At 32.5% G+C, this 57671-nt stretch carries 48 protein-coding genes, 2 tRNA genes and 5 pseudogenes (2 of these 55 cut by a window edge); 29 read left to right on the top strand and 26 right to left on the bottom strand.

Annotation, left to right across the window (positions count from 1 at the left end; all coding sequences use genetic code 11):
- A protein-coding gene (locus HYI43_09090; protein ID UDI78694.1) for an MFS transporter crosses the window boundary here: on the bottom strand, positions 1 to 320 show its start. Its footprint begins 886 nt before the window's first position; the window shows 320 of its 1206 coding nt (coding positions 1-320); it begins with the start codon at positions 318 to 320; its stop codon lies off the left edge, out of view.
- The gene (locus HYI43_09085; protein UDI78693.1) at positions 298 to 1473 is read right to left on the bottom strand and encodes a diglucosyl diacylglycerol synthase; all 1176 of its coding nucleotides are present in this window, start codon (positions 1471 to 1473) and stop codon (positions 298 to 300) included. Before HYI43_09085 ends, HYI43_09090 begins: the two co-directional genes overlap by 23 nt.
- Before the next feature lie 416 nt (positions 1474 to 1889).
- On the opposite strand from HYI43_09085, the gene HYI43_09080 reads away from it, so the two are divergent.
- The 7 genes from HYI43_09080 (at position 1890) to HYI43_09050 (ending at position 11556) form a co-directional block, all read left to right on the top strand.
- Positions 1890 to 3374, top strand: coding sequence for a UDP-N-acetylmuramoyl-L-alanyl-D-glutamate--L-lysine ligase (locus tag HYI43_09080; GenBank protein ID UDI78692.1), 1485 nt, complete (start codon positions 1890 to 1892; stop codon positions 3372 to 3374).
- A complete protein-coding gene (locus HYI43_09075) occupies positions 3364 to 3618 on the top strand; it encodes a hypothetical protein (protein UDI78691.1) in 255 nt (84 codons plus the stop codon). The genes HYI43_09080 and HYI43_09075 overlap by 11 nt, the downstream gene beginning before the upstream one ends.
- Positions 3619 to 5181, top strand: a complete 1563-nt coding sequence (locus HYI43_09070; GenBank protein ID UDI78690.1) for a peptide chain release factor 3 — start codon at positions 3619 to 3621, stop codon at positions 5179 to 5181.
- A 396-nt stretch (positions 5182 to 5577) separates the two neighbouring features.
- Positions 5578 to 6372 (top strand): TerC family protein, encoded by a 795-nt coding sequence (locus tag HYI43_09065; protein ID UDI78689.1) that lies wholly within the window; start codon positions 5578 to 5580, stop codon positions 6370 to 6372.
- 243 nt (positions 6373 to 6615) lie between these two features.
- Positions 6616 to 8538: a trypsin-like peptidase domain-containing protein gene (locus tag HYI43_09060; protein ID UDI78688.1), complete on the top strand. Its 1923-nt coding sequence runs from the start codon at positions 6616 to 6618 to the stop codon at positions 8536 to 8538.
- Between the two features lie 18 nt (positions 8539 to 8556).
- Positions 8557 to 9915, top strand: coding sequence for a TrkH family potassium uptake protein (locus tag HYI43_09055; protein UDI78687.1), 1359 nt, complete (start codon positions 8557 to 8559; stop codon positions 9913 to 9915).
- A 123-nt stretch (positions 9916 to 10038) separates the two neighbouring features.
- Complete coding sequence (locus HYI43_09050) at positions 10039 to 11556, top strand: bifunctional metallophosphatase/5'-nucleotidase (GenBank protein UDI78686.1); 1518 nt, start codon at positions 10039 to 10041, stop codon at positions 11554 to 11556.
- Positions 11557 to 11640: 84 nt separating this feature from the next.
- Here the strand turns inward: HYI43_09050 and HYI43_09045 are convergent, their stop codons facing one another.
- On the bottom strand, positions 11641 to 12243 hold the full coding sequence (locus tag HYI43_09045) for a CPBP family intramembrane metalloprotease (GenBank protein ID UDI78685.1): 603 nt from the start codon (positions 12241 to 12243) through the stop codon (positions 11641 to 11643).
- 15 nt (positions 12244 to 12258) lie between these two features.
- The gene (locus tag HYI43_09040; GenBank protein UDI78684.1) at positions 12259 to 12435 is read right to left on the bottom strand and encodes a DUF2187 family protein; all 177 of its coding nucleotides are present in this window, start codon (positions 12433 to 12435) and stop codon (positions 12259 to 12261) included.
- Positions 12436 to 12635: 200 nt separating this feature from the next.
- On the opposite strand from HYI43_09040, the gene HYI43_09035 reads away from it, so the two are divergent.
- Positions 12636 to 13625, top strand: coding sequence for a lipoate--protein ligase (locus HYI43_09035; GenBank protein ID UDI78683.1), 990 nt, complete (start codon positions 12636 to 12638; stop codon positions 13623 to 13625).
- A 50-nt stretch (positions 13626 to 13675) separates the two neighbouring features.
- Here the strand turns inward: HYI43_09035 and HYI43_09030 are convergent, their stop codons facing one another.
- The 4 genes from HYI43_09030 to HYI43_09015 form a co-directional block, all read right to left on the bottom strand.
- Complete coding sequence (locus tag HYI43_09030) at positions 13676 to 14341, bottom strand: Ltp family lipoprotein (protein UDI78682.1); 666 nt, start codon at positions 14339 to 14341, stop codon at positions 13676 to 13678.
- Positions 14342 to 14616: 275 nt separating this feature from the next.
- Positions 14617 to 14705, bottom strand: a tRNA-Ser gene (locus HYI43_09025).
- A gap of 3 nt (positions 14706 to 14708) precedes the next feature.
- A tRNA-Asn gene (locus tag HYI43_09020) sits at positions 14709 to 14783 on the bottom strand.
- A 151-nt stretch (positions 14784 to 14934) separates the two neighbouring features.
- The gene (locus HYI43_09015) at positions 14935 to 15519 is read right to left on the bottom strand and encodes a competence protein ComK (protein ID UDI78681.1); all 585 of its coding nucleotides are present in this window, start codon (positions 15517 to 15519) and stop codon (positions 14935 to 14937) included.
- 217 nt (positions 15520 to 15736) lie between these two features.
- On the opposite strand from HYI43_09015, the gene HYI43_09010 reads away from it, so the two are divergent.
- Positions 15737 to 15955 carry an IDEAL domain-containing protein gene (locus tag HYI43_09010; GenBank protein ID UDI78680.1) on the top strand — a complete coding sequence of 73 codons (219 nt, stop codon included), beginning with the start codon at positions 15737 to 15739 and terminating at the stop codon, positions 15953 to 15955.
- 298 nt (positions 15956 to 16253) lie between these two features.
- Here HYI43_09010 and HYI43_09005 read toward each other — a convergent pair whose 3' ends face one another.
- Positions 16254 to 16472: a TM2 domain-containing protein gene (locus tag HYI43_09005; GenBank protein UDI78679.1), complete on the bottom strand. Its 219-nt coding sequence runs from the start codon at positions 16470 to 16472 to the stop codon at positions 16254 to 16256.
- A gap of 185 nt (positions 16473 to 16657) precedes the next feature.
- Here HYI43_09005 and HYI43_09000 point away from each other — a divergent pair, with 185 nt between their 5' ends.
- Entirely contained in the window at positions 16658 to 17215 is a 558-nt protein-coding gene (locus HYI43_09000) for a GNAT family N-acetyltransferase (protein ID UDI78678.1), read from the top strand.
- A 37-nt stretch (positions 17216 to 17252) separates the two neighbouring features.
- Here HYI43_09000 and HYI43_08995 read toward each other — a convergent pair whose 3' ends face one another.
- A complete protein-coding gene (locus HYI43_08995; protein UDI78677.1) occupies positions 17253 to 18191 on the bottom strand; it encodes a 1,4-dihydroxy-2-naphthoate polyprenyltransferase in 939 nt (312 codons plus the stop codon).
- Between the two features lie 179 nt (positions 18192 to 18370).
- On the opposite strand from HYI43_08995, the gene HYI43_08990 reads away from it, so the two are divergent.
- Genes HYI43_08990 through menB form a run of 4 tightly spaced genes read left to right on the top strand, consistent with a single transcriptional unit; the run spans position 18371 to position 22999 of the window.
- Positions 18371 to 19738: an isochorismate synthase gene (locus HYI43_08990; protein ID UDI78676.1), complete on the top strand. Its 1368-nt coding sequence runs from the start codon at positions 18371 to 18373 to the stop codon at positions 19736 to 19738.
- On the top strand, positions 19725 to 21398 hold the full coding sequence (menD, locus tag HYI43_08985; GenBank protein UDI79295.1) for a 2-succinyl-5-enolpyruvyl-6-hydroxy-3-cyclohexene-1-carboxylic-acid synthase: 1674 nt from the start codon (positions 19725 to 19727) through the stop codon (positions 21396 to 21398). Before HYI43_08990 ends, menD begins: the two co-directional genes overlap by 14 nt.
- Positions 21385 to 22188 (top strand): 2-succinyl-6-hydroxy-2,4-cyclohexadiene-1-carboxylate synthase, encoded by an 804-nt coding sequence (gene menH / locus HYI43_08980; protein UDI78675.1) that lies wholly within the window; start codon positions 21385 to 21387, stop codon positions 22186 to 22188. The genes menD and menH overlap by 14 nt, the downstream gene beginning before the upstream one ends.
- Complete coding sequence (gene menB, locus HYI43_08975) at positions 22181 to 22999, top strand: 1,4-dihydroxy-2-naphthoyl-CoA synthase (protein UDI78674.1); 819 nt, start codon at positions 22181 to 22183, stop codon at positions 22997 to 22999. The genes menH and menB overlap by 8 nt, the downstream gene beginning before the upstream one ends.
- 109 nt (positions 23000 to 23108) lie before the next feature.
- On the opposite strand, the gene HYI43_08970 is transcribed toward menB, so the two are convergent.
- Both HYI43_08970 and HYI43_08965 read right to left on the bottom strand, forming a co-directional pair.
- Complete coding sequence (locus HYI43_08970) at positions 23109 to 24272, bottom strand: aminotransferase class I/II-fold pyridoxal phosphate-dependent enzyme (protein ID UDI78673.1); 1164 nt, start codon at positions 24270 to 24272, stop codon at positions 23109 to 23111.
- Between the two features lie 210 nt (positions 24273 to 24482).
- Positions 24483 to 25492, bottom strand: a pseudogene (locus HYI43_08965) (acyltransferase family protein).
- Between the two features lie 201 nt (positions 25493 to 25693).
- Between HYI43_08965 and HYI43_08960 the strand changes: the two are divergent.
- Both HYI43_08960 and HYI43_08955 read left to right on the top strand, forming a co-directional pair.
- Positions 25694 to 26182: pseudogene (locus tag HYI43_08960) on the top strand (tryptophan-rich sensory protein).
- 164 nt (positions 26183 to 26346) lie between these two features.
- Positions 26347 to 26766, top strand: a pseudogene (locus HYI43_08955) (MarR family transcriptional regulator).
- Positions 26767 to 26907: 141 nt separating this feature from the next.
- Here HYI43_08955 and HYI43_08950 read toward each other — a convergent pair.
- From HYI43_08950 to HYI43_08935, 4 genes and pseudogenes are all read right to left on the bottom strand, one after another.
- Positions 26908 to 30976 (bottom strand): annotated as a pseudogene (locus tag HYI43_08950) (SH3-like domain-containing protein).
- Positions 30977 to 31346: 370 nt separating this feature from the next.
- Complete coding sequence (locus tag HYI43_08945) at positions 31347 to 31769, bottom strand: GNAT family N-acetyltransferase (GenBank protein UDI78672.1); 423 nt, start codon at positions 31767 to 31769, stop codon at positions 31347 to 31349.
- Between the two features lie 123 nt (positions 31770 to 31892).
- Complete coding sequence (locus tag HYI43_08940; protein UDI78671.1) at positions 31893 to 32363, bottom strand: DUF2538 family protein; 471 nt, start codon at positions 32361 to 32363, stop codon at positions 31893 to 31895.
- Between the two features lie 18 nt (positions 32364 to 32381).
- Positions 32382 to 33631, bottom strand: a pseudogene (locus HYI43_08935) (LCP family protein).
- Positions 33632 to 34086: 455 nt separating this feature from the next.
- Here HYI43_08935 and HYI43_08930 point away from each other — a divergent pair.
- Positions 34087 to 35259 (top strand): beta-lactamase family protein, encoded by a 1173-nt coding sequence (locus tag HYI43_08930; protein UDI78670.1) that lies wholly within the window; start codon positions 34087 to 34089, stop codon positions 35257 to 35259.
- A gap of 85 nt (positions 35260 to 35344) precedes the next feature.
- Here the strand turns inward: HYI43_08930 and rihC are convergent, their stop codons facing one another.
- From rihC to HYI43_08900, 6 genes are all read right to left on the bottom strand, one after another.
- The gene (gene rihC / locus HYI43_08925) at positions 35345 to 36253 is read right to left on the bottom strand and encodes a ribonucleoside hydrolase RihC (GenBank protein ID UDI78669.1); all 909 of its coding nucleotides are present in this window, start codon (positions 36251 to 36253) and stop codon (positions 35345 to 35347) included.
- A 135-nt stretch (positions 36254 to 36388) separates the two neighbouring features.
- Complete coding sequence (qoxD, locus tag HYI43_08920; GenBank protein ID UDI78668.1) at positions 36389 to 36679, bottom strand: cytochrome aa3 quinol oxidase subunit IV; 291 nt, start codon at positions 36677 to 36679, stop codon at positions 36389 to 36391.
- A complete protein-coding gene (gene qoxC / locus HYI43_08915) occupies positions 36676 to 37281 on the bottom strand; it encodes a cytochrome aa3 quinol oxidase subunit III (protein UDI78667.1) in 606 nt (201 codons plus the stop codon). Before qoxC ends, qoxD begins: the two co-directional genes overlap by 4 nt.
- Positions 37271 to 39259 (bottom strand): cytochrome aa3 quinol oxidase subunit I, encoded by a 1989-nt coding sequence (qoxB, locus tag HYI43_08910; GenBank protein ID UDI78666.1) that lies wholly within the window; start codon positions 39257 to 39259, stop codon positions 37271 to 37273. Before qoxB ends, qoxC begins: the two co-directional genes overlap by 11 nt.
- The gene (gene qoxA, locus HYI43_08905; protein ID UDI78665.1) at positions 39259 to 40383 is read right to left on the bottom strand and encodes a cytochrome aa3 quinol oxidase subunit II; all 1125 of its coding nucleotides are present in this window, start codon (positions 40381 to 40383) and stop codon (positions 39259 to 39261) included. Before qoxA ends, qoxB begins: the two co-directional genes overlap by 1 nt.
- Before the next feature lie 351 nt (positions 40384 to 40734).
- Complete coding sequence (locus HYI43_08900; GenBank protein UDI78664.1) at positions 40735 to 41052, bottom strand: DUF5011 domain-containing protein; 318 nt, start codon at positions 41050 to 41052, stop codon at positions 40735 to 40737.
- 259 nt (positions 41053 to 41311) lie between these two features.
- On the opposite strand from HYI43_08900, the gene HYI43_08895 reads away from it, so the two are divergent.
- Positions 41312 to 42457 carry a nitric oxide dioxygenase gene (locus tag HYI43_08895; protein ID UDI78663.1) on the top strand — a complete coding sequence of 382 codons (1146 nt, stop codon included), beginning with the start codon at positions 41312 to 41314 and terminating at the stop codon, positions 42455 to 42457.
- 112 nt (positions 42458 to 42569) lie between these two features.
- Here the strand turns inward: HYI43_08895 and folD are convergent, their stop codons facing one another.
- Positions 42570 to 43427: a bifunctional methylenetetrahydrofolate dehydrogenase/methenyltetrahydrofolate cyclohydrolase FolD gene (gene folD / locus HYI43_08890; protein UDI78662.1), complete on the bottom strand. Its 858-nt coding sequence runs from the start codon at positions 43425 to 43427 to the stop codon at positions 42570 to 42572.
- Between the two features lie 211 nt (positions 43428 to 43638).
- On the opposite strand from folD, the gene purE reads away from it, so the two are divergent.
- From purE to HYI43_08835, 11 genes are read left to right on the top strand one after another with little or no spacing between them, the layout of a single operon-like run.
- On the top strand, positions 43639 to 44121 hold the full coding sequence (gene purE, locus HYI43_08885) for a 5-(carboxyamino)imidazole ribonucleotide mutase (GenBank protein ID UDI78661.1): 483 nt from the start codon (positions 43639 to 43641) through the stop codon (positions 44119 to 44121).
- Entirely contained in the window at positions 44108 to 45232 is a 1125-nt protein-coding gene (purK, locus tag HYI43_08880; protein ID UDI78660.1) for a 5-(carboxyamino)imidazole ribonucleotide synthase, read from the top strand. Before purE ends, purK begins: the two co-directional genes overlap by 14 nt.
- A 3-nt stretch (positions 45233 to 45235) precedes the next feature.
- Positions 45236 to 45940 (top strand): phosphoribosylaminoimidazolesuccinocarboxamide synthase, encoded by a 705-nt coding sequence (locus HYI43_08875; protein UDI78659.1) that lies wholly within the window; start codon positions 45236 to 45238, stop codon positions 45938 to 45940.
- Entirely contained in the window at positions 45940 to 46200 is a 261-nt protein-coding gene (purS, locus tag HYI43_08870) for a phosphoribosylformylglycinamidine synthase subunit PurS (protein UDI78658.1), read from the top strand. Before HYI43_08875 ends, purS begins: the two co-directional genes overlap by 1 nt.
- 1 nt (position 46201) lies before the next feature.
- Complete coding sequence (gene purQ / locus HYI43_08865) at positions 46202 to 46873, top strand: phosphoribosylformylglycinamidine synthase I (protein ID UDI78657.1); 672 nt, start codon at positions 46202 to 46204, stop codon at positions 46871 to 46873.
- On the top strand, positions 46866 to 49055 hold the full coding sequence (purL, locus tag HYI43_08860) for a phosphoribosylformylglycinamidine synthase subunit PurL (protein ID UDI78656.1): 2190 nt from the start codon (positions 46866 to 46868) through the stop codon (positions 49053 to 49055). Before purQ ends, purL begins: the two co-directional genes overlap by 8 nt.
- Entirely contained in the window at positions 49034 to 50518 is a 1485-nt protein-coding gene (locus HYI43_08855) for an amidophosphoribosyltransferase (GenBank protein UDI78655.1), read from the top strand. The genes purL and HYI43_08855 overlap by 22 nt, the downstream gene beginning before the upstream one ends.
- Complete coding sequence (locus HYI43_08850; GenBank protein ID UDI78654.1) at positions 50511 to 51542, top strand: phosphoribosylformylglycinamidine cyclo-ligase; 1032 nt, start codon at positions 50511 to 50513, stop codon at positions 51540 to 51542. The genes HYI43_08855 and HYI43_08850 overlap by 8 nt, the downstream gene beginning before the upstream one ends.
- Positions 51542 to 52108, top strand: a complete 567-nt coding sequence (purN, locus tag HYI43_08845; protein ID UDI78653.1) for a phosphoribosylglycinamide formyltransferase — start codon at positions 51542 to 51544, stop codon at positions 52106 to 52108. Before HYI43_08850 ends, purN begins: the two co-directional genes overlap by 1 nt.
- Before the next feature lie 15 nt (positions 52109 to 52123).
- Positions 52124 to 53602: a bifunctional phosphoribosylaminoimidazolecarboxamide formyltransferase/IMP cyclohydrolase gene (gene purH / locus HYI43_08840; GenBank protein ID UDI78652.1), complete on the top strand. Its 1479-nt coding sequence runs from the start codon at positions 52124 to 52126 to the stop codon at positions 53600 to 53602.
- Between the two features lie 34 nt (positions 53603 to 53636).
- The gene (locus HYI43_08835; protein UDI78651.1) at positions 53637 to 54875 is read left to right on the top strand and encodes a phosphoribosylamine--glycine ligase; all 1239 of its coding nucleotides are present in this window, start codon (positions 53637 to 53639) and stop codon (positions 54873 to 54875) included.
- Between the two features lie 48 nt (positions 54876 to 54923).
- Here HYI43_08835 and HYI43_08830 read toward each other — a convergent pair whose 3' ends face one another.
- The 3 genes in view from HYI43_08830 to HYI43_08820 are tightly spaced (at most 12 nt apart) and all read right to left on the bottom strand, a layout consistent with a single transcriptional unit that may run on beyond the window.
- Complete coding sequence (locus HYI43_08830) at positions 54924 to 55733, bottom strand: energy-coupling factor transporter transmembrane protein EcfT (GenBank protein ID UDI78650.1); 810 nt, start codon at positions 55731 to 55733, stop codon at positions 54924 to 54926.
- A complete protein-coding gene (locus HYI43_08825) occupies positions 55726 to 57129 on the bottom strand; it encodes an ABC transporter ATP-binding protein (GenBank protein ID UDI78649.1) in 1404 nt (467 codons plus the stop codon). Before HYI43_08825 ends, HYI43_08830 begins: the two co-directional genes overlap by 8 nt.
- Positions 57130 to 57141: 12 nt before the next feature.
- A protein-coding gene (locus HYI43_08820; GenBank protein ID UDI78648.1) for an ECF transporter S component crosses the window boundary here: on the bottom strand, positions 57142 to 57671 show its 3' portion. The gene runs 46 nt beyond the window's last position; the window shows 530 of its 576 coding nt (coding positions 47-576); its start codon lies beyond the right edge, outside the window; its stop codon occupies positions 57142 to 57144.

Genomic DNA, 57671 nt, shown 5'->3' with positions numbered 1-57671 from the left:
ATTATGACTATAGGATTGGCAGGGAACCAAATGACCAAGAATAAACTGACTAAGGCTAATAAAAATCCAAGTGTTAAGACTATTTTAGTACCAAATTTTTTCAATAAGAAGCCGATGACAAAGTTAGTGGCTGCATCGGATATAAAATGAATTGATAATGCTGCAGAAGTGACTGCTACCGCAATAGAAGTTACGGTTGGTAAATAGTTGATGTAACTTAATACGTACATACCTCTCGCAAATTCCATTAAAAAAAGAATAACTAGCATTATTTTAAAATTTTTACTGATTTTTTTTCTATTTAACGAAGAACTTGGCATATAATGGCACCTTTCCATAAATTTCCTGGTGTTGTGATGAGCTATCCAGGATATTTAATAAATCGGTACATAGTCTATATGTAGAATAATCTACTTTTTCTTCTGCCATTTTAGCCGTCATAGCACGTAATTTATCTTCGTGATTAGTCAAATCAGAAACGATTTCAATAGCTTCATCAGGCGTGTTCGCAATCTTACCGTATGCTTTATCTTGGAAATACAAAGCATTTTCTAGTTCTTGGCCTGGTGCTGGATTTAAGAAAATCATAGGTATACTACGTGTTAAACCTTCTGAAATCGTTATACCACCAGGTTTAGTAATCATAAGTTGACTTGAAGCCATCCACTCGTTCATGTGTTTGGTATAGCCTAGAATAAGTACATTATCGTATGATTTAAATTGTATTTCTAGATTACGTTTTAAAGCTTTGCTGCGGCCACATACCATAACAATTTGTGAATGAGGACTCTTTTCTAGAATGCTTTCAATCATATCTTCAAATCCTTTAGATACACCAAAAGCACCCGCTGACATTAAAATAGTTGGCTTATCAGGGTCTAAGTTATTTTGTTTTAACCATGACGCTTTATCAATATCCGCTTCAAACTTGTCAGAAATAGGAATACCTGTCACTTTAATATCAGATGCAGGAATACCAGCTTCAATAAAATCTGCTTTGGTTTGTTCCGTAGCCACATAATATCTAAGAGAATTAGGTGTAATCCAGTTTTTTTGTAGGCGATAATCAGTCATTACAGTGGCTATAGGAATGCGCATGTTAAATTGTTCTGTTAATACTGACATAACAGGAGTAGGGAATGTTAATAATATTAAGTCTGGTTTTTCTTTTAAGAGTAAGTTAATTAGTTTATTTAATCCATAATATTTATAAAAACATTTATCTAACTCATCAGGGCGACTATAATAAAAGTTTTTATACATATTTCTAAAATATTTAAAGCTATTGATATACCATTTTTTACATATAGAAGTAAGAATTGGATGTGCTTCCATAAACAAATCGTGCTCAATAACAGATAAATGGGACAAGTTCATTTCATTAAGTTGATTAACGACACTTTGCGTCACTTGTAAATGTCCATTGCCAAATGAGCCGGTAATAATCAATATCTTTTTATTTTGAGTAACCATTAATAGTCACCCTCCATTAATTTAAATTTAATACATATAATACATCACTTGATGGATTTAATAGGAGCTTCATTGCCTTATTTGTAAATGACTACGAAGTATACAAAAACTTTATTAAACCCATAAATTTCATTTATAGTGCATTATAGCACAATAATAATGTTAACTTCATCTTTATATGTCTATCGTAGCATTTATAAATAGAAATGTATTGAGATTTAGACGTATATAAATAAAAATTTAAAAATAATTAACCTTAACTTAATAAATAAAAATGCACTGTGATTTAATAAATTTATAATAATTTAAATGAGACATCATTACGCTTAAAATAGGTTATTTTTAATGGAAATAAATTTATCAACAACTTCAAAACATGTATAATAGAATTATTGTAAAAGAAGGAGCGATACATTTTGAATGCGAATGAGTTGTTCGAAAAAATAAGAGTTAAACTGGTTATAGGAACGTTAGATATAAATGTTACTGATATCACTACAGATTCACGTACAGCAAGTGAAGGAAGTATATTCGTCGCATCAAAAGGCTATACAGTAGATAGCCATAAATTCTGTCAAAACGTTGTTAATCAAGGTGCCAAAATCGTCGTAGTAAATAAGCAACAGGACCTTGATGGTGATGTGACCCAAGTCATCGTACCAGATACATTGAGAGTCGCGAGCTTATTAGCACATACATTATTTGAATATCCTAGTCACCAATTAACGACTTTTGGTGTTACAGGTACCAATGGTAAGACATCCATCGCTACGATGATTCATCTTATTTTCAGAGGTTTAGGAAAAGGCAGTGCATATTTGGGAACAAATGGCTTTCAAATTAATGAACAAAAGACTAAGGGTGCGAATACGACACCAGAAACAGTATCTTTAACTAAGAAAATCAAACAAGCTGTTGATGAAAAAGCAGAAGCAATGACAATGGAAGTTTCAAGTCATGGCTTATCACTTGGCCGATTACGTGGTGTAGAATTTGATGTAGCTATATTTTCTAACCTGACACAAGACCATCTAGACTTCCATGGCACAATGGAAGCATATGGACATGCTAAATCACTGTTATTCAGTCAATTAGGAGAGGATTTATCTAAAGAAAAGTATGTTGTCTTAAATAATGATGATGACTTTTCTGAGTATTTAGCGTCAGTTACGCCATATGAAATATTTAGTTATGGTATAGACAATGATGCTCAATTTAAGGCAGTAAATATTAAGGAATCGTTGCAAGGCGTAGAATTTGATTTTGCAACGCCCTTTGGTACATATCATGTGAAATCACCTTATGTAGGTAAATTTAACATCTCTAATATAATGGCAGCGATGATTGCTGTGTGGAGCAAGGGTACTTCAATAGAAGATATTATCAAAGTAGTGGAAAATCTCGAACCAGTGGAAGGACGTTTAGAAGTATTAGATCCTTCTTTACCTATTGATTTAATTATAGATTATGCACATACAGCTGATGGCATGAATAAATTGATTGATGCGGTTAAACCATTTGTTAAGCAAAAGCTTATCTTCTTAGTCGGTATGGCAGGAGAGCGTGACTTAACGAAAACACCTGAAATGGGTTCAGTGGCATGTAGAGCAGATTATGTTATTTTCACACCGGATAATCCTGCTAATGATGATCCAAAAATGTTGACTGCAGAACTTGCTAAAGGTGCAACACATCATAATTATGTTGAATTTGATGATCGTGCAGAAGGAATTAAACATGCAATTGATGTTGCCGAACCAGGAGATACAGTAGTGCTTGCTTCCAAAGGAAGAGAACCATATCAAATTATGCCAGGTCATGTTAAAGTACCACATCGAGACGATTTAATTGGTTTAGAAGCCGCCTATAAAAAATTTGGCGGTGGCCCAGTTGAACATTAAACAACTTTCATTAAACAATGAAGTAGTTAACGTTTATTTATATATTAATAATGAAACTAACAACTTTATGTTGGCGATTCCAGATATATTTTGGTCTGTAGAACTTCAGTCGGCTTTAAGTAATGATGAAATTAAAGAAGAATTAACTATGCAATTATTTAATTTCAAGGACGAAGAAGATGCAGAAGAAATTGCTTTAATCTTAACAGACTGGATTGTGAATGATATTAAAGGAGATTACTAGATGAGTTTAAAAGAAGAAGTAGAATCAAGAAAGACGTTTGCCATCATTTCTCACCCAGATGCTGGTAAAACGACGCTTACTGAAAAATTATTATATTTTAGTGGAGCGATAAGAGAAGCGGGTACAGTTAAAGGTAAAAAAACAGGAAAATTTGCAACAAGTGACTGGATGAAAGTTGAACAAGAACGTGGTATCTCAGTAACAAGTTCAGTCATGCAATTTGATTATGATGATTACAAAATTAATATTCTAGATACACCAGGACACGAAGATTTCTCAGAAGATACTTACCGTACATTAATGGCAGTTGATAGTGCAGTTATGGTAATTGACTGTGCAAAAGGTATCGAACCTCAAACGTTGAAATTATTCAAAGTATGTAAAATGAGAGGCATTCCAATTTTCACTTTTATTAATAAATTAGACCGTGTTGGGAAAGAACCTTTTGAATTGCTAAATGAAATTGAAGAAACATTAAATATTGAAACATATCCAATGAACTGGCCGATAGGTATGGGACAAAATTTCTTTGGTATCATTGATCGTGAGTCAAAAACAATTGAACCTTTTAGAGACGAAGAAAATATTCTTCATTTAAATAATGATTATGAATTGCAAGAAGAACATGCAATTAGCAATGATAGTGCTTTTGAACAAGCAATTGAAGAATTCATGCTAGTTGAAGAAGCGGGCGAACAATTTGATAATGACGCATTATTAAATGGTGAATTAACACCGGTATTCTTTGGTTCAGCATTAGCTAATTTTGGTGTTCAAAACTTCTTGAATGCTTATGTAGATCATGCACCAATGCCAAATGCTCGTCAAACGAATGAAGAAATTGAAGTGAGTCCGTTTGATGATGAATTTTCTGGATTTATTTTTAAAATTCAAGCCAATATGGACCCTAAGCATCGTGATAGAATTGCTTTTATGCGAGTTGTGAGTGGTGCGTTTGAAAGAGGAATGGATGTAACATTACAACGTACAAATAAAAAACAAAAAATTACTCGTTCTACATCATTTATGGCTGATGATAAAGAAACAGTTAACCATGCTGTAGCAGGTGATATTATAGGTTTATATGATACTGGTAATTACCAAATTGGAGATACGTTAGTAGGCGGTAAACAAAAATATAGTTTCCAAGATTTACCTCAGTTCACGCCTGAAATCTTTATGAAAGTTTCTGCTAAAAATGTGATGAAACAAAAACATTTCCATAAAGGTATTGAACAATTAGTTCAAGAAGGTGCAATTCAATATTATAAAACATTGCATACGAATCAAATTATTCTTGGTGCAGTTGGTCAATTACAATTTGAGGTATTTGAACATCGTATGAAGAATGAATACAACGTAGATGTTGTAATGGAACCAGTTGGAAGAAAAATAGCACGTTGGATTGAAAATGAAGACGACATTCAAGATAAAATGAATACTTCTCGTTCTATTTTAGTGAAAGATAGATATGACAATTTTGTATTCTTGTTTGAGAATGAATTTGCAACACGCTGGTTTGAAGAGAAGTTCCCAGAAATTAAATTATATAGTTTATTATAAAGTTGAAAAGTGAGTTGATAAATCTTTCAACTGTTGCTATGAACGTTATTGTTTATAATAATAATTATTTGTAAGTAAAGAGGGTATTTGAGTAGTAAATCATAATTTGTTTTAGTAAATTTAAGTTTTTCTCAATTTCTTAAAAAAATAATGATTTATGATTGTGCAATGTTACTTATTTTAGTTATAATACCTTTAACAAATGAATACCTATGACATTCTGTCAGAGGGGAGTAACTTGAGAACCATAGTAATAATGAAATGGTTAGCACTTTATCGTCATTACGAAGACATATCTTCCGGTAAAGTGGGCAAATAAATTGCTAAGTGAGACCTTTGCTATTATTTAGCATAGGTCTCTTTATTTGTATTTAAATTGAAAAGGAGAGATACGCTATGGATCCGAGTTTAATTTTACCTTATCTATGGGTAATTTTAGTTTTAGTGTTTTTAGAAGGATTATTAGCAGCAGATAATGCTGTGGTTATGGCTGTGATGGTAAAACATTTACCACCTGAGCAAAGAAAGAAAGCACTATTTTATGGCTTATTAGGCGCTTTTGTTTTCCGTTTTATTGCCCTATTTTTAATTAGTATTATTGTTAATTTCTGGTTTATTCAAGCTATCGGTGCGGCTTACTTAATTTTTATGTCGATTAGAAATCTGTGGAATTTCTTCCATAAGAAAGAAGAAGACCACCAAGAAGGTGACGATCATCATTATGATGAATCAGGTGTTGAAAAGAAAGTTGGCCCAATGAAATTCTGGGGAACAGTATTTAAAGTAGAATTTGCTGATATTGCTTTTGCAATTGATTCAATGTTAGCTGCGATGGCAATTGCGGTTACTTTACCTAAAATGGGCATCCATTTCGGTGGTATGGACTTAGGTCAATTTGGAGTCATGTTTATTGGCGGAATGATTGGTGTTATTTTAATGCGTTTCGCAGCAACATGGTTTGTAGACTTGTTAAATAAATACCCAGGCCTTGAAGGTGCAGCCTTTGCCATTGTTGGTTGGGTAGGTATAAAATTAGTTGTTATCGTACTTGCACATAAAGATATTGGAATATTACCTGAAGAATTTCCACATGGCGTATTATGGCAATCAATTTTCTGGACTGTTATGATATTATTAGTAGTCATTGGATGGTTAACTTCTGTACGTAATAACAAAAAGAAGGCAAAATAAAAAGATAAGTTACCTTTAAAATTTGGCTGAAAGCGTCAGGTTTTAAAGGTATTTTTTATGTTGAAAAATTTTGCTATATATAATGGTCATTAGAAAAATTTATAATTAAACCCTCAATTCATTGCTAATTGTCATTAATGATATTAAAATTTAAGTAATGTATCAATTACTATATGAATAACCACGAGTAGGATAATCAATTAAAACTCTGACTTTGTGTGTTAAAAGATAGGAGTGGCATCTTTGGATAATGATAAAAAGCATGTGATACCTCGAGATAAATATCGTCGTAAGCGACATGAATATTTTCACAATGAAGAACGTGAAGAGCGAATAAAACAGGAAAGAGAACAACGTGAAAGACTTGCTCGAAAAGAACAAGAGCAAGCAAAAGTTAATGAAGAACGTGTGAAAGATAATTTACGAAAAGCTAGAATTGAGAAATTAACCCAAGAAGAAATTCAACAGCAACAACATTTAGCTAAAGTCAGATCAGAACAAGAATCAACTACAGTGAGTAATGATAAAGAAGAACATCATAACTTAACACTACCGGAAGAACAACAACTGAAGAAAGACCGTGAAGAAACACACGCTAATGATGCTTCTTCAAGCTCTAAATCAAGGGAAGTTACTCACTATAATAATGATAACAATCATCATGGGCATGATAATAGCGGTGAGAGACAACCAGAGTTAAGTAGGGTTAAGAAAAATAAAGAAAAAGAACAACTTAGTGTTAACCCAAAAGAGAATACTAATAAAAATGAAACGCTATCAAATAAAAATGAGCAACAACAAAAGTCTGAACAAAAGCACGTAGAGAAAAAACAAGTAATTGATAAAAATAAAGACTCTAACAAAACAGAAAATAATAATAAACGGCCTAAAGAAGATATTGAATCTAAGACAAACAACAATCATCAAAAAGAGTCATTAGAGAAACAGAACGATAGTAATAAGTCAGAAGAAAAGACAAAAACAAATCAATATGAAGCGCATAGTGCTACTCAAGAAGAATCAAATACAAATAGTGACGCTTTAGAGACAGTAAAAAGATTCTTTAAATTGCACTGGTTAAAAATAGTGATAGTAGTAGCTATTCTATTAATCATCATATTAATTTCAGCAATTATTTCTGAAATGAATCAAAATAGTAGTGTTCATCAAAGTGAACACCATCATACGAAGTACACATCAACTATGAAAAATGCTAATAGTACTGTTAACTCGATTGTAACAGTAGAGAATGACACACCTAAGAATACTTCAAAAATTAATAATACTAAAAACACAAATAATGAAGTTGGATCAGGTGTCGTCTACAAAAATGTAGACGATACTTTTTTTATTTTAACTAACGCTCATATCGTTGGTAATAGTGACAATATAGTGATTTCATACGGAGATAACCAATCTACCAAAGCAACTGTCGTTGGCAAAGATATGTGGTCAGATATTGCAGTCTTAAAGGCTTCTTTTAAAGATAAAAAAATCAAGCCGATTAAGATGGGAGATTCTAGTAAGTTAATATTAGGTGAATCGATTATAATTGTTGGTAATCCATTAGGCAATGATTTTAAAAATACTGTCTCAAAAGGGATAATCTCTGGTTTAGATAGAGCAGTACCTGTTGATTTTGACAAAGACAATAAAAATGATGAATTAATTAAAACATTTCAAATAGATGCAGCTGTAAATCCAGGTAATTCTGGTGGTGCAGTCGTCAATCGTTATGGAGAATTAGTAGGTATAGTTTCGCTAAAAATAAACATGCCTAATATTGAGGGAATGGGATTCGCTATTCCTATAAATGATGCAAAAAGTATAGCTACAGAGTTGGAAAAGAAAGGTAAAGTTGAATATCCTAATACAGGATTAGCAATTAAAAATGTTGAAGATTTGAACAATTATGAAAGACAACTTTTAAAGATACCTAATCAATTAAACTATGGTATTGTAATAGAAAAATTAAAAGACGATGGATTAGGTAAAAAATCAGGTTTAAAAACTGGCGATGTAGTTGTAGAATTAGATAGTAAATCAATTAAAGATAATTTACATTATAGACAAACCATTTTTAATCACAGACAAGACTTAAAAACGCTGTCGGCAAAAATCTATAGAGATGGAAAATCTCAAGAGATAAAAATAAAATTAAAATGACGTTGAGGTGACAAGTTAATGTCTATTTTCGGTAAGTTGCTTAAAAAATCAAGTCCTCAACAAGGGATTGTTTTGTATTATTTAATAGCCATAGTTGTTGCTTTCTTGTTATTAAATTTACCCTTTGTGCATAAACAAGGGGTAAGTGTTAGTCCAATAGACACACTTTTTGTAGCTGTTTCGGGTATTAGCGTAACTGGCTTAACACCAGTTAATATCGTCGATACTTATTCAACTTTTGGACAGATTATAATACTTATCATACTTAATATTGGTGGTATCGGTGTTATGGCTATAGGAACTGTTTTATGGGTAGTTTTAGGCAAACACATCGGTATTCGTGAAAGACAATTAATTATGTTAGATAACAATAAAGACACGATGAGTGGAACTGTTAAATTAATCTTGGAAATTATAAAAACAATACTAACAATCGAATTTGTAGGTGCACTTTTATTAGCATTCTACTTTTACAGAGATAATCCTGATTTAAAATACGCATTGATGCAAGGCTTATTTGTGTCTATTTCTGCTACGACCAATGGTGGGCTAGACATAACTGGTCAATCGTTAGTACCTTATGCCAAGGATTATTTTGTTCAGACTATTGTTATGTTTTTAATAGTTCTAGGTTCGATAGGTTTTCCAGTGTTATTAGAAATTAGAGCTTATGTTAGAAATAGAGTAACAAATTTTCGATTTTCATTATTTACTAAGATAACGACATCTACTTATTTCTTTTTATTCATATTTGGTGTTTTAGCTATTCTAGCTTTAGAGCATAATCATGCATTTAAAGGTTTAAGCTGGCATCAATCGCTTTTTTATTCACTCTTTCAGTCTGCAACAACAAGGAGTGCCGGATTACAAACAATAGATATGACTCATTTTAGTGATGCAACTAATGTAATAATGAGTATCTTAATGTTTATAGGATCTTCTCCAAGTTCAGTGGGCGGTGGTATTCGTACCACAACTTTTGCAATATTGATTCTTTTTGTAATCAATTTTAATAACAATACAGATAAATCAGAAATTAAAGTATTTAATAGAGAGATTCATGTTGTAGATATTCAACGTTCATTTGCTGTTTTTACAATGGCGTCAATTCTGACATTTGTGAGTATGATAGTTATTTTAGCCACTGAAAAAAGTAACTTATCATTCCTACAAGTTTTCTTTGAAGTGATGTCTGCATTTGGAACATGTGGTTTAACTTTAGGTGTAACTGATAATGTTAGTGGTCTCACTAAAGTGATATTAATGATATTAATGTTTATAGGACGTGTAGGATTAATTTCCTTCATAATTATGATTGCAGGACGCAAAGAACCAGATAAATTTCATTATCCAAAAGAACGAGTTCAAATTGGATAAGTATAAAGACATTTTCAGTAAAAGTTTTTACTGGAAATGTTTTTTTATTAACGATAGTTAGAAATGGATAACACTCATAGTTTGATAAATGTTAAACTAGCTTTAAATAAGGGGTGTGTAACTTTGGAGAAAAATGAAAATATAACTATAGATATACTTGCAACTTCAGATATGCATAGTCATTTCATGAATGGCGATTTTGGTTCAAACATTTACCGTGCAGGGGCTTATGTCAAAAGTGTTAGAGAAGACAATGAGAATGTTGTTTTACTAGATAGTGGAGGGAGTCTCGCCGGTTCTTTAGCAGCACATTATTACGCTATAGTAGCACCTTATAAGCGTCACCCAATGATTAAATTAATGAATGCTATGCAATATGATGCAAGTGGTATTAGTCCAGACGATTTTAAATTTGGTTTGTCATTTCTAACACGCTCAGTGTCTTTAGCACGATTTCAATGGTTATCGGCAAATATTGAATATGCATTGACCAAAGAACCTTATTTCTCAACGCCATATGTTATTAAGCAATTTAGTAACGTAAAAATTGCAATCGTTGGTTTAACTGCCGATGGATTAATGAAGAATGAATATGCTGAAATGGAAAAAGATGTAAGTATTGAAAAAACACTGTTATCTGCTAAACGCTGGATCAGATATATTCATGAGACTGAACATCCAGACTTTCTTATAGTTATCTATCATGGTGGTTTAGACAAAATTAATCAAACGAATACACGCCATGGTGAAAGTTCCCATGAAGCTGAAAAAATCATGAAAAAAATTGGCGTAATAGATTTAATGATTACTGCACATCAACATCAAACAATTGTAGGTAATGATTATGAAACAGTATATATTCAAGCTGGTCAAAATGCTCAAGAACTAGTGCACGTAAAAATTAGGTTTAAGAAACGTACAAATACATTTGAAAAAGAAGATATCGAGTCAGTTGTAATTAATTTAAGTGAATATCAAGAAGATAATGAATTGTTAGAACTCACATACTATGATCGTAAAGCAGTTGAACATTGGTCTAAAGAGATTATTTCTGAAAATGAATTTAATTTACAAGTAAGAGGATTAGAAGATTTAATTGGCAAACCACATCCTTTTGTGCAACTTTTACATGATAGTATTAAATTAGCCTATGATAATAAAATAACGTGTATTAATGTTCCTAAAAATGGTGAAAAAGGACTAACAGGTATAATTACAAATGAAGATCTTTACCATTCATACCCTCACCCTGATAAAGCCATAGATTTAACTTTGACAGGCCAGCAAATTAAAGATCTGATTGAATATACGTATTCTTATATTCAGTTTGAACAAGAACAATTAAGTATGACAATAATAGACGAAACATTATGCACGTTATGGCAAGGATTTGAGTATGAAGTTGATATGAACAATGAACCATTTCATCGTGTAAATTTGAAAGACATAAAATTAGAAGGTACTTACCGTGTTACAATGACAGACTATTGTTACAGAAATTACCGTTCACGCCTTGATGATACGACTATCCATCATACAACGTACGATCAACCAATGAGCACACTTATTGCTGAAAAACTAAAAGATTCTAATTACCAATTGAATGTGAATCATAATTTTAGAGTAAAGTTTGATAACTAACCCTTCAATTATATAAACGTTCTACAAATAAAGATTACTTTAAAAAAAGAAGCTTTTCTTAGTCTTTTAACTAAGAAAAGCTTCTTAACCATGAAATATTAAAAGTAAAATGATTGCAACGATTTGTCCTAATGATGTTGTTACAATACGACGAGTATATTGGTAACTCATTGATAGAACGACTTGCGTAACAAAAATAAATGCTACAATCCACCATTTGTCTAGATAGATAAATAATGAACTTGAACATAACGAAGTTACTATAATTATTAACCAAGTAGGAAATTTGAATTTAGTTAACTCTTTTTGCAAAACTGTTCTCATATATAGTTCATGACACGGAATTACAAAAATCAATGTCACTAACATTTGCCATTTGAAATAAACGCCTGTTCTTGTTAACTCTTTAATAAGCTCAGCATAAGATAGTTGTGGTGATAATAATGAAAAGATTAACTGTATAATAATAAGTAAAACACTTGTTATTATACCAACCCCAATAGACGTTAATAAACGTTTAGAGTTAATATCACGTTGATAAAAAACATAACTTATACCAGCAATTAGCATGATACCAGTATATAAATACCAGTATTCTTGATGTTCTCCCCACATGATGTATAAGATCAAATGGAATACAATAAAGCTTGCAATAAACCAAATTAACGCTTTTGATATATTTTTCATTTACTAATAACCTTCTTATTCAACGATTGTATAGCGTTTGTGATTAATAACCGTTTTTTCTGGTAAATCTAAATCATTGAAGTTATCCATAATAGTTAAGTCTACAATTACTGAATTGTCATTAATTTTTTCAACACGGCCTCTTAAACCGTCATAAAATTCTACGATATTGCCAACTTCTGCAACAGTCATTTCGAGTCCTCCTCAAATCATAGCTAGGCTATATTGTACTAAAATTTTACATAATAATAAACAAATATATGCTAAAAAAAGTAAATATTATTTTAATTATGAATAAAATGTCAAATTTGAGTAAATAATTGGCAATCTATTTTATTATAAGGCATAAATGAATTAAGGGCATAATTGGGTAAGTTAAAGGAGAGATAAATATGAAATTTGTAAGCAACAATAATATTAACGATCCTACTATCAATCTTGCGATGGAAGAATACGTTTTAAAACATTTACCAGCAGATGATAGTTATTTTTTATTTTATATTAATGGGCCTTCGATTATTGTTGGTAAAAATCAAAATACAATTGAAGAAGTTAACAAGCAATATGTTGATGAAAATAATATTCATGTTGTACGTAGAATCTCTGGTGGGGGAGCTGTGTATCATGATCAAGGTAACTTAAATTTTAGTTTTATCACTGATGATGATGGCAATAGTTTCCATAATTTTAAAAAATTTACTGAACCCATTGTGCAAGCATTACAATCGATGGGGGTTAATGCTGAAATGACTGGTCGAAATGATATCCAAGTGGGCCAGGCAAAAATTTCAGGTAACGCGATGGTTAAAGTAAAAGATAGAATGTTTAGTCATGGAACGCTAATGTTGAATAGTGATTTAGGAGAGGTCCAAAATGCCTTAAAAGTTAATCCGAAAAAAATTCAATCAAAAGGTGTTAAATCTGTACGTAAACGTGTAGCAAATATTGACGAATTCTTAGATGAATCAATATCAATCGACCAATTTAAGCAAATTATTCTAAAAACAATATTTGGAGAACATGAAGTTGAAGAATATAAATTGACTGATGAAGATTGGAAAAATATTGAAGAGTTAAGTAATAATAAATATAGAACTTGGGATTGGAATTATGGTAGAAATCCTAACTATAATTTTGAACGTGATGAAAAATTTGAAAAAGGTTTTGTACAAATCAAATTTGACGTCAAAAAAGGCAAAATTGAACATGCTAGAATCTTTGGAGACTTCTTTGGTGAAGGTGATGTCACTGAATTAGAGAATGCTTTAATAGGGACGTTACATGATTATACGCATATTAAAGAAGCTATGGAAGACTTTGACTTTTATCATTATTTCGGTGACATTAAAAAAGAAGAGATTTTAAAATTAATGTCTTATTAGTAATAAATAAGCGGCTATTAAGGATATTTTCCTTAGTAGCCGCAAAATGTTTATTTATTTAAATGATCGATAGCATATTGTGCTTCTTCTTGCGTGAATTTTTCACCATATTCTGAAGTTAATTGCTCATAAATAGATTGTGTTGACATATGTTGAGTTTTTGCATAGTCTTTAGCTTTTTCTAATGCGTTTTTCTTATAATCAGCTTTAAGGTTATCGATAGCGTATTGTGCAGCGTTTGCCGGGAATTTTTCACCGTATTCTGAAGTTAATTGATCATATATACCTTTTTTAGACATATGCATGAAACTAGAGTATGTTTCAGCTTTTTTTAATGCAGCTTGTTGTTCTCTAGTTGACTCTTTATCATTATTAGACTTTGATTCATCTGTTTGTTCTTTAGTTGTTACAGTACTTTGATCATCAGTTTGTGATGTAGATGCGTTATCATCTTTTTTGCTATTAGAGTCGTTATCATTTTTTTGTTCTGTAGTAGTATTACTATCTTTATTAGTGGTTGAAGTATCTGAAAATGTAGCAGTACAAGCTGAAATACCAATGATTATAATGATTAATAGTACTAGACATCCACCACAACCACCACATCCCCAAAGCCATTTTTTCTTACTTTTGGATTTTTCCTCTAGTTGTTGTATAGATGCTAAAGGTTCACTTTGGCTAGAATGATGTTCTTTTTCGAAATGTTGTTCTGTCATGTTGATTAATCCTCCGAAATAATATATTAAGAATAAAAATATTCTTAATATCTATTATATTCTAAGAAAGGTGTATTTTGTAACATACAATTTAGTTTTAATAGATTAATTTACGACAATTTACTTTTTTATACACAATTTTAATATGTAATGATATATATAATTCAAATTGAAGGTATGCTTATTAAATTAGAAGATAGAAGTTCTTAGTAAATGAAGTATAGACGATAATAAAAATAAACAAAAAAACCACCGAATATCGGTGGTTTAAATGACGGAAACGGAGGGATTCGAACCCTCGCGCCGCTCTCGCGACCTACACCCTTAGCAGGGGCGCCTCTTCAGCCAACTTGAGTACGTTTCCATATGGCTCCGCAGGTAGGATTCGAACCTACGACCGATCGGTTAACAGCCGATAGCTCTACCACTGAGCTACTGCGGAATAATTTGATTTATGATGCTATCTCTAATCAGCACAAATATTATTATATCAATAAACTTAAAATTTGCAAGGTATTATATTAAAAAAATATACGGAATATTTACACTATATTAATATAAACGTTCCGTATATTTTAAAATTAAACATAAAACTATTTATCTTGTAATAGTGAGTAATGGGAAAGTGCTTCAAATATATTTAAAGTAGTTTTTTCATAATCAATAGGCATTTCAGGGTTATTCGATTTCATGCGGGATTGTTTATCAACCATGTAGTAGTAGAAAATACAGTTAGAATATTGATGCCAGAGGCTATGATAAGAAACATTAAGTGTGAGTGTTTGCTGGTTAGCAAAAATGATTTTACTTTTTCGGTTTTTCAGTGGTTTAATTTCGTGCACATAATGCATGTTAATCCAAATATTTTCTTCTAAACGATCGGAATGTGTTGGGAAAAAGTAAGTTGGGAATAAAGGAGTTAACAGAATAGGGGGCTTGCTCGTAATATTTGCAATGCGCTGGGTTTCAGATTTTTTACTAATGTAGTTGTTACCGTAAAATTTGCAAGATCTCTCAATGATTTTTTGAGTTTTGAAAGGATTCTTTTCAACGCTAGTGTCGTATTTCATGATTTCTGAACCGTTCGTGTGTTCATATTCATCAAAGACTGGTTTAACTACCATATCTCCTTTCCGTATGATATATACAGTATTTTGGTTTTGAGAATTGTTGGTCATCTCATTACCTCCTTTTATATATTGTTATTAATAGCTTTGATTACCATCTATTAATAACATAAATTTATTATATAAAAAGTTTATACGTTGTCAAGATATTCTTTAAAATACCTATTACACTTATTTTTATAGAAAAGTCAGAATATTCTATTGATTTAAAAAATAAAAACTTATATACTATCACTATATCAAAAAGAAAAGAAAGGCAGTGATTGTAATGAATTACAACACGAACGTCAAACATACGACACTAGAAGATTTTGTAACAACAGTTAACGATCTTGGAGTTGAGCTTATAATTGATGAGGCCCTTCGACAGGCTCGTAAGAAGCAATTAGTTGAATTAATTGATGAAGCATTGGTTAATAAAAATGAAAATGATTTCATTAATTATACGAACGAATATAAAAATTTGGAGGCATTTTTAAATGAGTAAATCAGGATCCAGTAACTCATTATAAAAGGACTATTCACTACTTTAAATTAAGTTAGCGAACAGTCCTTTTTAAATACTATTTATTTTCCACCTTTTGATTTTCCTTCAATCATATTTCGAATCCATTTTACTAAATATCCAGTTATAACAATTCTAATTACACGTTTAATAATGTTCATAATAACTTGCTCCTTTATTTTCTATTTCTTGAAGTTTACCCATTTCTCAAAGAATTAAAGATAAAAATTAAACTAGAAAATCGTAGCATTTACTGAATCAACGAATAACTTTGAATTTGTTAATTTTTTCTAGGAATAATAATATAGCCATCTTTATCTGCTTTTGTATTAAATATCACTAATATCCCATGAATAATTGAAATAATAGTTGGAATAAACGTCCAAAAGAATAATAGATGTAACACACCTTGAATTACTTTGTCGGCATAGAATTTATGAATACCAACACCACCTAAGAAAATGGCACACAGTACATATAATGTTTTATTTACCTTCATAACAGCATTGCGCCTCCTTAAAATCACATTGTAAGCATTTTGAAATAAAAAGCAAATGAAAATTCTTTGAAAAGCCCAAATAAATAGAGTTAATAAACTCAATAAATTAGTAAATAATTTATTATTAGTAGGAAGTTTCATATAATGAAGATGATAAGCATTCATAAAAGAAAGGAGTAAAAATAATGATAAGGAAAGCACGACCAAGTGATAATAAACAAATTGCTGAATTATGTTATATTATTTGGCAAGATATGGAATTAGATTTAGTCAAAGAATTCACAAAAGAACGTGTCATTCAAGCACTTGAAGAAAGTATTGTTAATATTGATTATCGCACGAACTACAATAATATTTGGGTGTATGAGCAAGATAATCAAGTTGCAGGTTGTATTATTGCATACGATGGTGCTAAGGAAATGGCGTTAGAGGAAACATGGAAAGAATTGCCACTTGAGGAAGATATGAAGATGTTCGATACACCGTTACCACTTAAAGAAGCTAAAGATGATGAATGGTATATTGAAACAGTAGCAACATTTTCAAAGTTTAGAGGGCAAGGCATTGCTACACAATTATTTGAGTATCTTATAAAACATTATCCTGACAAAAAGTGGAGTTTGAGTTGTGATTATGATAATCCTAAAGCACGTAAATTGTACGAACGATTAGGATTTGAATGGGTAGAGGATATCAACTTATATGGACATGACTATTTACATATGGTTTATCAACCAAAATAAAAGTCCAACAATTCATTGTTGGACTCAGTTTATCGACTTAAATACCGCCTAATATAGCACTTATATAAATTCCTAATGCATATAGAATACCAAATATCGTATTTGTTTTACCTGTTGCTGCCATTGCAGGCATCATACTGGCAGGTGTATCGTTTTTCTTGAAGCGACGAATCGCTTTAACAGGCATTGGGAAAGAAAATAATACTAGTAAATAGAATAGAGATCCACCTGATACAAATAAAGCAATATAAATAACGATAACGTATGCTAGGATGTACATCGCTGCCATAAAGGTAATGGATGCTTTTTTACCTAATAAAATAGGTAATGTTTTACGGCCACTAGCTTTATCTTTAACACGATCACGAATGTTGTTTGCCATATTAATTAAACCAATTGTAATAACAATAGGAATACTTATCCAAACAGCAAGACTGTTTAAATTACCTGTTTGAATGAAAAAGGCAAGTAAGATGATAATCATCCCCATAAACAAACCAGAAAAAAGTTCTCCAAACGGTGTCCAAGAAATAGGCATAGGGCCACCAGTGTATAAATAGCCAATTGCCATGCACACAATCCCTACTGGAATAATCCAGAATGACGTATTCGCAGCTAAGAAAATGCCTAATAGTGCAGCAATGACATAAAACGCAATTGCTAGATTCATGACAAGTTTAGGACTCATACCATTTCTAACTATAGCACCACCGATACCCACGGACGTATGGTCATCTAAACCTTTTTTAAAGTCGTAGTATTCATTAAACATATTTGTTGCCGCTTGAATGAGTAAACAAGCGATTAACATTGCAAGAAATAATGTGAATTTAATGTTATCTTGACTGCCTAATAAAAAAAGTTTAGCAGTTGCCGTACCTACTAAAACAGGTACTACTGCAGCAGTTAGTGTATGAGGTCGCATTAAGTGCCAATATTTTCTAACAGTAGAATATTGTTGATATTGATCTGCCATAATTTAATCTACCTCTTATAATATAAAGTTTTAACATATGTATTTTAAAGGAATAGGTAATAAAGGTCAATCTACGTGAAATATTCTCCTATAAGATTAAGCAATTATGCCACTATAAATATCGAAAAATGATACAATATTATAATGAGTAAAAATAGATAATGAAAGAAGTGAAATGAATGGCTGCGAACTTAAAAGAAGACGATATAATTGAGTCAATTTATGAAAGTAATAAAAATTGGGTTTCTGTTGAAGTAAAAATAGATAAAGTATTTTCACCTGATGAGTTGTTTTATTTAACAGATGATCAAGCTGGGGACCGCTTTTATTTTCGTTTGAACGATAACACGTCTTCATTTTTCGGCTATCATGCAATTCAAAGAGTTAAAAATAACTTTGAAAATAAACAATCTATCTTTCGTGAGTGGGAAAAGTTCAAGAATGATATTGAATTAATACATCCCGAAACAGAAAAACATCATCTGAAAGTTGTTGGTGGCTTCCAATTCTCAAGCCATAAATCAGATGATGAATGGCGTGAGTTTGGAATCAATCATTTTGTCGTACCGGAAGTATTAATTTCCACTATCAATAATCAAACATTGCTCACATATACAGTTGAAAGATTGAAATTTGATATGGAAGAATTGAAAAAAATTGTTTCTTATTTTGAAGATACACACGTGGATATGTCAGAACATATTGAAACGATAGGTAATATTAAGCGAATGGAAGATATATATAAAGATGAATGGAAAGAACTTGTTAGTGATGCTATCGCTCAACTTGATGATAATAAAAAAATTGTTCTCGCAAGACGTCGTTTGATAAGATTCGACAAACCAATCAGTATTCCGTACGTACTTAATAGAGCACTTAAAAATGAAAAAAATAGTTATATATTTATCTTAGAGTCAAATGAATCTGTATTCTTCTCACAAACGCCAGAACAATTACTTAAAGTTGATAATGGTGTTTTATCAACAAAGGCAGTTGCAGGGACTATCAAACGTTCACAAAATCTCGAAGAAGACGAAAAAAACATTCAAGCATTTTTACAAGATAAAAAGAATTTAGGAGAACATGACTTCGTCGTTAGAAGTATTTTACATGATATAGAACCGTACGTTGAAGATATTGAATATAATGAGACACCTAATATTTTGAAAAATGATCATATGTATCACCTTTATACTCAAATTAAAGGTAATTTAATTAGTAATTCTTATATTGGATTAATTGACCATTTGCATCCAACACCTGCGTTAGGGGGGTATCCTAAAGATGAAGCGGTTAATTTTATTGAAGAAAATGAATTCGGAACGCGTGGTCTTTATGGTGCACCGGTGGGATATATCGATATGAATGATGATTGTGAATTTATAGTGGCCATTCGTTCAATGTTAATTAAGCAGAATCAAACCACATTATTTGCAGGTTGTGGCATAGTTAAAGATTCTGACCCTGATAGTGAATTAGCTGAAACAGCAGTTAAATTTTCACCAATGATGAATGCTTTAGGAGTAGTGGATAATAATGAATCATAATGAAGCTTTAACGAAACAAGTATTTACATTTGCTTCCGAATTATACGCATATGGTGTTCGTGAAGTCGTGATTAGTCCAGGATCGCGATCAACGCCGTTAGCGATTGCTTTTGAGGCACACCCTAATATTAAGACATGGGTTCATCCGGATGAACGCAGTGCTGCCTTTTTTGCTTTAGGTTTAATAAAAGGAAGCGAAAGACCAGTAGCAATCTTATGTACTTCAGGTACTGCAGCAGCCAACTATACACCTGCAATTGCGGAAAGCCAAATTAGTCGTATACCACTAATTGTATTAACGAGTGACCGACCACATGAACTTAGAAGTGTAGGTGCACCTCAAGCAATTAATCAGGTTAATATGTTTGAGAATTACGTTAATTATCAATTTGATATGCCAGTTGCAGATGATAGTGAACAAATGACAGACACTATTTATTATCAAATGCAGATAGCAAGTCAGTATTTATATGGACCACACCGTGGACCTATTCATTTTAATTTACCGTTTAGAGAACCATTGACGCCAGACCTTGAAAAAGTAGATTGGCTTACGTCTTATCATAAAACGTTACCACATTATCAAAAAAATATTAATGTGCAAGATATTAGTGGCATTTTAAAAGAAAAAAAAGGTCTGATCATCGTAGGTGACATGCAACATCAAGCTGTTGACCAAATATTAACTTATGCCACTATACATGATTTACCAATACTTGCAGATCCATTAAGTCAGTTGCGTAAATACAATCATCCTAATGTAATCACAACCTATGATCTGTATTATCGAGCTGGTCTTGACTTAGACGTAGACTTTATTATTCGAGTTGGTAAACCAGTCATTTCCAAGAAATTGAATCAATGGCTTAAACGCACAACTGCTTTCCAAATATTGGTTCAAAATAACGATAAAATTGATGTGTTTCCGACGCCGCCAAGTATTTCTTATGAAATTTCAGCGAATGACTTCTTTAGAAATTTAATTGAAGAGGGTACAATTGATAGAAAAAATTGGATAGAAACTTGGCAAACATTAGAGAAACAAGGACGTCAATTAATCGACAAACATACGTCGCAAGCAACTGATGAGGCAGCTTATGTTAACTTACTTATCGAAAAATTATCAAAAGATGATGCTATATTTGTAAGTAATAGTATGCCTGTACGAGATATAGATAATCTATTATTTAATAGTGAAGTAGAAGTTTATGCAAATCGTGGTGCTAATGGCATTGATGGTGTGGTATCAACAGCAGTTGGTATGGCAGTACACAAGAATATCACATTATTAATTGGAGATTTAGCGTTCTATCATGACATGAATGGGTTACTCATGGCGAAATTAAACCATATTCACTTGAATATTGTATTGCTTAATAATGATGGCGGAGGTATCTTTTCATATTTACCTCAAAAATCTTCAGCAGATGCGTATTTTGAGCGCTTATTTGGTACACCTACTGGTTTAAACTTTGAATATACAGCGTTACTATATGATTTTACATTTAAACGTTTCAATGCTGTGACTGATTTTGCTCAAGAAAAATTATCGCATATGAGTTCACATATCTATGAAATTATGACCAATCGAGATGATAATTTAGCACAACATCAAATTTTATATAAGAAATTGAGTGGTATTTTAAATGTTACATTATAATTTTCATAAATCATCTACTGAAACCAATCAATTATTAGTTTTATTACATGGTTTCATAAGTGATAGTCGTACTTATGATAGCCATCTTGATGCCTTTTCAAAAGAGACTAATGTCTTAACTATTGATTTGCCAGGACATGGTAAAGATGAGACTTCAATGTCTAATGTTTGGGATTTCCCATTTTTAGCACAACAATTAGACATGGTGCTTGAACAATATAGTGATTATCAAATGACTTTATTAGGTTATTCAATGGGTGGAAGGATTGCACTTTATTATGCACTATATGGTAAACAACCATTAGCAAGCTTAATATTAGAAAGTACTTCTCCCGGCATTAAAGATGAAGATAATAGATTAGAACGCCAACAAATAGACGCTGCACGAGCGAAGGTATTAGATATTGCTGGTTTAGAAATCTTTGTTAACGATTGGGAAAAATTGCCTTTATTTTATACCCAATATGACTTAGATAAAGATAAGAAGAAAGCGATACGTGACATGCGTATGTCACAAAATCCTAATACATTAGCAAAAGCCTTACGTGACTATGGTACAGGACATATGCCAAATTTATGGGATGAAATTAAAACCATTGACATACCATGTCTTATTCTAGTGGGAGAATTAGATAAAAAATTTGTTAACACTGGACAAGCTATGAAAGAAAATATAAAAAATAGTCATGTACATCGTTTTCCGGAAGTTGGACATACAATTCACGTGGAAGATGAAGCGGAATTTGATACAATAGTAATAGGTTTTTTAAAGGAGGAGCAAAATGACTAGACAGTGGGAAACACTTAGAGAATATGATGAAATTAAATATGAATTCTATGAAGGAATCGCAAAAGTAACAATTAATCGCCCTGAGGTACGTAATGCATTTACACCTAAAACAGTGGCTGAAATGATTGATGCTTTCAGTCGTGCACGTGATGATCAAAACATCTCTGTAATTATCTTAACTGGTGAAGGAGACAAAGCATTTTGTTCAGGCGGAGATCAAAAAAAACGTGGACATGGTGGTTATGTAGGTGAAGACCAAATCCCTCGTTTAAATGTATTAGATTTACAACGTTTAATCCGTGTCATTCCTAAACCGGTTATCGCTATGGTAAGAGGTTATGCCATCGGTGGTGGTAACGTATTAAACGTCGTTTGTGACTTAACAATTGCTGCTGATAATGCAATTTTCGGACAAACAGGTCCTAAAGTAGGTTCATTTGATGCTGGTTACGGTTCTGGTTACTTAGCAAGAATCGTTGGCCATAAAAAAGCGCGTGAAATTTGGTACTTATGTCGCCAATATAATGCACAAGAAGCTTTAGATATGGGCTTAGTTAATACAGTTGTACCTTTAGACCAAGTAGAAGATGAAACAGTTCAATGGTGTAAAGACATTATGAAACATTCTCCAACTGCTTTACGTTTCTTAAAAGCTGCAATGAATGCTGATACAGACGGTTTAGCTGGTTTACAACAAATGGCTGGAGACGCTACATTATTGTACTACACAACTGATGAAGCAAAAGAAGGTCGTGACGCGTTTAAAGAAAAACGTGATCCAGACTTCGATCAATTCCCTAAATTCCCATAAGCCAATAACGGCAATATAATTCAAAATATGATTAAAAGGACACTTGTATAGCGTTTAACTGATTGACAGTTAAACTTACTATTAACAAGTGTCCTTTTTTAAATTAAAGTTATAAATCATAATTTTCTTTTAAAAATTGTTCTAAACGATGCATTCCCTCTTTTAAAACATCCATTTCATAGGCATATGAAATGCGTATATGACCTTTACCAATATCTGTGAAGGCAGAACCAGGAACCATGGCAACGTGTGCTTCTTCAAGAACTTTGACACAAAAATCAAAATCATTATCCGTATATTTTTGAATACTAGGGAAGATATAAAAAGCGCCTTCAGGTTGCGCGTCTAATTCAAAACCTAAATCCAATAATTTAGATTTTAAGTAATCACGACGCTCAATATAAGCTTTATTCATATATTTAGGGGATTCCAATCCTTCATTTAAAGCTGCTATACATGCAAGTTGTGCAGGTACATTTGCACATATACAGTTATAAGCATGCATGAATGTTAACTTTTCAATTAAGTATTCTGGCCCAATTAAGAAACCAATTCGAATACCAGTTGCAGAATGTGATTTGCTTAATCCACCAATCAATAGTAATTGGTCTCGAATTTCATTGTATTCTGCAAATGATGTATGTGTTCCTTTGAAAGTATTTTCAGCATAGATTTCATCACTAATAATGAAAATTTCTTGATCTTTCAAGTAATGAACTAATGATGCTACTTCCTCACGAGTCAAAATCACACCAGTAGGATTCGTAGGATAATTTAACAAAATTGCTTTCGTTTTATCGCTAATATGTTGGGCAATTAATTCCGGTGTCACTTTAAAGTTCGATTGAGTCGTATCTATGTATATTGGGTGACCACCTAAAGTTTCCACCAGAGGAATATAGCCAGCATAAATCGGACCAGGAATGAGTATTTCATCACCGGGTTCAATAATACTACGTAATGATGTATCAAGTGCCTCGCTCGCACCATTCGTAACAATAATTTCTTCCTCACTATAATAAAAACCATACTTATTTTTAAAATATTGGCTAATAGCTTGGCGTGTTTTTGGGAGTCCTTTGTTATGAGAATAGCTTGTTTTATCTTCTTTAATCGCATTAATATAGGCATTTTTGACTACTTCTGGCATGGGAAAGTCTGGTTGACCTATAGTCAAATTCACGCAATCATCAATGTTTTTCATACGATTTGAGAATTGTCGTATGCTTGGTGCTCTTAAAAATTTTGAATTAGAGTTTAATGATAATTTCATATATACACCTCGAAAAAATTAACAAAATAAGACTTTGTTCGATATATAGACTTTAAAAACGAAAGTCTGAAAGTAAAACTAATAATAATAGGGGATATAACACAATTAAAGCTTTGAAACGCTTTTAGTGCTATCCCCAGAATTTTTAGAATAATCTTATAATAACATATTTTTTGTTACACAATTTACATTTTATGCGATTATTATTAATTAAGATTTACGCCTATAGTCAGAGGGTTTCTTTAAATTAATAACAGGGTTAGTCCATTTACATATAAAGTTCGTCGATAGTATATAAACTATTAATAATGAAAGAACTATTAAATATATATATGTAAAGAACGAGACATTATCTTTAAATGGATACACTTCAAAGCCCCTAACGATACCAATCACTAGTCCGTGGAGTAAGTAAATGTACATCGTTCGTTTACCTATATAAGTATAAATACGTTTTTGATTACTCATTAAGTTAAGAAATGCAAACATTGCTACAAAGATAATGACATAAAGTAATAAACGTTTGAATGGACTATAAACACTTTCTTTATTGTTTTCAAGAGATGTGTACGGACTGCTACCTAGTAACCAATCTGCATTAATAGGATGTATATAATAACCGATAAAGAATGCAATGAATACTAATATTGAAAAAATTCTTAGCTTCTTATTACGTAATATTTGTGTATGTGATCGTGTTGTTAAATAGCCAATATAAAAGATAGGGAAGAACACAATAGTACGCGAAATACTCATATACTCCCCAATATCTTTTGAAAAACCAGCTAAAATAGAAATAATCAATGCAATGGGCAATACATAATATGGATTATAACGTCTCACAATCACTAATATGACGTGGAAAAAGAAAAGCGTAAGTAAGAACCATAGTGCAAATACGGGATCGAATGGGTCCATCTGAATTGCTTCGCTTTTACCAGTTAAATAATAATATATTGAGAAAAAAGCATAAAAAATTGCATATGGCGCAATGAGTTTCTTAGCGACATTTTCTAAATAATTTGGCTTATCTAAGTGTTTTGCAAAATATCCTGAAATAAATAAAAATGTTGGCATATGAAAGCTATTACAAGATAAAGTGCAGATAAATATTTACTTTCAGAAGTATAAGGTTGCATCATATGACCAAATACAACTAAAAAGATAAGTACTGCTCGAGCATTATCAAAAAAATAGTCTCTTTTTGTATCGATGGACATACGATTGTCTCCTTTATTTATTAATAACTGTATTTAATTTAGTATAGATTAATACGTAAATGCAACAATTTAAGATAAAATGTTGGGTTAATATAATTATTTATGTATTTTGATTATATTTTATTATGTAATTTGATGAATAGGTCTGTGAATAAATGTTTGTATAATAGGGAAGAGCTAGTTAAACATGTAAAGGAGTGAATAGTCATTAATATATTAATTAAATGTATCAAATTAATACATCCAGTGATAGGTGGTAGTATGATTGGTCGAATAACTGCATAGGAATCAAAAAATGATTACAATCAGTTTAAAAAGCCACCATTTTCACCACCTACTAAAGCATTTCCAATCGTATGGCCAATTTTATATTTATTGATGGGTGTTTCTTATTTGATGACTACAAACAATAATAAATGCAAATCCTCAATTAATATGACGCATTTTATTCAATTATCATTTAACTATTTGTGGTCTATTCTTTATTTTAAAAAGAAAATGAGAGGTATTGCATTCGTAGAAAGTGTAGTATTATTGGTTTCAGTAGTCGTGAATGCAATCACTATGTTTAAAGTGCATCGTATTGCTGGTTTACTACAAATCCCATATGTATTATGGTCTGCTTTTGCAAGTTATTTAAATGCAGGTAACTGGTTACTTAATAAAGATAACCCAAATTACAATAAATAATAGTTTTAAAAGGTCATTCGTCTAATTTTTGAAAGTATATAACTCAATGAAATTAAAATTGAATTGATTAGACTTGTATTGTGACAAAATATTGACAGTACATGACATATAAAAATTTCATAGTATAATAGTATTAACAATTACAAAAGTGGAGTAGAACAACAATGTACAATCAACTAGAAAAACTTATTACACTAACTAATAATGACCTAAATTTGGTCAATAGACGTTTTGGACAACGCACAGATATTACAAATGATCAATTAGAACTATTAAGAATTTTATACAGCTATGATCGTTTATAACAATATGATTTAACTATGAAGATTAGTAGGGAACAATCAATTGTGTCCCGTTGGATTAAGAAATTAGTTCACAAAGGATATATTATGAGTCAACAATCACATGAAGACTTACGATGTAAAGAACTTTGTCTCACAGACGAAGCGCGTCAATTAATTAAACAAATTAATACTGCTAGATGTGAACTTATTGAAGCACGATGCCAATGTTTATCGAATGAAGAAATTGAAAGTTTAAATCATTTGTTAGATAAATTGAACAGTCGTCACATTTACATTTAAATTTAATGCTTAATAATATAGATTACTAACTAAGTTTCTGTATTATTAGGCATTTTCTTTTATAAAAAGTAAAAAATAGCACATGGGATAGATGTCTTATATGACACTATCTCATGTGCTATTCATATTTATAGTAAGTGATTACTTAGAGTAATTTGAGATTTCAAAGTATTTACCTACAGCTTTAATTTCATTATAAAGTTGTTTAAGGTATTGTGCGTTTGCGTTTGCCCAATTAATATCTGTTGCATATTGATGTGTACCAGGATTATCAGGATTCCAACGCATTTTGTATAGTGTGTTTTGGCCTGCTTTAATATAATCTTGACTGATAAATTTAGCGCCACCAACAATTGCTTTTGAAACTGTATCCCAACCAGCTTGTTTTGCATAGTTAATGCCATAATATAATGCATTACTGTCATAAGCTGCGATACCAAAGACATTGTGATATTTAGTCATACTCTTAGTGTTAACGTAATTGTTGACAATATTTGCGCCTTTAGCTAATTGAGATTGTCCATTTCCAGTTTCAATTAGAGCATGTGCAATTAAGTAAATTTCGTTAACGCCAGAAACTGCTGCAGCTTGACTGAATGCTGCACCTTGGTTTTCAAGAACGCCTTTTCCTTTAAGTAATTGGTTTAAGCTCGCTACAGAAATATTCTGAGGACGATCTAAACGTAAGAATTGATACTTAAGTGTATCATCGTTTGCTAATTTTTCAGGATTCATGGCATTTTTAATTTCGCTCAATGATGCATTAGACCAACCATAGCCATTACGTTGAACTTGAGGTGCTGCACCATAAGCATTTTGTTGAATTGCAGCTGCTTGGTTTAATGTTCTATGTGAATTTGAATATTTTACTAATTGTTTTTTCAAATCAGTTTCTTTAATCCAAACATATTTACCATTAGACAATTTACCGTAGTACCATGTTTTACCATTAACAACTTGTCGTTTTGACACTTGGAAAATTTGTTCATTAAACGTTTTCAATGGTGTTGCTTTTGCTGAAGTCGGATCGTCATAATAAAAACCATTATTACTATCGATAACAAACTCATATTGATACTTTTCAGTATTATCAGTAGTAGCGTTAGTATTTAAATCATTTTTCGCAATCCAACCTGTTTTACCGTTAATTGTACCAAATAGGTATGTTGTATTACCGATAACAACTGATTTTGAAACTTTAAATGATTTGTTCGCTAAGTCTTTATTATCTAGACGTTGTTGAGTTGTACCCCAAGCTACTGAATAAAGACCATTATTTTTAGTATTAACGGTATAAGTACCAGAAGTTTTTTGTTCAGTACCCATGTTTTGAATATTTAAATCTTTGATATTGAACCAACCTAAAGGTGTGTTTTGAGTTGTATTTTGTAACAATACATAAGTGTCATTACCAATTGTTTTTTCTTTAGAAACTTTAAATGTACGGTTCGCATATTTAGTTGCATTTTTGCCAGCTTTATCATATACCGTTGCACGCACACCGCTATTATTAGCGTTAACTTGAGCAATCTTAGAAACAGATTGAGTTGCTGTAGTTGTAGGTGTTGATGATGCTTTTGTATTCATGGCAAATTTAGCACTTACTTTTGGAGTTGATTGAATGTCAGTAGATTTAACCCATCCCCAAATGTTATTAATAACACCATGTAAATAAGTATCTTTGCCGACTTTAATTGAATCTAAAGATTTCAATTGTTTACCATTTGATGGAACTGTCGCTTTAACTTGTTTCGAACTACCCCAAGGTGTGTCATAAATATTAGCATTACCTTTAACATTGTAATAAGTTACATCCGTTTTAGTTGGTTTTGTAGATTGTACATTTATTTCAGACGCAGGCACCCAACCACGTGAAGTTCCACCATTGAAATCAGAAATTAAGTAATAATCTTTGTTATTTAATGTCGCTTTTTTAGTAATACTATAAGTTTTTCCACCAATTGAAGTATTAGCTTTGATGTTCTTATCATAAACAGTAGTATAAGTGCCTTTATTCTTAGTTGAAACTTGACCTAAAGTATTTTTAAGATTAGACACTTTAAGTGTGTTATCAACTGTAGGTGTTTTAGTACCAGATGATGAATTTGATAATTTAGTTAAAAATGCTTGACTAACCCAACCATTCTTACCATTAAGTGAGCCATATACATAAGTAGCTTTACCAACTTGTTGAGACTTAGTGGCTTTGAATGGTGCAGTATTTGATTTAGATACTGTACCAGCTACTTGATTATAGTTACCCCAAGGAACTGTATAAAGCGTTGCGCCAGATTTAATGTTATATGATTGATTTACTTTTACTGGAGATTTTACAGTATTATATACTGTTTCGCCTTGTTTAACCCAACCATAAACTTTACCACTGTTGTAGTCAGATACTAGATAATATTTATCTTTACCTAGTGTTGCAGATTTCGTTACAGATAAAGTATTGTGAACTTGATCTGTAGCTTTACCTTTATCATCATAAACAGTTGTATATACACCGCTATTATCAGATTTAATTTGTGCTAGACCACTGTTTGAAGAAACCGATAATTTTGGTGAAGTTGTCGTACTACCTTTACTACCGCTATTTGAATTATTACTTGATGAACCACTATTACTAGAACTGCTTGTAGTACCCCAAGGTGCGACTTGACCAGTTTTAATTAGATATTTTTCATTAATTAAGTCATATAACTCATCGTAAGTATAGTTATGCGCTTGGAAGTAGGCATGAGGGTCAGAATGATCTGTTCCGCCTAAATAACGACTAACAGCATAGTGCGTCCAAACTGTACCTTGGCCATCATATTCAGCACTATTTGGTTTTAAACCATAGTATTGTAATTGTGTTGCTGCATAGTCTGCATAGTTATTCATTGATCTAGCAAAAGAATCATAGTCGTGTGTGTGGACAATTTCAACATTGATAAAACGTTCATTTGCTTGTGGACCAGCACCCCAAGATAAATAGTCAGTAGGGGCAGTTTCAACTATACGATTTCCATCAACAAATGCATGTACAAAGGCTGAATTATAGTTGTTTTTCATGTAATTAATTTCGCCATCAATCGTTGAATTATCATTAGCAGTATCATGCACCACAATACCTTCAGGTTTGCCTACACCATTACGATAGCCATATTGAGGGAAGTATGATGTGTAATCTTCCTCAATTTTAGGTGCTTGTAAGTTATGTGAACGTATATAGTTATTAATTGATGAGCTAACTTGTGGTTTATATTTTGGTAAAGAGGATGTAGTTGTTTTAACTGCATAACGTTTAACTGTTTTAAGTTGTGTGCTAGGACCACCTTTTCCGCCTACAGCTCTAAATCCTGAATAACCTGATTGCGTATTATTAGAATTAGACTGACTTGTGTTTTGATTGTCAGTATTAGTTTTAGTATTTGTTGTTGATGTTGGAGTACTTTGTTTAGTAGTACTTGCATTGTTTGCATTTGTATTACTATAAGTACTGATTTGTTTATCTGAATTATTATTATTTGAAACTTTTGTTTGACTAGCTTCTGTAGATTTTGAGGCTACATTTTGATTTGAAACAACTTTAGTTTGCGTTTGTGTTGCAGGAGTAACATTATTCTCAGTTGTTTTTTTCGTGTTATTTTGAATTGTTTCTTTATTAGATGTTGGCTGAGAATTTTGTGATAATTTAGTATTAGCTGTATCATTTTGACTTACTTGTTGCGTGCTAGCTAGTTGACTATTATTTTGGTTAGTTGAATTATTGTCATTACTACCTTTAGTATCAATAGTTTGATTTTGAGCTATGTCATTTGTTGCAGCAGTTGTTTGCTTTTCATTAGAAGTAACATTACTATTACTTGTTTGAGCACTGTTTTGATTGTTTTTAGAAGTAGTAACATTGTGTAGTAGTCGTTTGATTTGAATCTTTTAAGTTATCTAGTTTGGCATCATATGAGTTATTTACAGTTGCGACTTTAGCCTTAACTTTTGAAGGATCTTGATACGTTTGAACGCCAGAAACGTTTTGCGCTGAATTACTTACTTCTTTTTTAGCTTGTTCAGCATTTTGTATGCTTTGTTGATCATCAATAACGTTAGTTGTATTGCTTGTATTTTGATTATTTTCTGCTGCTTGAGCATGATGTGTTGTAAATGCAGCACCAAATAATGTGATTGCAATCATCGAAGGAAATTTTAAATTAAATTTTTTTGTCATATTGTTACTCCTCGTTAATATTATTACAACTCTATTATAATAGGTAATCGATATCAATGATTTATTTTAATCTATTTGTAAACTAAGCTTAATTTTTTCTTACTAAAATTAAACAAATGTAGCAAATACTAAGAAATTTAACAAATAAATAATTTATAAATTTAATTGTGTATATCTTTAATTTATAGGTAAAACCAGTTTGGATTTATATATTGTATCGGTAATGAATTGAATTACTAGTATATTTTTTTATGAATCAAATTAAAAATTGATACCAATAATGAATATAATTTGGCTAAAACTAATGACTCTATATATGAGACCAAATAAAAAGATTACAATAGCTATATGTAAATAAAATGTAATTGAATTATATATATTTATACATTTTTATATGATCGATATTTTCTTCAATAAAAATACTACCAGTACTTTCATAACCTAATTTTTCATAAAAGCCTTGTGCCTGCACTTGGGCATTTAAAATTAATTTATTGTATCCCTTATCTTTGGCAAAGCGTTCAATTGCAAACATAAGAGTTCTTCCATAGCCGTCTTTTCTATATTCTTTTAAAATTGCTACGCGTTCTACTTTTGCAGCATCTTCAAATGGTCGAAAACGAGCACAAGCAAAAGGTCGGTGCTCATGATCATAGCCAATGACATGGATTGACTTTTCCTCAAAAGCATCAAGCTCATTTTCTAATGGCACACCTTGCTCATTAACGAATACTTCTTCTCTAATACTAAAACATTCTGAAAGCATATCTTTATTTTTGACAATTTCAAACATTATTTTACCCCCAATAATCTAAATATTAAATAAATTTAACAAGTATAAAGTTATTCTATATTATTTGAGAATACAAAAAAACTCCTTTTTACTTTAAATAAGTAAAAAGGAGTAATTTCTAAATTATATCGCTTCTTGACGTACAATTGCACTATATTGCCAAAATATTCTCATTTGAGCAATATTCCAATTATTCATGCCCATTGTGAACCCTGAAGGTTTAAATAAATTCACATCAGTAACTTCTAATGCTGCAGCTATTAAATATTGTAGAGGGACGCTAATGCTTTTCATTGTTTCAGTTATACCATTTTCATCATAGACCCATGAAAATGGTAAATCTGATTCAAATACATCGACTTTATCAAAAATATCGGGTAGGGCGACAATATAACATGCGCCATTTACGACAGGGTTCATCGCGTTCTCACCATAATATACTAGCAATGCTTCATAATTTTCACGATGTTCATGATTTACATAAAAGAATTCACTTCTAAATAAAGCCATGTCTTGACTATGAATGATTTGCTGTTCTAAAACATTGAACATACCGTTAATGTTGGCAATTTTTTCATATGTTTTGCGTGACATTGTACGTGCTCCTCTCGTTTAATATAATTGGTTCGTTTGATTTTGATTGTTATCTGAGACACCATTGTTGTCATTATTATACTGTGTATTATTTTGGTTGTCTTGAGTTTGATCAGAATTTGAATTATTCATATTATCTTGATTTGATTGATTGTCTGAATTTGAGTTTGAATTATTACTACTACTATTATTATTTGAATCGTCATTATTATTAGAAGATGAATCTCTTTGATTCTTTTTCAATAATGATTGATCGAGTTGTGTTAATGGAACTAATGAACCATAGTGCTTGATTACACGCTCATCTAAAAACTCATCTTTGTCAGTGATTTTTGATAGGCCTAAATCAGAACGTAATATATTAGAGTATTTCATAATACTACTAACACTTGGATTATAATAGTAAATATTGTCTAAGTAATCATCTTTACCTTTAAGTTGTGATTTTTTAAATTCAATATCATCAGATAAGTACATTGAAGCTAATGATTTAATTTCACTTGTAGTTAAATTGTGTTTGGCGTTTTTACCTACAATTTTAACCAAATTATCTAATTTATCATATGAATCTAATTTTTTAGCTTTTTGGAAAAGTAATTTAATTAAATCCATTTGTCTTTCGCCACGTTTCAAGTCAGAATCATGGTGGCGAGTTCGAGCGACAGCTAAGGCTTCATCACCATTAAGTTTTTGATAACCTTTTTTAATTTTAATTCTGCCAGTATCATCTGTGTTCGGTTCATTTAAATTGTAAGGTACATCATAATAGATACCTCCAAGCTCATCCACAGCTTCTACAAATGCATCCACTGTACATAATAATCTACTGGAACGTTAAGCGTAGCTTCTACTGAATCCATTGACGCTATTGGTCCACCATATGCGTGAGCATGAGTGATTTTATCATAATAACCAACTTTTGGAATGTAACTAATTGTATCACGTGGGATACTAAGTAAGCGAATTTGACGCTTTTCAGGGCTGAGTGTTGACAGAATCATTGAATCTGTTCTTGAATGTTCTGTAGACTGGCCGTTTTTACGACGACCTTCGTTATCATCAATACCTAAAAATAATATAGAAACAGCATCTTTTGAAGGGTTTACTTTACCTTCACGTATGTTAGATTGTCTCTTTGCATCTGATTTATCATATGAATCTTTCATAGCATCTTCAGAAGTATTGTATAAATTAATGATAAAAATTACAGGAACAACAATTAGAAATAAAGTCAACAACATCATAAAATATTTTAAAAAACGGTTCATAATTTGTGCTCCTAAACTAAATTTGTAAGAATTGATTTCTTTGAGAAAGGAGAAGTGATTGTATAATGAATCTAATCTCACCGCACAAAAATCAATTCTAAATATATTATTTTGTTTGTGTTTATAATTCCTAGTTGTTAAAGATATATAAATTGTATCAAATCTATGCGCTCATAGCCTTAAATTGTATTCCTTTTTAGAGAAAATTACAACTTTAATTTTAATACAAAGCTTACAGGATTAAAATAGCATTTGTTTTAATTTAAAATTAAAAATAAATGTCACTTTATCGGGCTAAAGTACGATGTGCAAATTTAAAATGAGCGTATTATAAATAGAAGATGAATTACTGATTTTAATGTTATATAATATAAAATAATTAATGGATGAAAAATTAAAATAGAAAGAAGACTGACAGTTCGGAAACTCTTCTAATTTAATATATGAGGCAGCAAATGAAAGAAAAATATTTAAAAATTTTAGCTTTTATTTTAGTATTAACCGCGTTAATTTTATTAGTGATTTTATTTCTTGTAAAAGTAACGAACTACAGTTATAAAGACACCGAATACAATCACAATAATGATAACAAAAAGTATTTAGAAAAAAGAGATAAAACACATAAGAAAGTAAAGCCGTTAAAAAATGTAAAGGCAAAAGACAATCATATTGCACAAATTAATTCATATCTTAAGAATGTACAATTTAATGGGTCAGTTACAGTTCTTAAGAAGGGAAAACTTGAACTTGATAAAGGTTATGGATACCAAAACATTAGTAAAAAAACAAAAAATAGTGCTAATACCATGTATTTAATTGGATCGGCTCAAAAATTCACAACGGGATTAATATTAAAACAGTTGGAAGTAAATCACAAAGTGAACATGAATGATTCAGTTAAAAAGTATATACCGTGGTTTAAAACGACTAAGAAAATTACTTTAAAAGATTTAATGTTACATAGAAGTGGATTGTACAAATTTGATGCTTTGCCTGATACTAAAAGTTTAGATGGGGCAGTCCATGATATCCAGCGTCGTGGTATAAATAACAAATATTATCATAAACATTTATATAATGATGCTAATTACTTAGTACTAGCACAAGTTATAGAAAATGTTACACATAAATCATATGCTGAGAATTACTATAATGCTTTAGCTAAACCGTACAAATTGGAGCATAGTGCATTTTTTAATGAAAAACCTTACAAAAAATATATGGCAACAGGATATAAAATTGCAGATAATCAATTGAAGACGATGAAACCGAATATTTTAGATCAATATTATGGTGCTGGGAATCTTTATATGACTGCGCATGATATGGCACGCCTAGTTAACAACTTACAAAATAATAATATTTTTAATCAACAAACAACAACATCTTTATTACAAGAAATAGGAAGCAAGAATTATCCTGAATCATATCGATATGGTTTTTATGCAACACCTCGATTAAATCGTATTAATGGGGTCTTTTTTGGACAAACATTTACTGTGTATTTCAATAAAGAATATATTATAGTCGTTGCATCGAATGTCACAGATAAAGCTAAATTAAAAAATGAACAAATTATTTCACATATTTATTATCAATTGCTTAGACAAAACGCATATGATAAATAAGCAGAAAATATAAAAAGCTATATTAAGAATGATAGTGGACTGACAGGGGTCCCTACATTCTTGGTATAGCTTTTTTTGAATCCATTTACTTGGTATATTTCAGTGCATTTTTAAAAATAGTTTGGTAGTCATTATTAGCGCTAGACAACACGACTTTGCAATTAGGATGTGCTGACTCAAAATCTACTACTGTTGCACCTCGCGTTAATCGACCATGTGTTTCAATTTGTACATTCGCTTCTTTTACAATATAACTTTTTTGATCAAGCAAATACAATACAGTAAAGACATCATAAAGCTTTAATCCTAAAGCGAAATCTTTTTCACGATAATGCTGAAATATGTGATATAGCATGGCAGTAGTATTATTAATCTTTTTAAAAGAAGAGAGGTAATCATGCGTTAATATCGATTGACGAGCCAAATCAAGACCAATCATTGTCAGTGGAAGGCCCGAATTAAAAACGACATGTGCTGCTTCAGGATCACAATAAATGTTAAATTCTGCAAGAGGGGTAACATTGCCTCTTCCAGTAGAACCACCCATTAATACAATCTCTTTAATAAGTGTTTTACATTCTGGATAAGTATTGAGTAATAAAGCAATATTAGTGAGTGGACCTATTGCAATGATAGTGATAGGTTCTTTGGATTCAATTAAGGCACTTCTTATGGCGTCTATGGCATGCTCAGATGCTAAATCTTCCATAGTAGTAGATGGAAATTGAAATCCATCCATACCACTTTCACCATGAACATGACTAGCATCTTTAATATCATTTAATAAAGGTTTTGAAGCGCCTTTATGAACTGGTACGTCACTATGAAAAAAGTTTTTCAATTTTAAAGCATTAGCTGTTGTTTTTTCAATACTTACATTACCATTGACTGTTGAAATCATTTTAACATCAAAGTAGGGGTGTGAAAGTGTAACACTAATTGCAGCAGCATCATCAATTCCAGGGTCAGTATCTATTATTATTGGTAGTGACATAAGGAATCTCCTCCACAAATTTATAATATGTATAAAGTATAACGAAATAAACCTATAAAATAATAGTATCAAAAAAACCTGCATGAAACGTTGTATTGTTTCACTGCAGGTTTTTGATTTAAGGCAAGTATTAAATTATAAGTGGTGAGAATGTCCACCTTGCATAACCCAATACGTACCAATAACTGTTACTAAAGTAATGATAATCGCAAAGATAACTTTGAACGATTGTACTTGACCATCTTTACCTTCAGTTAAGTGCATGAACATTAATAATTGAACTGCTGCTTGAATAAAGGCAAAACCAAAGATGATAGTAGTTTTAGCATGGAATGTCATGTTTGTGTATAGAGTTACGAAAACTGCTAATAACGTCAAGACAATTGAAGCAATAAAACCGACTGTATGTTTTACGATTGTATTCATCCGCTATACACCATCCCTATCATATATACGGCAGTAAAGATGAAGATCCAAACTACATCTAAAAAGTGCCAATATAAACTTACAATAAATAATTTTGGAGCATTAAATTTATTTAATCCACGTGTTGCAACTTGGATTAATAAACAAATAATCCAACCAATACCTAATGATACGTGGGCACCGTGAGTACCTAATAGGATGAAGAAACTAGACCAATATGATCCAACTTGTGGTGTTACACCTTCAGATACATAGTGTGCAAACTCGAAAATTTCGAATCCAACGAACACTAAACCTAAAAGAACTGTAAGAATCATCCAAAACATCATTAAGTTTTGTTTTTCTTTACGCATGTAGTAAATTGCAATACCACAAGTGTAAGAACTGATTAACAAGGCAAATGTCATAATTAAAACAAGTGGTAACTCGAATAATTCAGTAGTCATTTTGCCAGCGTAATCGCCACCGTGTTGTAACGTTAATAACGTTGCAAATAGGGTACCGAATAACGCAAATTCGGCTGTAAGGAAAATCCAGAAGCCAAGTTTATTTAATTGACCTTCGTGCGTACGTGAATCAACAGTATTTGTATCATGACTCATGACTTACAGCCTCCCTTTCTTTAATACGAGCTTCTCTTAAACGAGCTTCATTTTCAGCAACTTCAGAAGCAGGGATATGATAACCATGGTCTTGAACGAAACTTTGATAAACTAATGTACCTAAAATGCCTACTAAACATACAGCAGCAGGAATTACAGTATCAAAGATTAAGAAGAAACCACCAATTAACATGAATATTCCCATGAATACACCAGTGTGTGTATTGTTAGGCATATGAATGTCTTTGTAGTTATGGTTATCTAAATAGTGACGACCATGTTCTTTCATATCAACAAATGTATCGTAGTCATTCCAATCTGGAGTGATTGCAAAGTTGTATTTAGGTGGAATTGCTGAAGCAGTTGACCACTCTAAAGTACGACCTAAGCCATCCCAGTTATCTCCAGTAGCTTCACGTGGAGATTTGATGTGACTGTAAACGATACTTGCTACTAAGAATAGGAAACCAACAGCCATCATTAATGCACCGATAGTTGAAATTACGTTTAATAACCACCAGCCATCTGAAGGCATGTAAGTGTATAAACGACGTGGCATTCCGTCTAATCCAAGAATGAATTGTGGTAAGAAACATACGTTAAATCCAATCATGAATAACCAGAAACACCAAATATTTAATTTCTCATTTAATTTGTAACCCATCATCTTAGGATACCAGAAGATTAAAGCCGCTAGACAGGCGAATACTACACCAGTAACCAATGTATAGTGGAAGTGAGCTACTAAGAAATAAGTATTGTGATATTGATAGTCAGCTGATGCCATTGCTAACATTACACCAGTTACCCCACCTAATAAGAAGTTAGGGATAAAGGCTAATGAGAATAACATAGGTGACTCGAACGTGATACGTCCTTTATACAATGTTAATAACCAGTTAAATAACTTAACTCCGGTTGGTACACCGATTAACATTGTTGAAATTGAGAAGAATGAGTTAATTAATGCACCATTACCCATTGTGAAGAAATGGTGAACCCAAACTAAGAAACTTAAGAACGCGATACCAGCAGTTGCCCATACCATGCTTTGGTGTCCGAATAAACGTTTACGAGCAAATGTTGGGATAATTTCTGAATAGATACCGAATGCAGGCAAGATAACGATATAAACCTCAGGGTGCCCCCATACCCAGAAGAAGTTTGCCCATAACATTGGCATACCACCATCTGCAACTGTGAAGAAGTGTGTACCAAACACACGGTCAATAGTCATTAATGCAAGTACAACTGTGAATACTGGGAATGCAAGAATTACGATTAAAGTCGTAATAAATGTAGTAACAGTAAACATTGGCATTTGCATAAATTTCATTGTTGGTGTTTTACATCTAATAATAGTTACGAAGAAGTTGATACCGGTCATCAAAGTACCGATACCTGAAATCTGTATGGCAACTAAGTAATAGTTAACACCAGGACCAGGACTGAATTCACCAGCTAATGGTGCGTAGTTTGTCCAACCTGCTGCAGGTGAACCACCAATAATGAATGAAAGGTTGAATAAAAGCATACCAACCACGAATAACCAGAAACTAATGTTATTCATAACTGGGAACGCCACATCGCGAGCCCCAATTTGTAATGGAACAACAACGTTCCATAAACCGAATACGAATGGCATAGCCATAAAGATAATCATGATAACGCCGTGTGTACTAAAAATTTCGTTGTAGTGATTTGATTCCAAGAATTTATTATCTGGAATTGTTAATTGTGTACGAATAAGTAACGCATCAATACCACCACGTACGAACATTAATACCGCACAAATTAAATACATTAAACCGATTTTTTTATGGTCTACGGATGTGAACCATTCTTTGTAAAGATATTTCCATAACTTGAAGTAAGTAATTACTGCGATTAAACCAATAACTAAGAATGGGGCAGCAATTTGTGCCATTGTAATCATCCAGTTACCTTTAACGAGCAATTGATCCCATGGAAAATTCATTAATGTCCACCTCCATGATCATTGTCATCTTTGCTATCGAACTTAGACGCATTTTCGTCTTTAGCACTTTTACTGATTTTTTCCATTTCCTTAGAATTATGTTTTTCATGTTTTTTGAATTCATTATCATAAGGATCATTGTTACCTAGAATCATAGGTTCCATACCATGACGCTTGTAGTTAGCGTTTGTGATTTGAACCTTACGAGCTGGTTTCTGAGGTTTATCAGTAACATCTTTGTATAAGTCTTTTTCGGAAACAAAGTTAGGATCTTTTTGAACATAGTTATAACGTTTGTAAGCGTAAAAGATATACTCTGGATCTGCTGCAGGGTCAACAAATGCCATATGTGTACCACTAAATGTTAATTCTTTATTAGGTGTACTTGGTAATAATTGTTTGTCGAACTCATCTTGGCTAATTGTTTTCTTACTTTTAGCCTCTTTAACCCAAGAGTTGAAATCTTTTTGGTCTACAGAGTGAACTTTAAATGTTTGGCGAGAGAATCCTTCACCATTGAAGTTAGAGTTACGTCCTCTGAAAGTACCTGTTTGATCGGATTTTAAAGTCCAATCCATTGTCATGCCAGTCATGGCATATTTTTGACCACCTAATTGTGGAATCCAGAAACTTGTCATCGTATCCATAGCTTGAAGTTTAAACACTACTGGACGATTTTTTGGAATAGTTAATGTATTAACTGTTTCAATTTTTTGTTCTGGATAAGCAAAGAACCATTTGTATCCAGCACTTACTGCATACACGACCATAGGGTCTTCTTTACTTTCAGGTGGTTTCTCATAATCGTATAAAGTTTTAACAGTAGGAATAGCTAAAGCAATAACGATAATGATAGGTACCACAAACCAAATTGTTTCAATTAAAGAATTGTGGTGCATCTTACCAGATTCGCTGTTTTTATTATAGCTATACTTGAAAATAAAAATAGCGAACATGCTAAGCACAACAGCAACAATAACAAGCATGAAGATGATTGAATAAATAATCAGGAACTTCTGACTACTTGCTACTGGCCCTTTTGCATTAAATACTTCAATATTCGAACAGCCACTAAGTAAAATTAGCGTGCCGAACATTAGAAGCAAAGACTTGAATTTTGACACTTTTTTGACCTCCTAATACTACAAATGTAGGGCTTACCATTAATTTTAGTTTATTACGCAATATTTACAAGTACTTATCCAAAAAAAATTATAATTATAAATAGGAAAAAACTAGTGACAATAGGAATGACGGGGATTGTAAGATTTGTTAAAATTATGTGTCTATTCTGTGAAAAATGACAAAATTAAATGAAATAAGCAACTAGTTGAGAAACGTTATCATTTTCAGTGTTTTCAAGAGTTTTGAGCATAAAAAAAGATGAGAATTTTAATCTCATCTTTTTGCATAGACATATTAGTGCTTGCCAAATTCAACTGATATATTTTTATCTTTGTATTGATTTTGATTTTTTATTTTACTTCTATGTATCGGGTAGAAGTTTCTTTGGCGCCATCAGAATCTATGACATTATATTTAACTTTATATTTGCCGACTTTAGAAGTATCTACATGACCATCAACAGTGATTTTATGAGTCAAGTCGCCATCTTCTTTGTCATAAGCGCTTATGCCGTTTAATAAATTATAATTTTGGCCTTTTTGAATTACTATATCATTAACACCTTTAAGTTCAGGGGAATGATTAGTAGTTGCTTCTGCACTTAAATTTGGGGTAACAAGTGTTGCGGAGACGCCGAGTGCTGAAAGAGACTGTATTAGTTTATTCATTACGTTAACCTCCGTAAAATTAAATCGTTGAACTATTTAAGTAAACTATACATTATTTTCTGGATATAGACATCATACTATGGTCTTAATATATCGCATATTTTCACTAAATTAAATGATAAAAAGTAAAATGTATATTAAGTTTATGTAAAATGAACAATTTGTGAAATATATAACGAAATGTTTGAAAAGTTTGTATAGGAGAATATAATGAATTTAGATTTAATTTGAAATTTTTAACTAATTGGGAGTGGCTATAATGTTAAATGAACAAGAAAAAGGCATAATTAAAGAAACTGTACCTGTCTTACAGGAAAAAGGAACAGAAATAACATCATATTTTTATAATAGAATGTTTCAACAACACCCTGAGTTAAAAAATATGTTTAACCAAACAAATCAACAAAAAGGATTCCAATCAACAGCTTTAGCACAAAGTGTACTAGCTGCGGCAGTTAATATTGATAATTTAGGAAATATTATGCCAGTAGTTAGAGAAATTGCATACAAACATGTTGCATTACAAGTACCACCTGCTGGTTATGATATTGTAGGTGAAAACTTAATTGAAGCAATAAAAGCAGTAGTAGGCTTAGAAGACGATCATCCAATTATTCAAACTTGGAAAAAAGCATATCAAGAAATTGCTGATGTATTTATTCAAGTTGAAAAAGATATGTATAGTAAAATGCTTTGGGATGGTTTCCAACCTTTTGAAATTAAAAAAATTGAACAATTATCTTCAAATATCAAAGCGTTCACAGTGGTTTCAGATAAATATGATTTAAGTCAATTTACGCCAGGCGAATATATCACAGTTGATGTAAGTAGTGAAAAAATGCCTTATCGTGCTAAACGTCATTATTCAATCGTAAGCGGTAATAAAGACGAATTAACATTTGCTGTTAAACGTGATGTATCTACAGACCATGAAGGTGAAGTATCTACTATATTACATGATGAATTAAATGAAGGAGATAGCATTAATTTATCAGCACCAGTTGGTCCATTTGGTATTACGAATTCAGAAAATCCACAATTATTTATCGGTGCGGGTATTGGTGTTACGCCATTAGTACCAATGTTCAATGAAGTAACAGAACAGGGTAGTGACGCACAATTTATACAAGTTACTGGAAACAAAAATGATACACCATTCACGCAATATTTAACTCATATTAGTCAAAATTCTGACAAAGCGAAATATGAATTATATGATAGAGAAGCTAACGGATATTTAACTAAAGATTATCTTGAAAAATATTTGAGTTCTAATACTGAAGTTTATGTATGTGGTGGTGCGAAATTTATTCAATCAGTGATTGAAGTTCTTAAAGATATGGAAGTTGATCAAAGTCACATTCATTATGAAACATTTGTGCCAAAATTAAGTGTAGCTGTTTAAATAGTTTAATTATCTAAAATATATAAAGAAGAGGTCATTTAGCATAGCTAGATGGCCTCTTCTTTTAGTTAATAGTATTTAGTTAAAACTTATAAAAGCAGTAATTTGATAATTATTCAATGCCACGACGCATTTTTTCAGCTAATAACGTATTATTTAAAACCATTGTAATTGTTAATGGACCAACGCCTCCTGGAACTGGTGTAATGGCACCAGCAATTTCTTTAACTTCATCAAATTCAACGTCACCTTTTAATTTACCGTTTTCGTCTGGTGTATTACCAACGTCGACGATTACAGCACCTTCTTTAACGTCATCTTTTGTAACTAATCCAGGTTGTCCAACTGCACTTACAATGACATCAGCTTCTTTTAAATGACTGTGCATATCTTTAGTACGTGAATGCAAGATAGTTACTGTAGCGTTAGCTTGTAATAATAATTTTGAAACTGGTTGACCAACGATATGGCTACGACCAATAACGACTGCATTTTTACCTTCTAAATCGATGTCAGCATGTTTTAAAATTTCCATGATACCTAATGGTGTACATGGTACAAATGTTTGCTCATCGATATATAATTTACCAATATTTGAAGGATGGAAACCATCAACATCTTTTTCAGGATTAATTGCTTCTAATACTTTTTGTTCACTTACTTGTTTAGGAAGAGGTACTTGTACTAAGATACCACTCACTGAATCATCGTTATTTAAACGTTCTAGTTCTTTTAGTACATCTTCTTCAGATGTATCTTCATCTAAATGAACGATTTCTGAAATCATACCAATTTTTTCGGCAGCTTTCTTTTTAGAATTAACATAACTTTGGCTAGCACCATCGTTACCTACTAATATTACTGAAAGTTTTGGTGTGTATCCTTTTGCTGCTAAAGACTCAACTTGATCTTTTAATCCCTGTCTATAGTCTTTAGCTATTTGTTTCCCATCTAAAATTTTTGCAACCACAAAAAATTCCTCCTTGTTTGTTTAAATCATACCTATAGCTTAACTTTAAACATCTAATAAGGTCAAATTATAGTCAAAAGACGTAAATTAAAAGTAAAAATTAAGTTAAAGTTCGATTTTTGATTGAAAAAGCATTTAATGATTGATATGCTATATCTGTAATATACAACTTATCCTATCTAAATTTCAAACTTTTGAAAGGGTGTACAAAGTGAAAGTAGCAGTCATTATGGGAAGCTCCTCTGATTGGAAGATAATGCAAGAAAGTTGTGCAATGTTAGAACAATTTGAAATACCGTACGATAAGAAGGTCGTTTCAGCACATCGTACGCCAAAGTTAATGTTTGATTTTGCAAGTCAAGCACGTTCAAATGAATATGATGTCATTATAGCTGGTGCTGGAGGTGCGGCGCATTTGCCTGGAATGGTTGCATCAATGACTACTTTACCTGTCATTGGTGTCCCAATTGAATCTAAAAGTTTAAAGGGACTAGATTCTCTATTATCAATCGTGCAAATGCCAGGTGGTATTCCTGTTGCTACTACAGCAATTGGCACATCAGGAGCAAAAAATGCAGGTATTTTAGCAGCTAGAATATTAAGTATTAGTAATGACGTAGTGCGTAAACATTTAGAAGATTATGAGCAGTCTCTAGTAGAAAAAGTAGGTGAAATGCAAAATGAACTTCAATAAATTAAAGTTCGGTGACACAGTTGGAATTATTGGTGGCGGGCAATTAGGAAAAATGATGGCACAATCAGCTCAAAAAATGGGATTCAAAGTCATATGTTTAGACCCAAACCCAGATAGTCCGTGTAAACCAGTGGCACACGAATTTATTACTGCTGCTTATGACGATGATCAAGCTTTACACGAACTTGGAAAGAAATCCGATGTCATTACTTATGAGTTTGAAAATATTTCAGCCGAACAATTAAAACGCTTAGCACAAGCATTTAATATTCCTCAAGGTTATCAAGCCATTCAATTGTTGCAAGATCGTTTAACTGAGAAACAAACATTAGAGCAAGCTGGAACTAAAATAGTTCCATTTTTACCTATTCGAAATGAAGAAGATTTAAATGATGCGATTCAAAAATTAGGTTATCCATTTATAGTTAAAACGCGTTTCGGCGGTTATGATGGCAAAGGCCAAATACTTGTTAAAGATGAGTCATTCATTCAGGAAGCTACAGAACTTATTCGTCATCAAGAATGTGTAGCTGAACAATATCTTGATATTGCATTAGAAGTCTCATTGACTGCTACTATTGGTAACCATAGTCAAATCACTTATTTCCCACTTCAAGAAAATGAACACCGCAATCAAATATTATTTAAAACAATCGTTCCTGCTAGAAGTGATAAAGAACAAGAAGCTAGAGATGAAGTACAAAAAATAACAAATCAAATCCATTTTGTTGGGACGTTTACAGTTGAATTTTTTATTGATCAATCAAATCACTTATATGTAAACGAAATAGCACCACGACCACATAATTCCGGACATTATTCAATTGAGGCATGTGATTATTCACAATTTGATACACATATCCTTGCAGTTACCGGTCAAACGCTTCCAAAGCAAGTTGAAATTTTAAAACCGGCAGTCATGATGAATTTATTAGGACGAGATTTGAATTTGCTAGAAGATGAATTTGGTAACCACCCTGAATGGCATGTTCATATTTATGGTAAACCAGAACGTAAGCCTGATCGCAAAATGGGTCATATGACTATTTTAACGAATGATGTAAATGACACTGAAAAACATATGCTTGAACAATTTGAAGGGAGAGAATAGTTCATGTCTCTATTATATGAAGGGAAAGCTAAGAGAATTTTCTCAACGGACAAAAACCATCAATTAAGAGTGGAATACAAAGATGAAGTGACGGCTGGTAATGGTGCTAAAAAAGATAAGATGGAAGGTAAAGGTCGTTTAAATAATCAAATCACATCTATTATATTTGAATATTTAACAAAAAATGGAATAGACAGTCATTTTATTAAACAACTGTCAGAAACAGAACAACTAGTTAAAGAGGTTAACATTATTCCTTTAGAAGTTGTAGTACGAAACATTGCAACAGGTTCTATTACAAAACGTTTAGGTTTTGAAAAAGGTTATGAATTTGAAACACCATTAGTTGAATTTTTCTATAAAAATGATGATTTAAATGATCCACTAATCACTGATGATCATATAAAACTATTAAAAATTGCGAATGATGATGAAATTGAAATATTGAAAACAATGGCAAAAGATATTAACAAAGTGTTAGTTCAACTTATGGATGAAATGGATTTAAGATTAGTAGATTTTAAAGTTGAATTTGGAAAAACACAAGACGGTATAATTTTATTAGCTGATGAAATTTCTCCAGATACTTGTCGTATTTGGGATAAACATTCAGATACTAACTTTGATAAAGATGTCTATCGAAATGATACTGGTTCACTTATCGACACATATACAACATTTTTAAATAAATTGGAGGAACTTAAATAATGAAAACGATTGAACTTCACATCACATTACAACCGCAGGTATTAGATACTCAAGGACAAGCATTAAATCGAGCTGTACATGATTTAGGTTATAAACAAGTAAATGATATTCGTGTAGGTAAAGTTTTATACATGACTGTTGACGAAGCGACTGATGAAGCGGTTGATAATATCGTTACTACTTTAAGTGAGAAGTTATTCGCAAACACTGTAATTGAAGAATATAGTTATAAAATCGTTGATGAAAAGGAGAAGGCATAACATGAAATTTGCAGTTCTCGTATTTCCAGGTTCAAATTGCGATAGAGATATGTACAATGCTGCTATTAAAACAGGTGCTGAAGCAGAATATGTTGATTATCGTGAGACGTCACTCGAAGGTTTTGATGGTGTCTTAATCCCAGGTGGGTTCTCATTCGGAGATTACTTGCGTTCTGGTGCAATGGCAAGTGTAGCGCCAGTAATCAATGAAGTTAAACGTTTAGCTAGTGAAGGAAAGCCAGTTTTAGGTGTATGTAATGGCTTCCAAATCTTAACAGAAATTGGTTTATTACCAGGTGCATTACTTCATAATGATTCACATTTATTTATTAGTCGAAATGAAAATCTAAAAATTGCCAATAATCAAACTCCTTTTACGAAATTATATGGCGAAAATGAAATTGTTGTTTATCCAGTAGCCCATGGTGAAGGTCATTATTACTGTACAAATGAAATATATGAGAAATTAGTAGAAAATAATCAAATCATCTTAACTTATGAAGATAACCCAAATGGTTCGCATGAAAATATCGCTGGAATTGTGAATAAAGAGGGCAATGTTTGCGGAATGATGCCTCACCCTGAACGTGCACTTGAAACCATTCTTGGCACTGATAGTGGCGTTAAATTATTCGAAGCAATGGTAAATAGTTGGAGGGAACAAAATGTCTAAGTTTATCGAACCTAGTATTGAAGAAATTAAGCTTGAAAAATTATATCAAGATATGGGCTTAAGTGATGCAGAATATAACAAAGTGTGTGACATATTAGGGAGAGAACCTAACTTTACAGAAGTAGGCATTTTCTCAGTTATGTGGAGTGAACATTGTTCTTATAAGCACTCTAAACCATTCTTGAAACAATTTCCAACAACAGGAGAACATGTTTTAATGGGGCCTGGTGAAGGTGCAGGTGTCGTAAATATTGGAGATAACCAAGCTGTTGTGTTCAAAGTTGAATCACATAACCACCCATCTGCTATTGAACCATACCAAGGTGCTGCAACAGGTGTAGGTGGCATTATTAGAGATATCGTATCAATTGGAGCTAGACCCATTAATTTATTAAATAGCTTACGTTTCGGTGAATTATCAGTGAAACAAAACCAACGTTTACTTAAAGGTGTTGTTCGCGGTATTGGTGGTTATGGAAATTGTATCGGTATTCCAACAACTGCTGGAGAAATAGAATTTGATGATCGTTACGATGGAAACCCATTAGTGAATGCAATGTGTGTCGGTGTGATTGATCATGACATGATTCAAAAAGGGACTGCGAAAGGTGAAGGTAACTCAGTCATTTATGTAGGGTTAAAAACAGGTCGTGATGGTATTCATGGTGCTACTTTTGCATCTGAAGAATTGACTGAAGAAAGTGAAAGTAAACGTCCATCTGTTCAAATTGGCGACCCATTTGTAGGTAAAAAACTTATGGAAGCAACATTAGAAGCAATTACATTTGATGAATTAGTGGGCATTCAAGATATGGGTGCTGCAGGCTTAACGTCTTCTTCATCAGAAATGGCAGCTAAAGGTGGCAGCGGATTGGAATTGTATTTAGATCAAGTGCCGACTCGTGAACCAGGTATTTCACCTTACGAAATGATGCTTTCTGAAACACAAGAAAGAATGTTATTAGTAGTTGAAAAAGGAACTGAACAAAAGTTTTTAGATTTATTTGAAAAACACGAATTAGATAGTGCAGTAATTGGTAAAGTGACAAATACAGATCGTTTCGTACTTAAATATGAAGATGAAATATTCGCAGATATCCCTGTGCAATCTCTTGCGGATGAAGCACCGGTTTATGTGTTAGAAGGCGAAGAAAAAGAATATAATACTTCAAAAAATGATTATAGTTCACTTGATGTGCAAGATACCTTTAATAAACTACTAACGCATCCAACGATTGCATCAAAACATTATTTATATGAACAATATGATCAACAAGTCGGTGCTAATACGATCATCAAACCAGGTTTACAATCTTCAGTGGTTCGTGTTGAAGGGACAAATAAAGCAGTAGCTTCTACAATTGATGGCGAAGCACGTTATGTATTTAACCAACCTTATGAAGGTGGGAAAATGGTTGTAGCAGAAGCATATCGTAATTTAATCGCTGTTGGGGCAACACCACTAGCTATGACAGATTGCTTAAACTATGGCTCTCCTGAAAAGAAAGAAATCTATCAACAACTAATTGATTCTACAAAAGGAATGTCAGAAGCGTGTGAAATACTTAAAACACCTGTAGTATCAGGTAACGTGTCACTTTACAACGAAACACGTGGTACATCTATCTTCCCAACACCAGTGGTTGGAATGGTAGGATTAATCGAAGACATTGACTACCTCAATGATTTCCATCCTGAAGCGGGTCATAAATTGTATTTAGTTGGAGAAACAAGAGATGACTTTGGTGGTAGTCAAATTGAAAAATTATTGTACGGTCAAGTAAATCATGAATTTGAAGCAATTGATTTAAGTGATGAAGTTGCTAAGGGGGAAGCAGTTAAATCAGCGATTAGAAGCGGTGTTGCATCACATGTTCAAACGGTAGGTAAAGGTGGCTTGTTAATCACACTTGCTCGAATTAGTGCACATTATGGATTAGGTTTAGAAGCTAAAGTCAATCTTTCAGATGCACAACTATTTAGTGAAACACAAGGTCGTTATGTAGTTGCCGTCAAAGAAAATCAAACTTTAAATATTGAAAATGCCATTGAAATTGGTCAATTAACTGATGTTGATGAATTTAAAGTAGCAAATGATCATTCAGTCATTACTGAAAAAGTCTCAGAAATAAAAGAAAGTTGGGAAGGGGCAATCACGGAATGTTTAACGACAGTGGATTAAATGAAGAATGTGGCGTATTTGGCATTTGGAATCATTCCGAAGCAGCCCAATTAACGTATATGGGACTACACAGTTTACAACATCGTGGTCAAGAAGGTGCAGGTATTGTAGTTTCAAATGGTGAGACGCTGAAAGGTGAACGTGGATTAGGCCTACTAACGGAAGCAATTAAAGAAAGACAGATGGAACAACTTAAAGAAGGACATAATGCTATTGGACATGTTCGCTATGCGACTTCTGGTAATAAGGGAATAGAAAACATTCAACCTTTCCTTTATCACTTTTATGATATGAGTGTCGCAATTTGTCATAATGGTAATTTAATAAATGCTCAAACATTACGTCAATATTTAGAAAAACATGGTGCCATTTTCCATTCATCATCCGACACTGAAGTGATTATGCATTTAATACGTAGAAGTAAGGCGCCCACTTTTGAAGAAGCATTAAAAGAAAGTTTACGACAAATTAAAGGTGGATTCACTTTTGCTATTCTTACTAAAGATGCATTATATGGAGCTGTAGATCCTAATGCGATTCGTCCACTCGTAGTTGGTAAAATGCAAGATGGCACATACATCTTGGCGAGTGAAACATGTGCGATTGATGTATTAGGTGCAGAATATGTGCAAGATATCCATGCTGGAGAATACGTTGTCATTAGCAATGAAGGTATTGAAGTTAAATCATATACGAGTCATACGAACACGGCTATATCAGCGATGGAATATATATATTTTGCGCGACCTGATTCAACCATTGCTGGTAAAAATGTTCATGCTGTTCGTAAAGCATCTGGAAAAAAATTAGCACAAGAAAGTCCAGCTAATGCAGATATGGTTATTGGTGTACCTAATTCATCATTATCAGCAGCAAGTGGGTATGCTGAAGAGAGCCACTTACCTTATGAAATGGGGTTAGTGAAGAACCAATACGTAGCACGCACATTTATTCAACCTACTCAAGAATTACGAGAACAAGGCGTTCGCGTTAAATTATCAGCAGTTAAAGATATTGTAGTTGGTAAACGTATTGTATTAGTCGATGATTCCATTGTGAGAGGGACAACAAGTAAACGTATCGTTAGAATGTTAAAAGATTCGGGTGCTAAAGAAGTACATGTACGAATAGCGTCTCCTGAATTTATGTTTCCTAGCTTTTACGGAATTGATGTTTCAACGACTGCCGAACTTATTTCTGCAAGTAAATCGCCAGAAGAAATTTGTGACTATATCGGTGCAGACTCGTTATCTTATTTAAGTGTGGATGGTTTAATTGAATCCATTGGATTAGATTACGATGCCCCATATAACGGTCTATGTGTAGAAAGTTTTACGGGTGATTATCCAGCAGGGCTTTTCGATTATGAGAGCAATTATTATAAGAACTTGAGTCAACGTCAAAAGGATTATATTGACAATCACAAACACTATTTTGATAGAGAGGGAAATATCCATGTCTAAAGCTTATGAACAATCGGGTGTTGATATTCATGCAGGGTACGAAGCAGTTGAGAGAATGTCTAGTCATATTGAACGAACAATGCGTAAGGAAGTACTAGGGGGATTAGGTGGATTTGGCGCAACATTCGATCTTTCACAGTTAAATATGAAAGCACCCGTTCTAGTATCAGGAACAGATGGTGTAGGTACTAAATTAAAGTTAGCCATTGATAATAATAAACATGACACTATCGGCATTGATGCGGTTGCGATGTGTGTAAACGATATTTTGACAACAGGTGCTGAACCTTTATATTTCTTAGATTATATAGCTACAAATAAAGTTGTGCCTGAAGTCATAGAACAAATTGTTAAAGGTGTGAGTGATGGCTGCGAGGAAACGAATACCGCGCTAATTGGTGGAGAAACAGCGGAGATGGGTGAAATGTATCATGAAGGTGAATATGATCTTGCTGGATTTGCAGTTGGTGCAGTTGAGAAAGATGAGTATATAGACGGCTCTAAGATAAAAGAAGGACAAGCTATCATCGGTTTAGCTTCAAATGGCATTCATTCAAATGGTTATAGCTTAGTACGTAAATTGATTAAAGAATCAGGTATTCATTTAAGTGATGCGTTTGATGGAAGTACATATCTTGATACGTTTTTAGCACCAACGCAATTATATGTTAAACCTATTCTCACTTTGAAAAAGTCTGTCCAAATCAAAGGGATGAATCATATCACTGGTGGTGGTTTCTACGAGAATATTCCACGAGGTTTACCAGAAGGTTTAGCAGCAAAAATTGATACACGAGCTTTTCCAACGCCTAAAGTATTTGATTGGTTACAACAACAAGCGAATATCGAAACAAAAGAAATGTACAATGTCTTTAATATGGGCATAGGTTTCACAGTCATCGTAGATAAAGCTGATGTTTCACAAACGATTGATATCCTTAAACAAGAAGGTATATCAGCCTATGAAATTGGTGAAGTTATTGAAGATAACGACACATCTATTCACCTTGAGGGGGTAGAATAGTGACTAAAATAGCCATCTTTGCATCTGGATCTGGTAGTAATTTCGAAAATATTGTAATACGCGCAGATAAAGGGGAGCTTAACAATATTGAAATTACGTCATTATACACTGATCATCATGATGCATATTGTGTTGAACGTGCCAAACAATTAAAAGTAGCAGTCAATATAAATGAACCAAATGATTTTTCTTCTAAAGCAGAATATGAACAACATTTAATTGAACTATTGAAGCGGGAAGAAGTTGAGTGGATAGTTCTTGCTGGTTACATGAGATTGATAGGACCAGATTTATTAGGCGCTTACGAAGGTAAAATATTAAATATTCATCCATCATTATTACCGAAATATAAGGGGAAAGATGCTATTGGACAAGCATTTAGCAGTGGTGATAATGTTACTGGTTCAACGGTTCATTTTGTTGATAGCGGTATGGATACGGGAGAAATTATTGAACAAAGACAATGTGATATTAAATCGAACGATACCAAAGAAGATTTGGAAGAACGTGTTAAACAATTAGAATATGAACTTTACCCAAGTGTTATAGCTAAAGTTATTAAATAAGGAGTTAAGTAAATCATGAAAAAAGCAATTTTAAGTGTTTCAAATAAAAGTGGAATTGTAGAATTTGCTAAAGCATTAAGCGACTTAGATTATGAATTATATTCAACTGGAGGCACGAAACGTGCGCTTGAAGAAGCTTCTGTGCCAGTAAAATCTGTTTCTGATTTAACTCAATTTCCTGAAATTATGGATGGTCGCGTAAAAACGTTACATCCTGCAGTACATGGAGGAATATTGGCGGATCGCGATAAGCCTGCTCACCTTGAACAATTAGCAGCTCAGCATATTGATTTAATCGATATGGTTGTCGTTAATTTATATCCTTTTCAAAAAACAGTGGCTAATCCAGATGTAACTGAATCTGAAGCGATTGAAAATATTGATATTGGCGGACCTACAATGTTACGTGCGGCAGCAAAGAACTTTAAACATGTGACAACAATTGTGCATCCGGCTGATTATAATGAAGTTATTGAACGTATAAAGAACGATAAATTGGACGAAGCCTTTCGTAAGGCATTAATGATTAAAGTATTTGAGCATACGAATGAATATGACCATGCGATTGTAAGCTTCTTTAAAGGGGATAGTGAACAATTAAGATATGGTGAGAATCCACAACAATCAGCACGATTTGTACGTACATCAAATAGTAAACATACTATTGCAGGCGCTAAACAATTACATGGGAAAGCTTTAAGTTTCAATAACATCAAAGATGCAGATTCAGCATTATCTTTAGTGAAAAAGTTTGAGACTCCAGCAGCAGTAGCGGTAAAACACATGAATCCTTGTGGTGTAGGTATTGGTGACAGTATAGAGGTAGCATTTAAACATGCATATGATGCAGATAATCAATCTATCTTTGGAGGCATTATTGCTTTAAACAGAACTGTGACGCCTGAATTAGCTGAAACATTACATTCTATCTTTTTAGAAGTAGTTATTGCACCTAGATTCACTGATGAAGCATTAGAAATTTTAACGAAAAAGAAAAATATCCGTTTATTAGAAATTGACATGACAATTGATAATCGTGAAGAAGAATTTGTATCAGTTTCAGGTGGATATTTAGTACAAGATAAAGATAACTATGAAGTCGCAAAAGAAGATATGAAAGTGGTCACTGAAGTAGAACCAACAGATGATCAATGGGAGGCAATGTTACTAGGTTGGAAAGTCATTCCTTCTGTAAAAAGTAATGCTGTGATTTTAAGCAACACGAAACAAACGGTAGGTATAGGTGCGGGTCAAATGAACCGTGTTGGTTCAGCTAAAATTGCGTTAGAGCGTGCAATAGAAATGAATGATAATGTGGCTTTAGTTTCAGATGGATTCTTCCCAATGGACGATACAGTTGAATTAGCCGCGCAACATGGAATTAAAGCTATCATTCAGCCAGGTGGTTCAATTAAAGACCAAGATTCAATTGATATGACGAATAAATACGGCATTGCTATGGTTACTACTGGCATGCGTCATTTTAAACATTAGATTAAAGTTATACATTACGAAAGGGGTAATCTAAATGAGAGTTCTAGTCGTAGGTGCTGGTGGACGAGAGCATGCTTTAGCAACGAAGTTAAGCCAATCACCCTTAATTGAACAATTATATGCAATACCAGGTAACGATGCCATGATCAACGTTGCAGAAGTACATACTGAGATTGCAGAGTCTGATCACGCGTCCATTTTAAACTTTGTTCAAGAAAAAAAGATTGAATGGGTAATTATAGGTCCAGAACAACCACTAATTGATGGCTTGTCTGATAAATTACGTCAGTCAGGCGTTAAAGTATTTGGTCCTAATCAAGGTACTGCTCAAATTGAAGGGTCAAAGCTATTTGCTAAAAAAATTATGCAAAAATATAATATCCCAACAGCAGAATATAAAGAAACGAGTAATAAAACAGATGCATTAAACTATGTAAAACAATGTGATTTACCAATTGTAGTTAAAAAAGATGGTTTAGCAGCTGGTAAAGGTGTCATCATTGCTGAAACACGTGAAGCTGCAATTGAAGCGGTTGAAACACTCTACACTGAAGAACATGGCGAAGTTGTCTTTGAGCAATTTTTAGAGGGTGAAGAGTTTTCTTTAATGACATTTATCAATGAAGACTACGCTGTGCCATTTGATTGCATTGCCCAAGACCATAAACGCGCTTTTGATGGTGATGAAGGACCTAATACTGGCGGGATGGGTGCGTACTGTCCTGTACCTCATATTACTGAAGACGTCTTAACACGTACGAATAAAGAAATCGCACAACCCATTGCGAAAGCGATGAAAGCAGAAGGTTATACGTACTTTGGATTGCTTTATATTGGGGCAATTTTAACATCTGAAGGACCTAAGGTGATTGAGTTTAACGCTCGCTTTGGTGATCCAGAAGCACAAGTTTTATTAAGTCGTTTGGAAAGTGATTTAATGGCTCAAATTGTTGCTTTAGATCGTAAAGAGCCTATTCGATTCCAATGGCAAGATGACTTTGTAGTTGGTGTCATGTTAGCATCTAAAGGTTACCCGGGTAATTATCATAAAGGTACTAAAGTAACAGGCTTCGAATTAAATGATCAGTTCTTCGTAAGTGGTTTACGAAAAGAGAGCGAGGACTTTGTTACTTCTGGAGGCAGAGTAATATTAGCGCTTGGAAAAGGACACACAATTGAAGCTGCACAAAAAGTGGCTTATGCAAATGTAGATAAAGTGAAAAGTGATAACTTGTTTTATCGACATGATATTGGAAATAAAGCGTTGAAATAATAAAAAAGACTTGGGTATGCTGATTAAAGCATATCCAAGTCTTTTTTATTAGCCCACTTTTCCTGAAACACGAGCGTCTGTAATGCCGGTTATTGGAAAAGTTTGAGCAAGGTAAAATGCTAAAGCCAAAATAGCTATAACACAAATGACAAAGATAATATCTTTGTAAGAAAATGGTGCTTTATAATAATACGTTCTTGGACCATCTTTAAATCCTTTCGATTCCATCGCAACAGATAGTTGATGTGCACGTCTTATATTCTGACTTAAAATAGGAATAAGTAAGTGTTTCAAACGTTTCAACCCTCTGTAGTTGGAAGCATCTATCATTTGGTAACGCATCTTTAGAGAGCGTCTTAATTGAATTAATGAAGTGAATATTAATGGTACCATTCTTATTGCAGCCATGAACGCGTATGCAATTTTAGGCTTAATCTTTAAATGTTGCATCAAACTATAAAAAATCATAACAATTTGTGATGTCAAAGCTAGCAATATACCAAACATTGACACAGTAATGGTACGAAGAGATAAATGGACACCGCGGACAATACTTTCGGTACTAATTTGAATGATTCCCCATTTGAAAAGCATGTGCGTACCATCTCCATATAAAATCATAAATAGAGAAGATAGCAATGCGAAAAATACAGTCGCAAGAATAAAAGTACCAGTAATTTTAAATTCCGTACCATTAAATGCCATTAAGAAAATGAACATTAAAATTGTGATATAAATCATATAATCAAAGTTATGAACAAATATAATGAAAAAGAATAAAGCTATACCTAATAGTAATTTAGTAATAATATTTACATCATCAACAAAAGTATAATGTTTTTTCCAGCGTTCAAACATTTGGGACACCTTCCTCTTCAACAAGTTGTTGATTTTCAACTTTTAAGCGTCGAGTTGGATAGCGACGAATAATTTCAGGGTCATGTGTTACCATAACTATTGTTTGACCATTAGCCACACGTTCTTGGAATAATTCAATCAATTGAAATGTATTATGACTATCAAGCCCGAATGTTGGCTCATCAAGTAAAATAATGTCTGCTTTAGAACTTAATGCTGTAGCTACACTTAATCGACGCTTTTGCCCCATAGATATTTCAAAAGGATGTTGATTTTTAACATTTTCTAAATGCAACAATTTTAAAAGATGCATGGTTTCTTCTTTAGCTTTTGCTGGTTCTTGGTGATTATAGTGAATATAAACTTCATCATAGACACTATTAGTAATAAATTGTAATTCTGGATTTTGATAGACCAGATACATGTTCTGAGCGGCTTCTTTAATCTTTTTCAATATATTACCTTTATAAGACATTTGACCTTGATATTTAATTAACTGCATCATCGATTCAAGTAATGTTGTTTTACCACTGCCATTTTTTCCAGTAATTGTAATCCACTCACCTGCATGAATAGATAATTCAGGTATTTTAAATAGCGTTTTTTTACTTCTAAATAACTGACCGTTAGAGTAATTGAAAAGAGGGTTATTTAAATCTGATTGAAATGAAGTAGGTTGAGGAGCATGATCCCAAGCATGAGGATGCCACACACCATATTCAGTTAATAAATCTTCACAATGTCTTAAGATATAATCAGGTGTATTATCAGCGATAATTTGCCCTTCATAGTTCATTAAAATAACACGATCTACATGCTCCCAAATATGTTCAACTTTATGTTCAACAATCAATACTGTTTGGTCCTTCCACAAACCGATTAATCGTTGCCATAAATCAGCAGTTGCATCAACGTCTAGCATAGCAGTAGGTTCATCTAAAAATAGAGTGTTAGCTTCTTGTAAAATTGTTTCCACAATTGCTAATTTTTGTTTCATACCACCACTTAGGTGATTGACAAATGTATTATCAGTAACATTTAAATTGACAGAAGCTAATGCTTTTTCGATTTGAGCATCCATTTCATTTCGTGGTACATTTTTATTTTCTAAAACAAATGCCAGTTCTTCATATACCTTTGGCATACAAAATTGTGTATCAGGATCTTGAAAGATAACACCAGATTGAGTATCTATTTCTAATTCATCATATTTCATTGGAAGTTCAATCAAGTTAGGAACGATACCACTCAATACATTAAGTAAGGTGCTTTTACCAGACCCAGACGGGCCTAGCAAAAGCACTTTTTCTTTATCTTTTATTTCAATATTTAAATTATCAAAAATTTTGCGCTCACCATTTGGATACTTAAGGCGTAAATTTTTAGCTTTTAACACAATAATTTCCCCTTATAGATTGTCGTAATCTTTTTGTGAAGCAGGGCGGAATAACTTAGTTACACCGGTTTGATCAAGTGCTTTAACAATTAAATAAGAAAGCACACCTGCAATAACAATACCGCTAATAGAACGGAAAATGATAAATAAAAGTAAGTTCCAGCCTGCTACTTCGGCTAAATAACCATAGTAATAATCAACTGGGAATGAGATTAAAGCAGTTGCTAATCCAGCTAAAACTGCAACCATTAATGATCTTGATTTATATTTAAAAATAGCGAAAATGATTTCACATGCTAAACCTTGTAAAATGGCATATATAATTGTTGGTATATCAAATTTCCCCATTACAATTGTTTCACCAGCACCAGCAGCAAATTCAGCTATTAGGGCAATACCTGGTTTAGGAATAATTAAGTAGGCTACAATAGCTGCCATAAACCAGACACCATAAGTTAATTGTTCGATGTGAACACCAGCTACTTGAGCAACATTGTAGGCAAACCACCATAAGTTATAAATAATTGCAAATACGACTGCTA

This window comes from Staphylococcus taiwanensis, assembly GCA_020544305.1.
GTDB classification, from domain to species: Bacteria; Bacillota; Bacilli; order Staphylococcales; family Staphylococcaceae; genus Staphylococcus; species Staphylococcus taiwanensis.
The sequence above is the reverse complement of the archived record's forward strand: the minus strand, read 5'-3'. Positions and strand labels throughout refer to the sequence as shown.

What these genes read in the sequence shown, in the direction of transcription:
- HYI43_09085 (UDI78693.1), bottom strand. Translation starts at nt 1,473, where the DNA reads ATGGTTACTCAAAATAAAAAGATATTGATTATTACCGGCTCATTTGGC.
- HYI43_09070 (UDI78690.1), top strand. Translation starts at nt 3,619, where the DNA reads ATGAGTTTAAAAGAAGAAGTAGAATCAAGAAAGACGTTTGCCATCATT.
- HYI43_09065 (UDI78689.1), top strand. Translation starts at nt 5,578, where the DNA reads ATGGATCCGAGTTTAATTTTACCTTATCTATGGGTAATTTTAGTTTTA.
- HYI43_09055 (UDI78687.1), top strand. Translation starts at nt 8,557, where the DNA reads ATGTCTATTTTCGGTAAGTTGCTTAAAAAATCAAGTCCTCAACAAGGG.
- HYI43_09045 (UDI78685.1), bottom strand. Translation starts at nt 12,243, where the DNA reads ATGAAAAATATATCAAAAGCGTTAATTTGGTTTATTGCAAGCTTTATT.
- HYI43_09040 (UDI78684.1), bottom strand. Translation starts at nt 12,435, where the DNA reads ATGACTGTTGCAGAAGTTGGCAATATCGTAGAATTTTATGACGGTTTA.
- HYI43_09035 (UDI78683.1), top strand. Translation starts at nt 12,636, where the DNA reads ATGAAATTTGTAAGCAACAATAATATTAACGATCCTACTATCAATCTT.
- HYI43_09030 (UDI78682.1), bottom strand. Translation starts at nt 14,341, where the DNA reads ATGACAGAACAACATTTCGAAAAAGAACATCATTCTAGCCAAAGTGAA.
- HYI43_09015 (UDI78681.1), bottom strand. Translation starts at nt 15,519, where the DNA reads ATGACCAACAATTCTCAAAACCAAAATACTGTATATATCATACGGAAA.
- HYI43_09010 (UDI78680.1), top strand. Translation starts at nt 15,737, where the DNA reads ATGAATTACAACACGAACGTCAAACATACGACACTAGAAGATTTTGTA.
- HYI43_09005 (UDI78679.1), bottom strand. Translation starts at nt 16,472, where the DNA reads ATGAAGGTAAATAAAACATTATATGTACTGTGTGCCATTTTCTTAGGT.
- HYI43_09000 (UDI78678.1), top strand. Translation starts at nt 16,658, where the DNA reads ATGATAAGGAAAGCACGACCAAGTGATAATAAACAAATTGCTGAATTA.
- HYI43_08995 (UDI78677.1), bottom strand. Translation starts at nt 18,191, where the DNA reads ATGGCAGATCAATATCAACAATATTCTACTGTTAGAAAATATTGGCAC.
- HYI43_08990 (UDI78676.1), top strand. Translation starts at nt 18,371, where the DNA reads ATGGCTGCGAACTTAAAAGAAGACGATATAATTGAGTCAATTTATGAA.
- menH (UDI78675.1), top strand. Translation starts at nt 21,385, where the DNA reads ATGTTACATTATAATTTTCATAAATCATCTACTGAAACCAATCAATTA.
- menB (UDI78674.1), top strand. Translation starts at nt 22,181, where the DNA reads ATGACTAGACAGTGGGAAACACTTAGAGAATATGATGAAATTAAATAT.
- HYI43_08970 (UDI78673.1), bottom strand. Translation starts at nt 24,272, where the DNA reads ATGAAATTATCATTAAACTCTAATTCAAAATTTTTAAGAGCACCAAGC.
- HYI43_08945 (UDI78672.1), bottom strand. Translation starts at nt 31,769, where the DNA reads ATGTTTGAAATTGTCAAAAATAAAGATATGCTTTCAGAATGTTTTAGT.
- HYI43_08940 (UDI78671.1), bottom strand. Translation starts at nt 32,363, where the DNA reads ATGTCACGCAAAACATATGAAAAAATTGCCAACATTAACGGTATGTTC.
- HYI43_08930 (UDI78670.1), top strand. Translation starts at nt 34,087, where the DNA reads ATGAAAGAAAAATATTTAAAAATTTTAGCTTTTATTTTAGTATTAACC.
- rihC (UDI78669.1), bottom strand. Translation starts at nt 36,253, where the DNA reads ATGTCACTACCAATAATAATAGATACTGACCCTGGAATTGATGATGCT.
- qoxD (UDI78668.1), bottom strand. Translation starts at nt 36,679, where the DNA reads ATGAATACAATCGTAAAACATACAGTCGGTTTTATTGCTTCAATTGTC.
- qoxC (UDI78667.1), bottom strand. Translation starts at nt 37,281, where the DNA reads ATGAGTCATGATACAAATACTGTTGATTCACGTACGCACGAAGGTCAA.
- qoxB (UDI78666.1), bottom strand. Translation starts at nt 39,259, where the DNA reads ATGAATTTTCCATGGGATCAATTGCTCGTTAAAGGTAACTGGATGATT.
- HYI43_08900 (UDI78664.1), bottom strand. Translation starts at nt 41,052, where the DNA reads ATGAATAAACTAATACAGTCTCTTTCAGCACTCGGCGTCTCCGCAACA.
- HYI43_08895 (UDI78663.1), top strand. Translation starts at nt 41,312, where the DNA reads ATGTTAAATGAACAAGAAAAAGGCATAATTAAAGAAACTGTACCTGTC.
- purK (UDI78660.1), top strand. Translation starts at nt 44,108, where the DNA reads ATGAACTTCAATAAATTAAAGTTCGGTGACACAGTTGGAATTATTGGT.
- HYI43_08875 (UDI78659.1), top strand. Translation starts at nt 45,236, where the DNA reads ATGTCTCTATTATATGAAGGGAAAGCTAAGAGAATTTTCTCAACGGAC.
- purS (UDI78658.1), top strand. Translation starts at nt 45,940, where the DNA reads ATGAAAACGATTGAACTTCACATCACATTACAACCGCAGGTATTAGAT.
- purQ (UDI78657.1), top strand. Translation starts at nt 46,202, where the DNA reads ATGAAATTTGCAGTTCTCGTATTTCCAGGTTCAAATTGCGATAGAGAT.
- purL (UDI78656.1), top strand. Translation starts at nt 46,866, where the DNA reads ATGTCTAAGTTTATCGAACCTAGTATTGAAGAAATTAAGCTTGAAAAA.
- HYI43_08855 (UDI78655.1), top strand. Translation starts at nt 49,034, where the DNA reads ATGTTTAACGACAGTGGATTAAATGAAGAATGTGGCGTATTTGGCATT.
- HYI43_08850 (UDI78654.1), top strand. Translation starts at nt 50,511, where the DNA reads ATGTCTAAAGCTTATGAACAATCGGGTGTTGATATTCATGCAGGGTAC.
- purH (UDI78652.1), top strand. Translation starts at nt 52,124, where the DNA reads ATGAAAAAAGCAATTTTAAGTGTTTCAAATAAAAGTGGAATTGTAGAA.
- HYI43_08835 (UDI78651.1), top strand. Translation starts at nt 53,637, where the DNA reads ATGAGAGTTCTAGTCGTAGGTGCTGGTGGACGAGAGCATGCTTTAGCA.
- HYI43_08830 (UDI78650.1), bottom strand. Translation starts at nt 55,733, where the DNA reads ATGTTTGAACGCTGGAAAAAACATTATACTTTTGTTGATGATGTAAAT.